The sequence below is a fragment of the Corynebacterium sp. HMSC072A02 genome (genome assembly GCF_001810085.1).
In the GTDB taxonomy this organism is placed as follows: domain Bacteria; phylum Actinomycetota; class Actinomycetes; order Mycobacteriales; family Mycobacteriaceae; genus Corynebacterium; species Corynebacterium hesseae.
The window spans coordinates 1-57671 of record NZ_KV799848.1; the positions used below are offsets into that span (position 1 = coordinate 1).

Below are 57671 nucleotides of genomic sequence, written 5' to 3' on the forward strand. Positions count from 1 at the left end.
GCAAGCCGGACACTCCGGACAACCCCGACAAGCCAGGTACCTCGAGCATCCCGAACCTCAGTAGCCTGTGGCCGCTCATCCCGCTGGCGATTATTCCGCCGGCACTGGCCCACTTCTTCAAGCCTCCGCACATTCCGGAGCTGCCGACGAAGCCGGCCAAGCCAGCAGAGCCGCTGAAGCCTGAGGAACCGAAGGCGCCAGAGGCACCGAGCACGGAAGCACAGCCGACGGCTGAGCAGACTCCGAGTGCTCAGCCGAGCCAGGCCAGCCAGCCAAGCACGACCACGAGCACTCCGGCCTCTTCCAAGAGCACCTCGTCTGGCAAGCTTGCCAACACCGGTGCTAACGTCCTGGGCCTCATTGGTGTGGCACTGGCACTTATCGTTGGTGCAGCGCTGATTCTGCGTCCTAGCCGCCGCAAGGATTCCTAAGCACTAGGTGTCCGCAGGGGCCTTCCCGGCCCCACGGCAGTGGTTGAGTAGACCACGAGCAAACGCCCGAGCATTAGCTCGGGCGTTTCTTTTTGCTCAATCACGCTGAGGCGATCCACATGCCCTGTCGAGGTTCGATGCCACATGAGAAGGGGTGTCTGCCGTCGTCGTCGGCTAGGGCGTCAGCGTGATCAATCGCGCCGGTTGACGGATGGATCACTTAGAGCTTGTGCCACAGCCTTATCTACGTGTGCAACGCTGCCTAGCCTTTCGCGGGGAATCTGAGAAAGCACTCACTCAAATGGGCGTCTCCCTTTGCGCTCACCGGGAGTGTTTGCGGTTGCTGTTTGAGGCTCACGGTGAGCGCGAAGGGCGAGTAAGGGAGAATGGAGGGCGGGTGGCTGAGCGCGCAGCGCGGCTTTTGTGGTCTGGTAGGGGAGGCAACCCGGGTTACACAAGCAAGAAAAGGCCCCGGCCACCACGCTCGTTATGAGTTCGTGGTGGCCGGGGCCTTGCTCGGCGCTGGGCTTTGGCCAGCGCCTGTGGCGTTAAGCACCTTTAGATGTCGAAGGCTTCCTCCAGCAGGTTCTTCTGCTCAATCTGGTGAACCTTCGCGTTACCGGTAGCAGTCGAGGACTGCGAGCGGCGGGACACGCGGACCATCTCCGGCATATCCGGGATGAGCTCACGCAGGTGCTCGTTGTAGAACGGCCACGGACCCTGGTTGGCCGGCTCGTCCTGCACGAAGCGAATCTGCGTTGCATTCGGGTAAGCCTCGAAAGCCTCACGCAGACGGTTGAACGGAATCGGGTGGAGCATCTCCACGCGGATGATAGCGATATCGTCGCGGCCGTCGGCCTCCTTCTTCTTTGCCAGCTCCCAGTAGAGCTTGCCGGAGACCAGCATGATGGTCTTGACCTTGTCGGTATCGCCGACCTTCTTGCCGTTGATGTCAACGAAGTTCGGGTCATTGATGACGGACTGGAACTTCTTGACCTCAGTGAAGTCCTCCACGGAGGAGGTTGCAGCCTTGTTGCGCAGCATGGACTTCGGGGTGAAGACCACGAGCGGGCGCTTCATCTCACCGAGAGCCTGACGGCGCAGCAGGTGGAAGTGGTTAGCCGGGGTGGACGGCTGAGCCACGGTCATGGAGCCCTCAGCACACAGCTGGAGGTAGCGTTCGATGCGGGCGGAGGAGTGGTCCGGGCCCTGGCCCTCGTAGCCGTGGGGCAGAAGCAGGATCAGGCTGGAAAGCTGGCCCCACTTGGCCTCACCGGAGGAGATGTACTCATCGATGATGGTCTGTGCGCCGTTGGCGAAGTCACCGAACTGTGCCTCCCAGGCCACCACAGCATCCGGGTTACCCACGGTGTAGCCGTACTCGAAGCCCATGCCGGCGAACTCAGTCAGGGCCGAGTTGTAGACCATGAACTTACCGCCATTGCCCTTGGACTTCGCCAGGTGAGCAACCGGGTTGTGCTCCTCACCCGTGCGCGGGTCGAAGGCCACAGCGTGGCGCTGAGTGAAGGTACCGCGGCGGGAATCCTCACCGGCCAGGCGGACAACCTTGCCGGAGTTGGCCAGGGAACCGAAAGCGATGAGCTCGCCCCAGCCCCAGTCGATGCCGCCTTCGCGCGAGGACTTCTGGCGGTCCTTGGCCACCTTGGCCACGCGCTTGTGGTACTCGAAGCCCTCCGGCGGGGTGCCGTAGGCGTCACCGATCTCGGCGAGCTCCTCGGCGGTGATGGAGGTGTCCAGACCACGGGTCAGCTCCTGGGAGGAGGTGATGCCGGTCTGTTCCTTCGGACCAGCCTCTTCCGCCTTCTTGTGGTCGGCGAAGACGGACTCCATCTGATCGTGGAAGTCGCGTGCAGCTGCCTCTGCCTCTTCATCGGAGAGGTCACCGCGGCCGATGAGCTCTTCGGTGTAGCGCTCACGGACAGACTTGTGGTCATCGATGATGTCGTAGAGCTGCGGCTGGGTCATCGACGGGTCGTCGGCCTCGTTGTGGCCGCGCAGGCGGTAGCAGACGAGGTCAATGAAGACGTCCTTGCCAAAGCGGCGGCGGTACTCGGTGGCCAGCTTGCCCACCCAGACAACTGCCTCCGGGTTATCGCCGTTGACGTGGAAGACCGGGCAGTCGAAGCCCTTAGCCAGGTCGGTGGCGTAGTGGGTGGAGCGTCCGGAATCCGGGGTGGTGGTGAAGCCAACCTGGTTGTTGACAACTACGTGGACGGTACCGCCGGTGGTGTAGCCGCGCAGCTTGGACAGGTTGATGGTCTCCTGGACCACGCCCAGGCCGGTGAAGGAAGCATCGCCGTGGAGCATGATCGGCACGACGGTGTGGCCCTCCGCGCCCTTGTCCAGGATGTCCTGCTTGGCGCGTGCGATACCTTCCATGACCGGGTCGACGGCCTCGAGGTGAGACGGGTTAGCGGCCAGAGTGACCTTGATTTCGCCGTCACCAAACATCTGCAGGTGCTCGCCCTCAGCACCCAAGTGGTACTTCACGTCACCCGAGCCGCCGAGCTGGCCGCCCTTGTAGTTGCCGTCGAACTCACCGAAGATATCTGCCAGCGGCTTGCCCACGATGTTGAAGAGCACGTTGAGGCGGCCGCGGTGCGGCATACCGATGACGACCTCGTCGAGGTCCTGGCCAGCGGCGGTGTCCACGATGGAGTCCAGCAGGGCGATGAGGGACTCAGCGCCCTCCAAGGAGAAGCGCTTCTGGCCTACGTACTTGGTCTGCAGGAAGTTCTCGAAGGCTTCAGCCGCGTTGACCTTCTGCAGGATGTACTTCTGCTCAGAATTGGTCGGCTTCGGCATGCCGGCCTCGATCTGCTCCTGCAGCCAGCCGCGCTCATCGCGGTCGAGGATGTGGGCGTACTCAGAGCCGACCTTGAGGGTGTAAGCGGAGCGCAGGCGGGTAACCACCTCACGCAGCGTCATGGTTTCCTTGCCACCGAAACCGCCAACGTTGAAGGTGCGGTCCAGATCCCAGATGGTCAGTCCATGGGTAGCCAGGTCGAGGTCACGGTGATCCGGCCAGGGCAGGCCCGGCTGCTTCCAGCCCAGCGGGTTGATGTCAGCCAGCAGGTGGCCGCGGGAGCGGTAGGCCTCGATGTACTGCATGACGCGCGTGTTCTTGTCGACGCCCGTATTGGGGACGTCGGCAGCCCAGCGGAAGGGCTGGTAGGGAACGCCCATGGACTCGAAGAGCTCGTCCCAGAAGGCGTCGTCCAGAATAAGCTGGCCGATGGTGCGCAGGAACTCACCAGACTCAGCGCCCTGGATAACGCGGTGATCATAGGTGGAGGTGAGGGTAACCAGGCGGCCAACGCCCAAATCAGCCAGGCGGTCGGCGGAGGTGCCGGCGAATTCAGCCGGGTAGTCCATGGAACCAACACCGATGATGGCGCCGGAACCCTTGGTCAGGCGGGCGATGGAGTGACGGGTGCCAATGCCGCCCGGGTTGGTCAGGTTGATGGTGACACCGGAGAAGTCATCCATCGTCAGCTTGTTCTTGCGGGAGCGGTCAACGATGTCCTGGTAGGCATCGATGAACTCGGAGAAGGTCTTGTTCTCCGCCTCCTTGATGGCAGCCACGACGAGGGCACGGGAACCATCCTTCTGCGGGAGGTCGATGGCCAGGCCCAGGTTGACGTGCTCCGGCTGGACCACGGTGGGCTTGCCGTCCTTGATTTCGTAGCGCACGTTCATGTCCGGGTGGATCTGAACTGCCTTGACCATGGCGTAGCCCAGGATGTGGGTGAAGGAGATCTTGCCGCCGCGGGTGCGCTTGAGGTGATCGTTGATCATCGCACGGTTTTCCCACATGAGCTTGACCGGGATGTCGCGCACGGTGGTGGCGGTGGGGATCTCCAGGGATTCGTCCATGTTCTTGGCGATTGCCTTGAACATGCCCTTGAGCACGCGGGAGCCCGGCTCCGGTGCATCCTTGATGCGATCCAGCGGGGACTCGGACTTCTTTTCAGCCTTCTTTGCGGACTTAGCGGCCGCGGCGGAAGCCTTAGAGTCGCTCGGTGCCTTGGCGCCCGGAGCTGCAGGGGACTTCTCTGCAGCTGGTGCTGCGCCCTTCTTCTGTGCGGGGGTGGTGGCCGGAGCGTCCGCAGCCTTGGACTGTGCGGCCGACTTCGGTGCCCCGTTGGCCTCAAAGTACTCGCGCCACTCCTTGTCTACGGAGTTCGGGTCCTTTGAGTACTGCTGAAACTGTTCGTCAATCAGCCACGCATTCGGGCCATAGATGCTCGAGTTGCTCACGGCAGATGCTCGCCTCTTTCTGTGCTTCTAAGTTTGTCTTTATTCGACTCTAGTAGGCCAATCCACGGGTGCGAAAGGCACCCCGAAAAGTGTCTTCCCTTATGATACGGGCCTTGGAAGTTTGCCCACTATCCCGGGCGGGTTTCCCGCCTTTTACTCCCCCTGCAGGGGGGAGAGCTGGGTTCCGGCATGGTCAATAACTTGGCGTCCCAATTTACGGTTGGCGGTCGTTCCCAGCACCGCGCCTACACCCATCGGCAGCAGTTTGGACACCCACGCCCACTTGAGCTTCTTGGTGGCCTGCTTCATAAACAGCTTGGTCAGGCGTCCGTTGAGGCCGCTGAGGGTGGGGCCGGAAAAGCGCGAGAGGGTAGCAGCGGAGGTGACGCCGGACAGAGAGGTTGCGTCACCTACAAAGGTATCGACCAACGCGCTGCCCTGGGAGCCGGTGAGCACCACCAAGACTAGGGCGCGGCGGCGCTCCTTATCCCGGATGTTGTCACCGCGCAGGTGCGCGGAGGCGAGGATGTACCAGGCAGCGGCCTCAAGGAAGACCAGGGATTCCGCGCCGATAGTGGCCGCGCCGGTGACTAGGCCGATGCCGGGGATAGCCGCGGATGCGCCGGCAGCGGCACCCGTGCCGGTGATGATGTTCATGAAGTGCTTGTCAATGAGCTCTTGGAGCTGTGCCGGGCTGGCGCTGGGGTTGCGCTTCTTCACGCCCTCGACATAGTTAATGATGACGGAGGACTGGACGGAGACGATTTTGTCGATGGCCCCCAAGAATCCCTTAGTAATGCGGTTGGCCTCATCAATTTCCAAGGTGCCCACGGCCTCTGCGGAGCCAGTCTCCTCGACGGCCCCGTCCCTGAGACTAATGTCTTTGCTCTTTTTCTCCTTGTTAAAGACCTTGTCCAACATTGTCTCACCTAACTTCTTAACTAAATTTGATTGTGAATCTGAACTGTATGTTTACCACCGTATCGAAAAAGCTTTATTCAGCGCGTTAGCAGGCGCGCGCACTAGGGTATGAGACATGAGCGAGTTTGAGCCTTCCCCCTCGCGCGAGGTCAGCGCGGCTGCGGCGCGCTTGCTTGCAGATTCCCTCCACGCCCGTGCCCGCGCCGCCCATGAGGCAGCACGCACCGCGCTTGCCGACGACCTCACGGTGCTCACCACCGGCGGCTGGGTACGCGGCTGCATCGAAGAGGAGTTGCGCACGGACCGTCCGCTGAGCGCTCCCGTGCGCTCGTGGCGCGGGATTCCTTTCGGCGCGGATACATCGGGTGCTCACCGTTTCATGGAGCCGCGACCTGCCCCCGCCTGGGAAGGAATCCGAGATTGCCGCGAGTTCGGGCATGTGGCACCGCAGCCCGTCTATTCCTGGACCGATCGCATCGAGGGCGCAGAGGATTGCTTGACCCTCGATATCGTTCGGCCCCACCGCTCAGGTCCGACCGCTGACCCGGCGACGCCTGGGGCGCGCGAGGCGGGGGAGAAGCTGCCCGTCGTGGTGTATCTGCATGGCGGCAGTTTCATTGTGGGCTCCTCCCACATGCTGATGTTGCGAGGCTTCGAGTTCGCAGCGCAGATGGACGTGGTCTATGTTTCGGTGAACTTCCGCTTAGGTGCTTTGGGCTACCTCGACGTCCGCAGTCTTGGCGGTGCGGCTTGCGCCAACCCGGCTGTGGCGGATCAGGTCCTGGCGTTGGAGTGGGTGCGCGAGAACATCGCCGCCTTCGGCGGAGACCCAGAAAACGTCACGCTCATGGGTGAATCCGCCGGCGGCGCGGCCGTCCTGACACTCATGGCGGTGCCGCGCGCCGAGGGACTGTTCCACCGCGCGATTGCGCAGTCACCGCCCATAGGCATGATTCATTCGCGGGCGCAGTCGGTGTTTTGGGCCCGCGAGCTGGTTCACAAGATGGCTTTGCCGCGCGATACCACCGCGGATGATCTGCGCCAGGAGGATTTCGCGGACTTGGTGCGCTCTGGCCAGTCCATGATGTGGCGCGCGGGCGAGTTGCTGTACCTGAACTCCTGCTACGCACCGACTGTCGATGGCGACCTCATCCCGCAACATCCCATCGAAGCCTTTGAGGACGGCAACCAGCACCCGGTGCCGCTGCTGGTGGGAACCAACTCCGGTGAGGCCAGCTTTGGAAAATTCCTCTTCCAACGCCAGAGCGCCCGGGAGCGCGCGGCCCTGCGGCTGCTGGCCTCCTTTGATCCGGAGAGCGCACCGGATGTCATCGCGGCATACGGCGGTGCGGTCTCGCGCCGCGACTTTGGGGACCTGCTTACCGACGCCCTCTTCTGGGCCCCCACCGTCCGGGTGGCCTCCGAACACGCGCGGCGCTATCCGACGTGGATGTACCGCTTCGACTTCGCGCCGGCAGCACTGCGCTGGTTGGGGTTGGGGGCGATGCATTCGATGGAGCTCTCCAACATCTTTGGAGATCCGGGAGCATCGCGCGTCTCCTTTCTGAACAGTATTGCCAAGCCTTCCGAAATGGAGAACGTAACCGGGGCCATGCAGACGCAATGGGGCGAATTCATTCGGGGCGGGGCCCCGCGAGACGACTGGCCGCAATACCGTGCTCCGCAGCGCTCGACCATGGTTTTCGATGTGGAGCCGCGCGTGGAGGAGGCGCCGATGGAGGGGCGTCGCCAAGCATGGGAGGCCTACGACATGCTGGAGTGGGGCACCGGGCGTCCGGAGATTCTGAAGGAACTGGGATTCCTGCTTGAGGACGGCAGCTATTGAGGGCAAACGCAGGTAAGATGTGTGGGGCCTTGGCAGCAGCCTGGGTGAGACTCCCACATGGATGGATGTTTATCACATGAGCTTTTTTGAAGATATCGCCTCTGCGCTGGACGGGGAGGGCATTGAGTCCCGCGTCAATGACGATGTGATGTTCGTGCCCATCACCTCCGATTTGGAAATCCAGTTTGTGGAAATTGACCCACTTCTGCCAGCCGCCAATGTATATATCGCCGCCGCAGACGTGGACGAGGATGACGAAGACTTCGAGGCCGTTTTGGTGTCCGTGGCGTTCTCTGTGGAGGATGCGGTTGAGGCCGTATCCCGCCACATCGCCACGGACCAGGTGGTGACGGTGCTGCGTGACCTGCTAGAAGGTACCGATGAGCGCATCGCTGAGTTGGAGTTTGTCCAGGACGAATTCAACCCGAACCTCGTCGTGGCGGAGGTAGCCAATGACTCGGAACTGCGCGTGCTGGTGGAGACCATCGACGGTGTTCCGAGCGCGGTCGTTCGTTTCCTCTCCTTCGACTTTGATGAGGAAGAGCTCGATGAGCTGGAGGATGAGGCAATCAGCAAGCTCTGGGATATCGAGACTCCAGAGGACCTGAGCGAAGAAGAGCGCGTTGCCATCTTCGGTGACGCGGAAGACATGGACGGCGGGCTAGCTCCCATCATCGAGGTTCCTGCCGAGGCCCTCGAACTGGGCACCTACACCGACTTTGACCGTCTCTTTGACGTGCTGAGCCTTGTCTCCGATCAGGCCTTGGACTGGGAAGCCCAGCTGGTCAGCATCGATGATTCCGATATTGACGAGCCTGAGGTCTATGACATTTTCGGCGCTGACGATGAGGACGAGGACGACGTTCTTTTCGACGACGATGATGACGATGACTCCGACATCGAGGAAGGCGACGCCGACGACTAAAAACGTCCGGGGTAGGGTAGGAGCGTACTTTTCCCTGGCGTTGAAGAGGAGCAACCAAGACAAATGCCGAATGACAAGGCATCACTGAGCCAGCGTCTGTGTGTTGGCTCAGCGCTAGTGTGCGTGGCCTTGTCTTGGGTCCTGTCGTTGCGCCCGGACTATGGCCATCGTGATTTTGTCTTTTCCTCCGTGCTTTCGACCGGCGTGTGGTGCCTGAGTCTGCTCGGCGCAATTCTCTTCATTGCCGCACAGTGGCGGTCCTTGGGTAACCACGCACTGTTCAACCCTTTGCTTGCAGTGGCGGCAAACCTCCTCTTGTCGTCGTTGATCTTCAACATCAACATCCCCTTGTACCTCGACATGATGGGCACGGCTTTCATAGCAATCGTTTACGGCCCTGTCTTGGGAATGGGCACCGCAGTTTTGAGCGCTTGCCTGGCTAGTATCAATAACCCGTCGCTCTTGGCGTATTTGCCAACAGCCGTGGTGGTTGCCTATTTGTTTGGCTGGCTTGCTCGCCGTGGTGTGGTCAAACGAATGTTGGCCATGATGCTTGCTGGTACCGGGCTGGGCATTGTCGCAGGATTGTTGTCCGCCGTTTCTACGTGGTTACTTCCCAGCGATTACGGCCAGCGCGGCCCCGCTGAACTTATAGCGCTGTGGGAGCTCATACTGCACGATGAACACCTTGCCATTCTGCTTCAGAACCTGTGCTCTGACGTCATTGATAAGACGTTTACGGCGCTTGTGGTGTGCATTGCAATCCGCTTGGCGCCGAAGCCCATCCTTCGCCTTTATGACTACCCGGAGACGCGCCCAGCATTGGATCGCGTGCTGACGGAGGACAGGTTCTCGCTTTCTCTTGATGAGGAGCCGCCCAAAGGTTTTCTGGACCGGATCCAGCGCTATTTCTAGCGGCTGAGTATCTCAATTAGATAAGGTCCACCGGTACTAGGCGGCCTGACTAAATCCTTCGAAAAGGGAAAGCGGGGAATGCACTGGTGTGTAGGTGCTATCCACCAGCCACACAAACGTCGCCGCGCTGCTGCTGGAAATCTCATGCACCGCGGAGACGAGTTCTTCAGGGACCAAGGCCCGCACCCACGCTTCCGCTAGTGAGGGGGCGACGGGGCGGCCAGTGGGATCAGTAATGCGCACCGTAACGAGGTAGGAGGGCACGCGCTTTTCGCCATACCCCAGAACGCGGGCCTTAGCCCGCTCACCCACGCGGTGGCGCGAAATGGTAAGCGTCAGCGGGAGTGCTTCACCGCCATATATCTCTACCGGTGGCAGCACTTTTGATGGCGGGCGCCACTGCGGCGTCGGCCGCGCAAGCGAGCGTGGATGGCGGATGATGCTCTCTATGGAGCGAAGCGTTTCGTGGTGGTGGTAGAGGATATCCGCGGTGAGTTCACCGGTGCTGAGAGTGGACGGGGACTGAACGGAAGTGTGAATGCTGCTGTAGTTCTTCATGGCCCACACACTAGAAATCCGCGCGGACATCACCGAACTCTTTGGGAACGTATGTTCGATGAAACGTTCGACGATTTGACGGGGTGGGATACAGTGAATGGCGATATGAAAAATACTGCAGCTCCGCAGGTTAAGATCCCGCGGGAAATTTGGGTCATGGTCACCGCCGGGTTCATCATCGCCTTGGGGTACGGGCTCATTGCGCCGCTGCTTCCACAGTTCATCGTCAGCTTCGACGTCTCGATGGCGGCGGCCGGGCTCGTTGTCTCCGTCTTTTCCGCCAGCCGCCTTGTCTTCGCCCCGGCCGCCGGCTTCCTCATTGACCGCGTGGGCACGCGCCGCGTGTACGTGACAGGTTTGTTCACCGTGGCGCTCACCACCGGTTTGGTGGGAATGGCGCAGGAATACTGGCAGATCGTCGCTCTGCGGGCTATCGCCGGCATTGGCTCGACGATGTTTACTGTCGCGGCGATGGGGCTCATCGTGCGCCTGGCACCGCCCAGCATCCGCGGGCGCTGTTCGGCCACCTACGCCACATCCTTTCTTCTCGGCAACGTGATTGGTCCGCTCGTGGGTGCGAGCCTTTCCTTCCTGGGGTTCCGGTGGCCCTTCTTTATTTACGGCACCGGTGTGGCCATCGCCGCGCTGGTTGTGTGGATCCTCATGCCGTCGGTCAATCGCGCCGATGAGCGCCGGCGCCAACTCCGTCCGATGCACTTGGCGGAAGCCTGGGAGGATACCGCCTACCGGGCGGTACTGACGTCGAATTTTGCCCAAGGCTGGATCAACATGGGCGTGCGCGTGGCTGTCCTCCCTCTGTTCGCAGCCGCCATTTTTGCCAACGGCGCCTCGACGTCGGGCGTCGCTCTGGCGGCCTTCGCCGCCGGCAACGCCATTGTCCTGCAGTTCTCCGGATCATGGTCTGACCGGGTCGGACGTCGCCCGCTCATCATTGCAGGACTGGTGGGTTCCGCATTGTTCGTTGGCACGCTGGGCTTGGCGACGAACATCGTATCCCTCCTCATCCTCTCCGCCCTGTCCGGCGCGGCATCGGGCCTCATCGCTCCGTCGCAGCAAGCAGCCGTGGCGGACATCGTCGGCTCGCAGCGCTCGGGCGGACAGGTGCTGTCGACGTTCCAGATGGCAGGTGACTTCGGGCAGATTTTAGGCCCGATTTTCATCGGGCTGCTGGCGGATAGGTACGGATTTGAGACCGCTTTCGGGTTCTGCGCAGTAGTGGCTGCGGCCGGCATTGTTGCGTGGGCATTCGGCCGCGACACCTTGGGGGAGCGGAAGATCATTCTGCGTGGGTTGCGCCGCCGCTACCACCCGCGGCGATAGAAAGCGGAATAGTCCGACTACGAATTGCTAGCGGAGTTGTGCTGACGGAGTTTTGGGGCGGCTTTAACGCTACTTAGCGCGTGTGGCGCGCTTTCTTGCTGCATGCAGCCCATCGTGGGGTGGTGCCAGTCTTGAAGCTGCGTTCCCTAAAACGCGTAAACCCATACACGGAAGTTTCGGAACCGGTATCTGGGCGGTTCCAGCGCTTTTGGCTACGCTCGCTCGCGGCTCCCATAACCGACCTCCATTTTTTCTGCACCAAGGCAACAGAGATTAATTACTTCTTAATCTGCTAAGAAAAGATTAATTTATGGTGGTTACGGCGTCAACTTCCTGGCTTAACTCACTGTGAGGTTTAAGCCACAGTGCGCCCGGCTGCATAAAGCTGCTTGGGCATGTCACGGCGGAGGCTCCATTCGAACTGGATCGGCTTCTCACCGCTGTGCGTGACGTAATCGACGTTTCCTAGGAAGGTATATGCCGAAGCCGTATCCACCTTGTTCTTCTTATTAAAACGGGTTGCGATGATGATGTTGCCGTTGAGCTCATGGTGGTGGATGTAGCGGCGGGCCATCGCGGACTTAAGTGATGTGGTGGATTGGGATTCCCAGTGCAAACGATCCGGTGCTAGCGGGTAATCGCGGTAGTTTGTCGAAGCACTAACGTTCTCATCCTTTTGGAAAGTAACCAGGAAAAGATCAGTGTTAGAGGCATCGAAGCGGCGTACCCCTTCGCGTGGGAGGTTGGCGAGCTTGCGCAGAGAGCCGTCGTCCAAAGCGCCGACGAGTTCGGCGAGGCTGTAATCCGCGTGTGTTTCCAAGACACTATTCGTCGATTTCTCTGGGATGACTCGGGAGCGGTCGAGTGTGAGCCGCATAACCTGAGTTACTTCGGCGACGAAGGCAGGGCAGGCGCGGATGATGCTCAGGGCCTGGTCAATGGTCTCTGGGATTGCCGTATTTGAGTTCGCCCACAGAGCCAGCACAAGCATGGTGGCGTACCGGACTTGCTCGGGAGTCATGTCCTTTTCATATGGCCCATCCGGAGAAACCAGGAGACTGTAGGCCGCTACGCGGTTGGGATCGTTGATGTGTAACAGCACCCGGATTCGGCTGAGTAGAAACTCTTCGTGCTCGCTCGCAGGGCCGGAGGGCAGCAGGTTCTCGTCGCGAAGCAGCGTGGTCCACGTAATGCCCTTGCGACGGTAAATGTCTTCCACGGGGACGCCAGAGCTATTTATGAAGCTTGCGAGATCGGTCGTGCCGTAGTCAGTAATCAGTGCTCGTATCTTCTTAACTGTGTTCCGGGCCAAGCGTTTGATGTTCTTTAGAACGCGCTCGGTCGTTACGCGGTCCAAGGTGATGTTGGAGCCAGGCGGGGCAGTGGGGAATCCTTGCTCTACCTCCTTGGCGAGGTTCTTTCCGCGAGCGGCGGTAAGCACCTTGAAGCGCTCTTCGAAATCGAATTCCTCGTGCTGGAGGCCTAGGAAATCAAAGACGGTGCAGGCGTTCTTTCCTTCGTTGAGGCGCAGGCCGCGGCCGAGCTGTTGGACGAAGAGCACCGGGCTTTGCGTCGGGCGCAGAAGCAGCAGCGTGTTGACCGCTGGGATATCGACGCCTTCGTTGAAAATATCGACCGCGAAGATGATCTTGATAGTGCCTTCGCGAAGCTGCTCAATGGCGCGACGACGCTCATCAACGTTGAGCTTGCTGCTGACCGCTAAGGCAGGGATGCCGAAAAGGTTGAATTGCTCCGCCATGTATTCGGCGTGGGCGATGGTCACGCAGAAGCCAAGGGCCTTCATTTCGGAGAGATCGAAGATGCGATGATTGAGCTCGTTGATGATGAACTTGGTGCGCTTTTCTCCGGCCTTGATATAAATCTCGCTCAGCTCCGAAGCTTGGTAGTCCTTCTTTCCACGGTTCCAGGTCAGGCTAGTCAGGTCAGTAGCATCGTCGACTCCGTAGTAATGCAACGGTGCGAGGAGCTGGAGGCGCAATGCATCCCAGAGGCGAAGCTCATGGGCTACTCGATAGTCGAAATACTTCTGGACGTTCTCGCCGTCACCGCGCTCCGGCGTAGCCGTTAGCCCCAGGAGCTCACGCGGCTGCAAGTAGTCAAGGACTGCGCGGTAGGTCGAAGCTTCGGCGTGGTGGAACTCATCAATGACGACGACCTCAAAATGGTCCGGTGTAATCTGGGCCAGGCGCTCGCCATGCAGCGATTGGATGCTGGCGAAGACATGGTCCCACTGGCCGGGTTGCTCACCGCTTAGGAGGAGTTCACCAAAGCTGGCATTACGAAGAACCTCGCGGTACGTCCGCTGGGCCTGGGTGAGAATCTCACGCCGGTGGGCAATGAAAAGCAGACGTGGCCTACGCCCCAGCTTCTCGCACAGGCGGCGGTAGTCCAATGCGGCCACGACCGTCTTGCCTGTACCGGTGGCGGCAATCAGGAGGTTGCGGTGACGATCGTGAACTTCGCGCTCGGACTCTAAAGCTTCGAGCATCTCTTCTTGGTAGGGGTAGGGCTCGACGCGAAGGCCAGATAGCTCGAGCTTTTCGCCGGGCTTTGATTCGAGGAATTTGGCGCTGCCGAGAGCCTCCTTGAGGCGCGCGTAGTCCTTCTCCGGTTCAAAGGTTTTGAAGTGATTGTCGTACCAATAGCTATCGAAGGTCTTGATGAACTTCTCAATGATCTCCGGCGTGGAGGAACGAGAACCTCGGACGTTCCATTCCCAACCATCAACCAGCGCTGAGCGCGAAAGGTTTGAGCTGCCGATGAAGGCGGTGTCGAACCCGGACTTTCGCCGAAAGAGCCAGGCCTTGGCATGCAAGCGTGTGCTCTTGTGTTCGTAGCAAATGCGGACTTCAGCACCGTAATCTTCCACGAGTCGGCGCACTGCGGCTGCTTCGGTCGCCCCGCAGTAAGTGGACGTAATGACTCGCAACGGAATCTGGTGATCCCTGAGGTATTCCAGTTCATCGCTGATGACCGCAATGCCCGAGCTCTTGATGAAAGCGCACAGCAGATCGACGGAATCCGCCGTGCGGATCTCGCGAGCGATTTCGACCGACATATTTGTATCGTCCACGCTGTTGGTGAACAAGGCACTGGTGTTGAGCGAGACCTCCGGAAGCTCTGGTGGCTCTTCAAGCTCTGATCTGTAGATAGCGTAGAGCAGCTGTTCTGCGGCGATAGACTCATCCGCACCAAGGTGTTGTGCTAGCGCATTGATGAGGGCAACGCGGTCCTCCGCCTTCGTCATCTCGGTGAGTTTTTGTTCAAGTGCTTTGGCAAAATGCTGGGACACTGCCGCGGCGAAGCGCGGATTGACGTCCTTCGTGGACTCGTGAGCAATGCCAGTAGCAGCCGTGGGGCGCGCTCGCTTGGTCTCCTCGATTCGCTCCTGAACACGAGCGGTGACCGGGGTTTCGTAGATGCCGAAGGGCAGGATGGATTCGAAACTCATAGGCGCGAGGAAATAAGTTTGACGGCGGGAATGTCTGCGGGAGCCCAGTCGAGTTCCCGTGCCGCGGCAGGGGTCACCCAACGAGTCTCATCGTGATCACTAAGGGTTAGTTCACCGGATGCAATGCGGCACAGAAAAGTAGTTAGCTCAATGGTGGCGAAGTCATACTCGTACACGGTCGAGGTGACCTTGTCGCCAACGGTTGCGGTTACGGAAAGCTCTTCCTTGATCTCACGCGCGAGCGCCTGCTCCGGGGTTTCGCCAGATTCAATCTTGCCGCCCGGAAACTCCCACATGCCGGCGAGGGACTTTCCAGGAGCCTTTCGGCAGGCCAGGAAACGATTGCCGTCTGTGAAGACGGCGCCGACAACACGAATCGGTGAACTCATGGGGACCAGTATGCCGGCTGGCCCCGGTCTTATCTAGGAATTCGCGCCCGTGGCAGCAGAAAAATGCGCCGTCACAATGTCATCAATCAACCGCGCGGCCAGCTTGGCGGTGTGGGCGTCGATGTCGAAGGTGGGGTTGAGCTCGACGACGTCGACAAGCGCCAGGCGTCCCGTGGCGGCGATGGTGAGTGCGAGTTCTCGGATGATGTTTACCGGGACGCCGAGGCCTGCGGGGGCGGAGACACCGGGTGCTTGGTCGGCGGGCAGAACGTCCAAGTCGATGGAGAGGTGGATGGGTGTGGTACCGGCGCAGATGCGCGCGGCGGTGTCGCGCACCTGGGCGCGGTCCATGCTGAGCAGTTCCTCGTCGAGGACGACGGTGACGCCGAGGGTGGAGGCTTCGTCGAAAAGCACCGGCGTGTTGTTGGGGCGGGAGATTCCCAGGACGGAATAGTCGAAGTCCTCGCGGCCCACCAGGTCAGAAATCTGCTTGAACGGGGTGCCGGAGGTGGGCACGTCCGCGGTGCGGAGATCGAAATGCGCGTCCAAGTTGATGATCTGCAGTGGGCCCTGGGCGCGGAAGGCGCCGCGGTGGGAGCCGAAGGCTGTCTCGTGGCCGCCGCCGAGGATGATGGGCAGGTGCCCGGCGCGCGAGAGTGTCTCCACTGCTTCGGAGAGGCGCTCGTGGGAGCCCTCCAGGTCGGTGCCTTGAGTGGTGATCGTGCCGGCGTCGTAAAGCGGGTGCGTATGGTGCAGCGCCAGGGAACCCAGGGCGCTGCGCAGGGCGGCCGGGCCTGCAGCCGCGCCGGGGCGTCCATGGTTGCGCTCAACGCCCTCGTCGGAGGCAAAACCAAGGAGTGCGACGCCGGGTTCTGCCTGGGGCTTGGCGACGTCCAGCGGGCGAACCACGCTGTGCCACCGCGCATGCTCGGGGCCCGGGCCATCGGAGCGGCCGGACCACTCGGGGGCGGGGGAGTAGGCGGGGGCATCAACGGTGTTCATGGTTATCCTTTCGCGTCTGCTTCTTGCGGGTCCGTTCCCTGTGGAGCCCGCGCGGCGGTGCGGCGGCCGGTGAGGTAGAAGATGGCCGTCATGAGGAGGATGAAGATAACGCCCGTGGCGAGTGCCGGGCGGTACTGCTCCTGCCACACCATGATGCCAAAAGTGAAGATGATGAAGGCGATGGAGAAGTATTGGCCCCAAGGCCAGAAGGGGACGGTGTATTCCAGGCTGGCGCGTTCTTCGGTGGGCATCTGGCGGCGGGAGGCCACGTGGGCCAGGAGGATCATCAACCACACGTAGATGGTGGCGAAGGTGGCCAGGGAGGCGATGATTTCGAAGACATTCTCCGGGATGAGCGCGTTGAGCGCGGTGCCGATGATCATGACGATGAGCAGGATAATCATGGTCATGACGGGCACACCCCGAGTCTTCTTCGCCATGATCTGCGGCGCGAGGTTCTGGCGTGCCAAGCCGGTGAGGACGTTGCCGGCGCCGAAGAGATCGGCGTTGATGGCAGAAACCGCCGCGGTGATGACGACGACGTTGAGGGCGGCCGCGGCCCAGGTGACGCCGAGGGTGGAGAAGATTTGGACGAAGGGGCTTTCCTCACCGGTGATGCTGCGCCAGGGGTTGATCATGAGGATGACCAGGATGGCCAGGACATAGAAGAGCAGGATGCGCACCGGGATGGTGTTGACGGCCTTCGGCACGGACTTGGCGGGGTCCTCGGCCTCCGCGCTGGCGACGCCGACGATCTCCGTGCCGCCGAAGGCGAAGAGGACGAGGATGAAGGAAGCGACCATGCCGGAAATACCGTTGGGGAAGAAGCCGCCATCGTTGACCAGGTTGGCCGGGCCGGTGGTCTCCGCGGTGGAGAGGCCGAAGACGAGCACGGCCACGCCGCCTAGGATCATTGCGATGACGGCGCCGACCTTGACGATGGTGAAGGCGAATTCCAGCTCGCCGAAGGCCTTAACCGTGGCGAGGTTGGCGCCGCCGACGAGGAGCAGCGTGGCGGCGACCCACACCCACTTGGGCGAGCCGGGGAACCAAAATTGCATATAGACGCCGATGGCGGTCAGGTCCGCTAGGGCCACGATGACCATCTCGAAGGCGAACATCCAGCCGGTGATATAACCCGCCCAGGGGCCTAGGAAGGCGCGGGCGTATTCGGCGAAGGAGCCGGTGACGGGGTGGTGCACGGACATCTCACCCAGCGCGCGTAGGAGGAAGTAAACCACGGCGCCGCCGAGGAGATAGACCAAGAGGACCGAGGGGCCGGCGGCTTGGATGGCGCCGGCGGAGCCGTAGAACAGGCCGGTGCCGATGGCCGAGCCCAAGGCGATGAAGTGCAGGTGCCGGTGTTTCAAGCCGGGGCGCTTGGCGGTGGTTTCTGCCACGGGGATGCGTCCTCCTCAGTTCCCCAATGCGGTGCTCGTTGGTTCCGGCGCCGCGGATGAAGGGGAGTGGTTGGTGCGGGTGGGTCTGGGAGTTACTTTCCTCTAGTTCAGACGTGGGGTCAATTTTGTGGTGGGGGTGGCACGGTTGGGCTCTATGGCGGGGGACTCATTCCGCTTGTGGGGGTGACGTGTGTGACAAGTGTGTGTGGTGCCGCTAGTATGTGGAAGACCTGCGTGTGGCTGTCGCGTGGGCACGGCTTCAAGCAACCGCCTTTTCTTGGTGTGTGCTTGATCGGCGCGATCATTTAAGAGAACGCGTTTGTGGCCGTGCTAATGACGTGTAGTTTCCACCACCGTGAGGTAGAACATGAACTCTGAAGACGCAATCGTTGACGCCTTCTACGAGAGCGACGACGATGTCCCCTCCAAGAAGGGCATCTGGCGCCTCTTTGTCTACAGCGCTATTGGCGCTTTCGTATTCTTCTTTCCCATCAGCTATGACGGAAAGAAGTCCATCCCGCTTGACCACATGGTCACCATCATCCGCACCTATGCCGATGCCTTCGTGCCCTGGTTCATCCTGGCGCTGGCGCTCTATGGCACGGTGCGCAGCATCGTGAACAAGAACTGGCGGGAGGGGCCGCTGCAAGCGGTCTTTACAGTTCTCAACGTGGTGGGCCTGGTGGTTTCCTTCCTCATGGTCATCGGAACCCTGCCGGGAGTGCTGGGCAATGAGGGCATCGTGCCCTTCCTGTGGAATTCCATTGCCACCCCGGTGGGCCTCATCGTGCCGATTGGCGGCGCCTTCCTGGGCCTGCTGATTGGCTATGGCCTCCTTGAATTCGTGGGCGTGTTCATGCAGCCCATCATGCGCCCGCTGTGGCGCACGCCGGGGCGCTCCGCCATCGACGCGGTGGCCTCCTTCGTGGGCTCCTACTCGCTGGGAATTCTCATCACCGACCGCGTGTATCAGCGCGGCGGCTACACCGCGCGTGAGGCATCCATCATCGCGACGGGCTTCTCGACGGTCTCGGCGGCCTTCATGGTGATCGTCGCCAAGCAGCTCGACCTGATGGGCATGTGGGGGACCTACTTCGCGGTATCCCTCCTGGTGACCTTTGTGGTTACGGCGATTACCGTGTGGATTCCGCCGCTGAGCAGGATCCCTGATGAGTACGTGGACGGCGTGCAACCGGACCCAGAAAAGCCGGTCAAGGGTAACTTCATCAAGGCCGCCTGGCGCGAGGCGCTGCTGGCGCTGGACCGCGCGCCGTCCTTGGGCGCTGCCATCTGGGAGAACCTGCGCGATGGCGTGCGCATGGCGGCGGCGATCGTGCCCTCCATCATGTCCGTGGGCCTGATCGGCCTTTTGCTGGCTAACTTCACCCCGCTCTTCGATTGGTTGGGATACCTGTTCTACCCATTCGCGTGGATTGTCCAGCTGCCGGAACCGGCACTCGCGGGCAAGGCAGCCGCCATGGGAATCGCGGAAATGTTCCTGCCTGCCACCGTGGCGGCCGGGTCCTCGAGCATGGTGCTCAAGTTCGTGATCGGCGTGGTCGCGATTTCCGCCATCATTTTCTTCTCCGCGCTGGTGCCCTGCATCCTGGCCACCAAGATTCCTATCAAGCTGTGGCAGCTCGTGGTCATCTGGTTCGAGCGCGTGGTGCTCACCATCATCATTACGACGCCGATTGCCTTCTTGGTGACCTAAGGAGGACTTAAACGAGGGCTCACTAGAATGTGGGCCCATGAGTACCTCCCGAGTCCCGGCGGCGCGCAACGCGCTGGAAATCCTCAGGCTGCTGTCCACTATCGACGTGCCGATTTCCGCCGCGCGCATTCGCAGCGAGCTGAACCTACCGCGCTCGTCCACCTACCACCTGCTCAAGGAGATGGTGGACGCAGGATTCGTGGTGCACCTGCCGGAGAACCAAACCTATGGGTTGGGGCTCGCTGCCTACTCCATGGCCGCGGCTTATGCCACGCAGCAGCCCCTCGTGAAGGCAACGCAGGGGCACCTTGAACGCATCGCTAGCACTGTGGGCGGCTCGGGGCACCTGTCACGTTTGGCGGGGTCGGAGATCCTCTACCTCAACGAGGTGCGCGCGCCGGGGGCGCTGTCACTGGTCACGGAGAGGGGAGTGCGCCTGCAGGCACAAAAGACGGCCTCCGGGCGCGCCATGCTGGCGCTGCTACCAGAAGCGGAATGGCGGGCGGCCTATTTCCCTGGTTCCTTAGGTTTTGGGGAGTACAAAGAGATACTGCGCCAGGTACGCGAGCGTGGTTGGGCCGAAGAAATTGAGGTGGTGGCGCGGGGGCAGGCGTCGGTAGGCGTGGCGGTGGTGGACCACGTGGGCAGGCCCGCGGCGGCGCTGGCTGTGACCTTTCCCGTGGGCACCGTTGATGCCGCCGGAGTGGCGCAGAAACTACACGCGGCTGCGCAGCAGGTTGCGGCGAGGATGTACGGGCGCCGTTAGTGTGCGTGGGTGTGCGAGGTGCTTGCGCGCCGGGGAACCTGTTGTACTATGAGCGCAGCGCGTAAGGCTGTCGCGCGTATCACTATTTTTCTAAACTTGTGAAAGCAAGTACGTATTTTCGCGTGCCTATTCTACCCCTTATTGAAAGGGGCGAGGTGCGGGTAATGCAGTGACGTCGAAGGAGCCTTACATGTCCAATTCTGATCCCTCCACCGTGACCGTGGGTATCGGTGCGCTGAGCATCGAAGAGGTTGTAGCCGTAGCGCGCTATGGCGCACAGGTAGAGATTTCTGAGGATGCCCTGGCGGAAATCGCCTCCACTCGCGAGCGCGTCGAGGAGTTGGCCCAGGACCCGACTCCGGTCTACGGCATTTCTACTGGTTTCGGCGCGCTGGCCCGCCGTCATATTCCGGAGGAGATGCGCGCGCAGCTGCAGCTCTCGCTCGTGCGCTCCCATGCTGCGGGCACGGGCCCGGAGGTAGAGCAAGAGGTTATCCGAGCGCTCATGTTGCTGCGCCTGTCCACCCTGTGTACTGGCCGCACCGGCGTGCGTCCGGTGGTGGCGCAGACCTATGCCGCGGTGCTCAACGCGAATATCCACCCGGTGGTCCGCGAATACGGTTCTTTGGGCTGTTCCGGTGATTTGGCGCCGCTCGCGCACTGTGCGCTGGCGCTGTTGGGCGAGGGCGAGGTGCGCGTCGATGGCGGCGACATCACCCCAGCCGCTGAGGCCCTGGAGGCTGCCGGCATTGAGCCGCTCAAGCTGCGTGAGAAGGAAGGCTTGGCGCTAATCAACGGCACCGACGGCATGCTGGGGCAGCTGTGCCTGGCTATTACAGATCTGCGCGAACTGGCCAAGACCGCGGATATTGCCACCGCAATGACGGTGGAAGGTCTGCTGGGCACTCTGGTGGTCTTCGCCGATGACCTGCAGCAGCTGCGCCCGCACCCGGGCCAGGCGGATGCTGCGGCGAATATCCTCTCGGTGGCGGAAGGCTCGGAGATTCTCGCGGCGGCCCTCGAGGACTTCAAGAAGAAGCAGGTCCAGGACGCCTATTCGGTGCGCTGCGCCCCGCAGGTGGCCGGTGGTTTCCGCGATACCCTGGCGCATACCGCCTTGGTTGCGGAGCGTGAGCTCGCTGCGGCCGTCGACAACCCGGTGGTGGCCAAGGATGGGCGCGTGGTTTCCAACGGTAACTTCCATGGCGCGCCGGTGGCCTACGCGCTGGACTTTTTGGCCATCGTTGTGGCTGACCTGGCTTCCATTTCTGAGCGCCGGACCGACCGCTTCCTCGACGTCGCTCGCAACCGCGGACTCAACGCCTTCCTGGCCGATGACCCAGGCGTGGACTCCGGCCACATGATTGCTCAGTATGCGCAGGCGGGTATCGTCTCTGAGCTCAAGCGCCTGGCCAACCCGTCTTCGGCGGATTCCATCCCGTCTTCGGCGATGCAGGAAGACCACGTCTCCATGGGCTGGTCGGGTGCGCGCAAGCTGCGCAAGGCAGTCGATGGCCTGCAGCGCGTCCTCGCCATCGAAATCCTTACCGCCGCCCGCGCCATCGATATGCGCGAGGGCCAGCCGGCCAAGGGTACCGGCGCGGTTATCGACGCTCTGCGCCAGACTGTCCAGGGTCCGGGCACCGACCGCTACCTCTCCCCGGAGATTGAGGAGACCGTGCGCCTGGTCAAGGAAGGTGCGCTGGTGGATGCGGTAGAGGGGGCCGTCGGCACGCTGCGCTAACTCCACCCCAGCCCCATGGTCCACACGGTCCATGGGGCTTTCTCGTGCGCCCTTGATTTCAAAAGTGCAGACCTGGAAGTACAGACCTGCTGGTCGTCGCAAAGCACTGCCTTGGCGCTTCACGACGCCCACCTGCATGAATGCACTTCCAGGTCTGCACTTTTGGCTGGGTACCGGATTGCAGGTAGTGCGGCGGAGGCGAAGTACGGAAGCCTATCTGTGGCGAGGCACACAAAGCTGGGTTATGAGTAGTGCATGAACAATGAACAACTCTTTAACTTCTTAGACCAGCATCTTATCGACCTTCGCAAGCTACCCAATGATGATCCCCGGTGGAAGAAGGTGCACGCCGGCAAGGTAGCCAAACTGGCGTGGTGCTTCGTACTGCCGATGATGCATTGGCACGAACTCAAGCCGTGGCAGAAGGAGACCACGAAGGCATATGTGCTCGGGTTGACCTTGCCCAAGGCAACATTAGTGGGAAAATCCGCCGCCCTTATTCACGGAATTCCGCTGGTTGTGCCGCCGACCGAATGGGAGGCAACGTTGCCTTCGAACTCGGTACCTCCACGATCTAAAGCCACTGTCCGTTATCGCCGCATGGACTTGCGCGGTAAAGAGACGGTGGTTCACGGGATTCGCGTGTCAACCCTGGAGCGCACGGCCATTGATATTGCGCGGTTCTATGGATTTGAGGAGGGACTCGTTGCCGTCGATGACGTGCGGGCGCGCAATGTTGGCCAGTTCTGGATCAGTGAGACGCTCGGCGCTATGGGGAGAGTTAAGGGTGTTGCCGCCGCGCGGCGGGCGGTTGCTGAAAGCATCAACTGCTCGGAGTCACCGTGGGAATCCTATGCCCGTGCCTTGATTCTTGCGGCGGACTACCCGGAGCTGCGCTGGGTCAAGGCGCAGTATGTGATTGAGAACTATCGAGCGGATCTGGTCATTAATGGGTGGCTCGTGATTGAGATTGACGGGAACGTCAAGTACAGGCACGAGGTTGAAGAGGTGATTCGCGCGGAACACCGGCGCCAGCAAGCCATCCTCAATAAGGGCTACATCGTTTTGAGGTTTAGCCCAGAACAGTTGAGTTCGCGGCCTGACTATTTCCAGGAGACGGTGGGGAAGCACTTGGCGCGCGGCCCTCGTTTGTAGATGTGCAGACCTAGAAGTGCAGACCTGCTGGTCGTCGTCAAGCACTGCCTTGGCGCTTCACGACGCCCACCTGCATGAATACACTTCCAGGTCTGCACTTTTGGGTTTGATGGAGGCGGACAGCGCGCCGCTGCAGTACGGGTCGTGCGACAGTCTTGTATCTGAGACAACTAGGTCAAAAGTGTCCTGGCTCATGGTGCTGCGTCACAGTAACTTGTCCTGTGTGACGCTGACCAAGCCTTAAAAGGGACAGCCCCGGGAAACCGGCCTTGGGGGTTTGGGAGGGCGTCGAAAAGCACGAGCGAAAGGAAGTCATGTCTGAACCCCGCGAAGTACGCGCCCCGCGCGGAACCGAACTGAACGCCAAGTCTTGGCAGACCGAAGCCCCGCTGCGCATGCTCATGAACAACCTCGACCCCGAGGTTGCCGAGCGTCCCGAGGACCTCGTGGTCTACGGTGGCACCGGCCGTGCCGCCCGCAGCTGGGAAGCCTTCGATGCCATCGTGGAGTCCCTCAAGGACCTCGAAACCGATGAGACCCTGCTGGTGCAGTCCGGCAAGCCGGTGGGTATCTGGAAGACCAACGAGTGGGCACCGCGCGTGCTCATCGCCAACTCCAACCTGGTCGGTGACTGGGCCAATTGGGAGCACTTCCGCAAGCTCGAGGACGAGGGCCTGATGATGTACGGCCAGATGACGGCCGGCTCCTGGATTTACATCGCCACCCAGGGCATCCTGCAGGGTACTTTTGAGACCTTCGCGGCCGTGGCCAAGAAGCGCTTCAACGGCACGCTCGCCGGCACCTTCACCCTGACCGGTGGCTGCGGCGGCATGGGCGGCGCGCAGCCGCTGTCCGTTACTTTGAACGGCGGCGCCTGCCTCATCGTTGATGTTGACGAAACCCGCCTGAAGCGCCGCCAGTCCAAGCGCTACCTCGATGAGGTCGTCACCGACCTGGACGAGGCGCTGAAGCTGGTGCTCGACGCCAAGGAGAACAAGAAGCCGCTGTCCGTCGGTCTGGTGGGCAACGCCGCCGAGGTCTTCCCGGAGGTGCTGCGCCGCCAGCGCGCCGGCGAGTTCACCGTGGATATTGTTACCGACCAGACCTCCGCGCACGACCCGCTGAGCTACCTGCCCACCGAAATCACCGTCGAGGATTGGCACAACGAGGCCAAGGCGGATCCGACCACCTTCACGAAGAAGGCCCGCGAGGCCATGGCCGCCCAGGTCCAGGCCATGGTGGAATTCCAGGACGAGGGCGCCGAGGTCTTCGACTACGGCAACTCCATCCGCGACGAGGCCCGCAAGGCCGGCTATCAGCGCGCCTTCGAGTTCCCGGGCTTCGTCCCGGCCTACATCCGCCCGCTCTTCTGCGAGGGCCTTGGCCCGTTCCGCTGGGCAGCGCTTTCCGGCGACCCGGAGGATATCAAGGTCACCGACCAGGCACTCAAGGAGCTCTTCCCGGACAACGAGCACCTGCACAACTGGCTCGATGCCGCAGAGGAGTACGTGGAGTTCGAGGGCCTGCCGGCACGTATTTGCTGGCTGGGCTACAACGAGCGCCACAAGGCTGGCTTGCTCTTCAATGACTTGGTCAAGGAAGGCAAGATCAAGGCCCCGATCGTCATCGGCCGCGATCACCTGGACTCCGGCTCCGTGGCCTCCCCGTACCGCGAGACCGAGGCCATGCTCGATGGCACCGATGCCGTGGCTGACTGGCCGCTGCTCAACGCCATGACCGCTGTGTCTTCCGGTGCCACCTGGGTATCCATCCACCACGGCGGTGGCGTGGGCATGGGCCGCTCCATCCACGCGGGCCAGGTCACCGTCGCCGATGGCACCGAGCTGGCCGCCGCCAAGCTGCGCGCGGTGCTCACCAACGACCCGGGCATGGGCGTTATCCGCCACGTGGATTCCGGTTACACTCGCGCCAAGGAAGTCGCCGACGAGCGCGGCGTGCGTATCCCGATGGAATTCAAGGCCCGCGACTAGACACGAGAGGAAAAGAAGATCATGTCCACCCTGTTTACTGGAATCTCAGAGCTGCGCACGGTGTCGGAGGCAGGCACGCTTGCCGACGCCTCCCTCATCGCCAACACCGACGGCACCATCGCCTGGATCGGACCGGCCTCCGAGGCGCCAGCCGCGGACGAGAAGGTCGACCTTGGCGGGCGCGCAGTTCTGCCGGGCTGGGTGGATTCCCATACCCACATGATCTTCGACGGCGACCGCTCCGCCGAGTTCGAAGCTCGCATGGCGGGCGAGTCCTACCAGGCCGGTGGCATCGCCGTGACCATGGACGCGACCCGTTCGGCGGGGGAGGAGCGCCTGGAAAAGCTTCTGGTGGAGCGCATCGCCGCCGCCCGCCGCGGGGGAACGACGACGCTGGAGACGAAGACAGGCTACGGCCTCAACACCGCCTCCGAGGTTGAGGCCGCTCGCGTGGCGGCCCGCCACGTCGATGACGTGACCTTCCTTGGCGCGCACCTCGTGCCGCCGGGAGCAGAGGCCGAGACCTACCTCGACGAGGTGGTCGGCCCCATGCTCGATGGGGTGGCCGAGCACGTGCAGTGGATTGACGTCTTCTGCGAGCGCGGTGCATTCGACGAGGATCAGTCGCGCCGCGTGCTCGAGGCCGGTAAGGCCCGCGGATTGGGCGTGCGCGTGCACGGCAACCAGCTGGGCGAGGGGCCAGGCGTAGCACTCGCGGTGGAGCTGGGTGCTGCCTCCGTGGACCACGTCAACTACCTCAGCGATGCCGATGTTGAGGCACTGGCGTCTTCGGATACGGTGGCCACCTTGCTGCCTGCCTGCGACCTGTCCACGCGTGAGCCGCTGGCACCGGGACGCAAGCTTATCGACGCCGGCGGGACCGTCGCCATCGCCTCCAACCTCAACCCGGGCACCTCGTACACTTCCTCGATGAACTTTTGTGTGACCACGGCCGTGCTTCAGCAGCACCTCACCCTCGATGAGGCCATCGCCGCCGGCACGCTGGGCGGTGCCACCGCGCTGCGCCGCCAGAATGTTGGCGAGGGCAAGGATGCGCAGGGCCGTCCGGCCAAGGGCTCGCTGGTGGTCGGTGCTGCCGCGGACCTCCATGTCCTCGATGCCCCGAGCGCTATCCACTTGGCCTACCGCCCGGGCATGCCGATGACCTGGAAGACCTTCGTGGGTGGCCGCGAAGTCTAGGCCGGGGCAAAGGCACCATTTGAGGGGCACCGTATAAAGAAACCGACATGTATTGACGTGGGGTTTTAGATTTCGGAAGCCGCAAATGGTGCCTTTGGGTTTGGTATCTTCGGTCTTTTTGGGCCTTCGCGGACGGGGACTAAGTGTGATTCAAAGGGCTGGGTCAAATGGGGCTGAGTTAAAGGGCCTTGGCTGAAGTTCGAGGTGCCGGGGTGCCGTGTCGGGAAGAGACAGGTCGTGGGGAGAAATAGCTAATCTCACCTCAGTGCCGTACTCTGGTGTGAGCAATGAGCATTACCGATAACGCCACCGGCGGCGTCAACGAGCCGGAAGAATTCAATAAGTCGGAATCTCAGGAAAACTCGCAAGGTGGCGAAGCAGTGGACGCTTCGCAGGTGTCGAACCAGGACACCGGGGCTGCGAATAACCCTGAGGACACCGGCGCTGAAGAAACTTCAGCCAACGACAACTCCCAGGGTTTTGCACACCTCGGCCTTCCCGATGACGTTCAGGAAGCCGTGTCCAAGGTGGGCTTTACCAAGCCATCCCCGATTCAGGAAGAAACCATCCCGATCCTCATGGAGGGCCGCGACGTCGTCGGCCTCGCCCAAACGGGTACGGGTAAGACCGCAGCCTTTGCACTGCCGGTGCTCTCCCAGATCGATACCGAGGCTCGCTATCCGCAGGCCCTAGTCCTTGCGCCTACGCGCGAGCTGGCTCTCCAGGTTGCGGACTCCTTCCAGTCCTTCGCCGACCACTTGGGTCGCATCGAAGTTCTGCCTATCTACGGTGGCCAGGCTTATGGCATCCAGCTCTCTGGTCTGCGCCGTGGTGCCCAGATCATTGTGGGTACCCCGGGCCGTGTCATCGACCACCTGGAGAAGGGCTCCCTGGATATCTCCCAGTTGCGCTTCCTCGTCCTCGATGAGGCGGACGAGATGCTCAACATGGGCTTCCAGGAAGACGTTGAGCGCATTCTTGAGGACACCCCTGAGGACAAGCAGGTCGCACTCTTCTCGGCCACGATGCCGAACTCCATCCGCCGCCTGTCCAAGCAGTACCTCAACAACCCTGCCGAAATCACGGTGAAGTCGGAGCGCCGCACCAACGACAACATCACGCAGCGCTTCCTCCTAACGCCGCACCGCCACAAGATGGATGCCTTCACTCGCATCCTCGAGGTCATTGACTACGACGCCATCATCGTCTTCTGCCGCACGAAGCATGCGACCGAAGACGTGGCCGACAGCCTCAAAGAGGCCGGCTACAACGCCGCTGCCATTAACGGCGATATCGCGCAGCAGCAGCGTGAGCGTACCGTCGATCAGCTCAAGGATGGCCGCCTGGACATCCTGGTGGCTACCGACGTTGCTGCCCGCGGCCTCGACGTCGACCGCATTACTCACGTGGTCAACTACGACATCCCGAATGACACCGAGTCCTACGTGCACCGCATTGGCCGTACCGGCCGTGCTGGCCGCACTGGCGAGGCCATCCTGTTCGTCACCCCGCGTGAGCGCCGCATGCTGCGCTCCATCGAGCGCGTGACCAACGCCCGCTTGGAGGAGATGGATCTCCCGACCGCGGATGAGGTCAATGCCAAGCGCAAGGAGAAGTTCTTCGCGGCCATCGGTGCCTTCCAGCAGGACAAGCAGTTCGACTTCTTCCGCGACATGGTGCGCGAATACTCCGCGGCAGAGAACGTGGCGATGGATGACATCGCGGCCTCCCTGGCTGTGCAGCTGCAGGGCGGAACGGACTTCCTGCTCAAGGAGCGCCCGGTGTCCAAGAAGGACCGCCGCGAGCGCGATCGCTTTGAGCGCGACGGCCGTGGGCGTGACCGCGATCGTGATGGCCGCGGGCGTGACCGTGGTGGCCGCGACCGTGACCGCGGCCCGCGCCGACCGGACGGGGACTTTGAGACGTACCGGCTGGACGTCGGCAAGCGCCAAGGCGTGCGCCCCGGCGCCATTGTGGGTGCGTTGGCCAACGAAGGTGGCCTGACCTCCAAGGACTTCGGCCGCATCACCATCGCCGTGGGCCACACCCTGGTGGACCTGCCGAAGAACCTGGACCCGGCGGTGCTGGACCGTCTCAAGGACACCCGCATTTCCGGCCAGCTCATCAAGATTCAGAAGGATACCGGACGCCCGCCGCGCCGGAACTTCGACGATGACCGCGGCCGCGGCGGTTACGGCGGGCGAGGACGTGGTGGACGCGGTGATCGTGGCGGATACCGTGACCGTGACCGCGGTGGACGCGGCCGTGATCGTGGTGGACGCCGCGGCGGCTGGCGCGACTAGCCTCCGCTCGGCGCCGCAGCGGCGTTAGAGCAACACAAGAAAACCTCCCAAACTCGTTCACGCATCGTGCGAGCTTGGGAGGTTTTCGCTATTGGGGCCTAGACCCGAAGGATTAGACGTACATCAGGATGGCGCACACAACCCACAGCAGGTTGAAGATGCCGGAGAACATAGCCAGCTGCTTCTTTAGCTTGGCCACATCAGCGCTGCCCGGGGCAGCAATCGCGGACATGGCCTGGTTCTGCTTCGGGATGACCACGACGAGCAGAATAACCCAGGCGATGACGGCCAGAAGAAGAGCGATGTGGAACTGGACCTGGGACTTGTAGGTATTGAGGTCAGTAAGGAAGACAGCTAGACCAATGACCGGAACAATAGCGGAGATATAGCCATACGTCGAGGTGATCTTGCTGAGGACACCGGCGGCACCAGCTGCAGAAGCATCACCGGAGGCCGCCTTTGCCAGCTGGCCGGGGAAGGCGGAGGTGGAGATACACACGGTACCGACCAACAAAATTGCGGTGAAGGCGTGGAGGAAGATGAGCAAGCTAGTCATGGGAGGGTGCTTATACCTTTCTGTACGGGGCTTTTCCCTGCGAGAGTCTAACGGCGCGGTGAGATGAAATCGAATCGACACTGGTGGCGCATGACCACGTAGTCGCGGGAGGGCAGCGGTAGTTGGTATTTGCGGGCCACTGCGGCAAGCCGCTGCGAGTAGTCGCAACGGTCGGCGGGCGGAAGCCAATCGGCCGGTAGAGAATCGGACTTGGCCTGGTTGAGGTTGCGGGCGGTGGCGACGAGGTTGAGCGGATCGTTAGCAAAGGCCATCTTCTTATCCGGCGGCCAAACTGATGCCCCAAGGTCCCAGGCCGCCGCGAGCGGGAAGACGTGGTCAACTTCCACGCGGTCCGGCGCGGGCGCGCGGGCATAGGGATCGTAGAGGGCCCCGTCAATAGTCTGCGCGGCCTTGACGTTGTCCCGTGTTCCAGGTGCCCATCCGCCGAAGTCTTCCCGTTCATAGCCGGGGACCTCCACGCGCGCGGGCACGGTTGCCACGCCCAGATCAGGTCCGGGGAGGAGGTGATAGCCGCCGTAGACAACGGTTGCCACGGAGAGGAAGCCTATATATACCGTGCGCAGGTTCATGCACTTTTAGACTGCGCGGGGGTGTTCGCGGTTCCCGTATGAGCAGGAAGCCTGTGAGCGCACAGGGAGGGCTACATGGATGCAGTCAAAAGGCATTTCCCAGAAGGCATCAGTAAGAAGGTTTCTTTGGGGGCAAAGACACCTTTTAGAGGCTCGGACACGGCGTTCTCGAAGCAAAGGCACCTTTTGGGAAATGCCTTTTGAGAAATGCCTTTTAAGTAGCGACCATGTAGAGCCATCCGAGCCAATCACAAGCGAAACCCCGCCACAGCAGTAACTGGACTGCTGGAGCGGGGTTCGCGCGTGAGGGGGAGAAGGGGAGAGGCTTACTTCTGAACTTGCTCCGCTGCCTCCTCGAAGTCCAAGTCATCGTTCTTCTCAACGAGCTTGGCCAGGCGGGATGCCTCCTCGAACTCCTGGGTGACCTTCTCATCCGGAGCCTTGGTGGCCAGGGAAACGCCGACAGTCACGAGCAGAGCGGAGATGAAGCCCGGTACCAGCTCGTAGAGGGTATCGCCCAGCGGGCTCATGCCCCAGCCAATCGCAACGACAGCACCGGTGATCATGCCGGCGATGGCGCCGGTGGAGTTGAGTCGCTTCCAATACAGCGACAGCAGCACCAGCGGGCCGAAGGTGGAGCCGAAGCCGGCCCAGGCGAAGCCGACCAGGCCCAGAATCGAATCCGACGGGTTGATGGCCAACACGGCAGCGATGACGGCGATGGCCACGACAGCGGTACGGGAGAGGTTGATCAGGACGTTCTGGCTCGGCTTTTTCTTGGCGAAGATGAGGTAAAGGTCCTCAATCAGGGAGGTGGAAACAACCAGCATCTGGGAGGACATCGTGGACATGATGGCCGCCAGAACGGCGGTCAGGACCAGACCAGCAAATAGCGGGTGGAACATGACCTGAGCCATGTCCAGGAAGATGGTCTCGTAGTTCTCCTGGTCAGTGATGGAGTGGCTGGTCTCAGTGAAGAAGACCGTGCCGGAGAGCGCGACGAAAATAGCACCGATGAGGGAGATACCCATCCAGCTGACACCGTAGAAGCGGCCCGCGCGGGCGTCGGAAGGCTTACGCAGCGCCATGAAGCGCACGATGATGTGGGGCTGGCCAAAGTAGCCCAAGCCCCAGGCCAGGTTGCCGATGATGACGGCGGCAGACACACCAGAGAACAAGGAGAAGTAATCGGGGTTCTCAATTACACCACCGGTGGCGTACGGGTTCTCAGCGGCGAAGCTGAAGATTTCGCCGGGGTTGTCCAAGGAGAAGAGCACCATGATCGGCACGATGATGAGAGAGGCGAACATCAGTAGGCCCTGGACGGTATCGGTGTAGGACACCGCGAGGAAGCCGCCGACGAAGGTATAGAAGACCGTCACGGCAGCCACGACGAGCATGCCGACCATGTAGTCACCGCCGAAGCTGGACTCGAAGTAGCGGCCGCCGGCCACCATGCCGGAGGAGACGTAGAAGGTAAAGAAGAAGATAATGATTGCCGCCGCGATAATGCGCAGCAGGCGCGACTTATCGTGCAGGCGGTTCTCAAAGAAGGAGGGAACGGTAATTGAATTGCCGGCGATTTCGGAGTAGGAACGCAGACGCGGCGCGACCCACTTCCAGTTGGCCCAAGCACCGATGAGGAGGCCGATGGCCATCCATAGCTCGGACATGCCGGTCAGGAACAAAGCGCCGGGCAGGCCCATAAGCAGCCAGCCGGACATATCGGAGGCGCCGGCGGATAGGGCGGCTACGAACGGGTGAAGGCCGCGGCCGGCGAGAACGTAGTCGTCGTACTCATCCGTCTGCTTGTAGCTCCAGAAGCCAATGGCGGCCATGGCAAGCAGGTAGATGATCATCGCAACGACATACCAAGTGGAGTCTTGCACTGATCTCTCCTTGAGATTGAGATTAAGAATAGGACTCATCCACGCTAACGAGGCAAAAGGCCCTACCCAACTGAAAATTGGCTGATTGACCAGTATTTGGTTACCTTGGTCACAGCTTAATGTACGGTCTTACTGGTGTTACGCCGTTATGTAACGAGACTGTAACAATTGCGTATTTGGGCAGGAATCGGGAACTTTCTGCAACCCTTTCCCCACAAAGGTGTGCTGCTAAACTGGCCCCTATGGCTTCTTACCTGCTGCATGGCCTCTGGCTGCCCGTCTCCGGCCTGAGTCTATGGATCGAACAGGTCGAAGGGCACAAGATCGTCATGCCCTCAGCAGTCCCGGAGGGAACCTTTCCGGATGTGGTCGATACCATCCTGAGCAAGAAGACCTTCCGCAACCGAGCGCGCGTCTCCCTCCGCACACCGAAGGGCAAAGGTGTCTCCCTCATGGTCCCCATGGCCATGTTCGCCCCGGATGAGGCAGTGGAGACGCTGGCCAAACTGGAATACCTTGATACAGACAGCCAGGCGGTTTCGGCGGAACAGCGTGCAGCTATTGCGCCGGACCTCTTGTGGCTCATCCGCGCCTATCGCGGCCTGTACCGTTTCGTCCGTGCCGGCCGCGTGACCATCCGCCTGTCCTATCAGGCGGGTGAGTGGTACCCGATGTGGCAGCTGGCGTCCGGTCTGGGCGAGCGCAGTTGGCTGGCGGAAATGCTAGCTTCTGCGCCCGGCATTCTTTCTATTAATAACCGGGCGCTCTCGGATGATTTGGCCGATGAGCTCACGCACTGGATTGCCTATACTCAATTGCGCCCGCAGATCGATGCCCCACGCGCCGCGCCCTGGCACGAATTCGCTCAGGCCTTGCTGAAAACCGCGCCGGTCAAGAAGGGGCGCGCCCAGCTGCTGCGTGGGCTTAACGAGTGGAAAGATTCCATTACCTCCGTTGACCTGCAGCTCGTCTTCCTCGTGGAGGAACCGCCAAATAGTACTGACTCCGTCGAGGACGCAGCGTGGCCCATTCGCTTGCTGGTGCGCTCCGGTACGGATTCGCCGCTGCCGGTGCGGCAGGACCAGTTGGATCGGGGGAGCGTCGAGAAGCTGCGTGAGGCCCGCCGCCATGCCTTCGACGTGGCCCCGCGTCTGAAGTACAACTCCGCCCCGGCGAGCCGGAATGCGGGCGATTGGGATGTGTACCTGACCACCGAGCAGCTCGTCGATTTTGTTACCCACGACGCCGCTGCCCTGCGCAAGGCCGGTTTCACCGTGCTGCTGCCCAAGTCTTGGTCCCACATGGAGACCAAGGCCAGGCTGGAAACCACGGAGGTCCGTGATCCGGCCGATGCCGCCACCAAGGCGCACATTGGTATGGAGAAGCTGTTCAGCTATGACTGGAAGCTCTCGGTGGGTGACACGCAGCTTACCGACGCCGAAATGCAAGAGCTCATCACTTCTAAGTCCGGGCTGATTCGTTTGCGCGGCGAGTGGGTCATGGCAGATACCCAGGCCTTGAACAAGATCTCGCAGTACATGCGCGAGTTGGCCGATACCGCACGCAAACGCGCCCTGAAGGAGTTGGAGCAACTCGCAGCTACCGCAGAGATGGCCCGCCAGCTGGAACAGCCCGGCTGGGAAGAGCTCGTGGCCGAGGTGGAGCGCCGCCGCAAAGAATTCAACGAGGGCGAACAAGAAGAAGCGGTAACGCTTGCAGACCTGCGCGAGATGGCCTTGAAGTCCATGGCGGAGGACCCCGTGGCCTTCACCGGATCCGAGTGGCATACTTCGCTGCTCGGTGGGCTGGATAGTACGGCACCCGACCGCGTGGACATCCCCGATATGGTCCATGCCGAGCTGCGCGAGTACCAGCGTCGCGGTGTGGACTGGCTGTACTGGATGTCCCGCAACAACATTGGCGCGGTGCTCGCAGATGACATGGGTTTGGGCAAGACCCTGCAGCTGCTGTCTTTGCTGGCGGTGGAAAAGGCCGCCCATGAAACAGCGGGGGAAGCGGAGGCGTGGAAGCCCACCCTGGTGGTTGCCCCGACCTCCGTGGTGGGCAACTGGGCTAGGGAAGCCACGCGCTTCGTACCCGACTTTAAGGTCATGGTGCAACACGGCACCGGGCGCCTGAAGGGCGAGGAATTGGTCAGCGCAGCTCAGGAGGCCGATATTGTCATTACCTCCTATGGCACGGTGAGCCGTGACTTCCTCACATTGAGCAAGGTGGAGTGGGACCGCGTGGTCCTCGATGAGGCTCAAGCGATCAAGAACGCCTCCACGCGCTCCTCCAAGGCAGTGCGCGCCATCCCGTCACGTCACCGCGTAGCGCTGACCGGCACGCCGATTGAGAACCGCCTCTCAGAGATGCGCTCCATCCTGGACTATTGCAACCCGGGCATCTTGGGTTCGGCCTCCTTCTTCCGCAACCACTTTGCCAAGGCCATCGAGCGCGAGGGCAGCGATGTTATGGCGGAGCGCCTGCGCCTTCTCACCGGTCCGTTCATCCTGCGCCGCCTTAAGACGGATCCGAATATCATCGATGACCTGCCGGAAAAGTCCGAACAGATCATCACCGTGCGCATGACCGATGAACAGGCAGCACTCTACAAGGCCCTGGTCAATGACGTGGAGCAGGCCCTGGCGAAGAAGAAGGAGGGCATCTCGCGCCGCGGCCTCATCCTGGCATCACTGACGCGCATCAAGCAGATCTGCAACCACCCGGCGCACTTCTTGGCCGATGGTAGCCCCGTCACCATCAAGGGCAAGCACCGCTCCGGCAAGGTGGAGGAGCTCATGCGGATCATCGACCAGGCCATCGAATCTCAGGAGCGCGTTCTGATCTTCACCCAGTACAAGGCCTTCGGCGACGTTCTCCAGCCCTACCTCTCTGAACAACTGGGCTGCGAGATTCCCTTCCTCCATGGCGGGGTCAGCAAAAACCGGCGCGATCAGATGGTGGAGGAATTCCAGGCCGATAACGGGGCGCCCGTCATGCTGCTCTCGCTCAAGGCGGGCGGTACCGGGCTGAACCTCACGGCGGCGTCGATTGTCGTGCACATGGACCGCTGGTGGAATCCGGCGGTGGAGAACCAGGCCACGGACCGTGCCTTCCGCATCGGCCAGCAGCGCAACGTGCAGGTGTACAAGATGATTACCGCCGGTACCTTGGAGGAATCCATCCAAGACATCCTCGACGGCAAGACACAGCTGGCCGGTGCCGTCGTGGGCGAGGGCGAGGGCTGGCTCACCGAACTGAGCCCCGAGCAGCTGGCGGATCTCATGAGCTATAGGGAGCAGGAGAAGTAAATGGCACCGAAGAATCCTGAAGACAACAACGTCATCTACGCCAACTTCGGCACCCGCAAGCGCGTGAGCACGCCGGAGGAGGTCAACCGCGTCGACCGCGTGCGAACCATGCAGCCGGCGGCCACGCGCCTGCTCAATTTCGTGAACCAGCAGACGGATTCCGGCCGCATTCGCCGCGGACGCCAATACGCCACGGAGGGGCATGTCGTGGGCCTCGACGTGCGCAATGGTGCTGTGCACGGCAAGGTTGCGGGCTCTCAGAATGAACCTTTCGCGGTGCTCATCCAGGTGCCTTACCGCAACAATGAGGACATCGGGCGGCTGTCGGAGATGTTCGCACGCACCCCCAACTCCGTGGCGAAGGCCAGGGAGGGCATGCTTGCCGACGCCTCCCTCGACATCCTCATCGCCGAGTACCCCGACGACCTCCGTTTCTCCTGCACCTGCCCCGACCCGGAGTACGTGTGCAAGCACGTCGTGGCGGTGGCGGACCGCCTGGCCGCGCGCATGGATGCTGACCCATCCGTTATCTTCGCCCTGCGCGGACTTGATTTTGCGCGGCTGGAGCAAGCGGTCATGGAGCAGGCCAAGTCGGCCTCGGAGGACTCTTATTCAGCTTCCGCGGCCTCTGAAATCTCTGCCGAGGAGCGCAATGCCTTGTTCTGGGAGGGGCGAGAATTGCCGCCCCTGCCGGAGCCGAAAACCGCTCCCGCCGTCGATGATTCCGACCCGGAGTTGCTGCGCAAGGCCATGAGGTCTGTCAGCCATACGAACATAGATTTGCTTCGGGCCGTCTCCGATGTCGAGGACCTTTACTATCATCTGACGCACTAGACATTGCCACCCCAGGGGAGAGGCTCAAGCGCCAGCCCTGGACCACGTTGTAGGGAGTTTGCATGGCCGCGGTTACGTTCATCCACACCTCAGATTTCCAGCTGGGAATGACACGCTGGTTTTTAAGTCCCGCCGGGCAGTCGCGCTTTGATGATGACCGCGAAGCAGCGGTCCTGCGGCTCGGGGAGTTGGCCACCGAGACGGGGGCGGAGTTCATCGTCGTGGCCGGTGATGTGTTTGAGCACAACTCCTTGAGCAAATCTACGCTGCTGCGCGCCAAGGACATGTTTAAGCGCCTGCCGGTGCCGGTTTACCTGCTGCCCGGCAACCACGATCCTCTCGTGGCGGATTCCATCTTCTTCAACTCCTTTGCGGATAACGTGCACGTCATCGCGGATTCAGAGCCCATCGAGGTGCGACCAGGCGTGGAAATCGTCGGCGCTCCCTACCTGTCCAAGCGGGCTAATTATGACCTTGTTCGCCGCGCGCTGGAGCCGCTGCAGCCTGCCGATGAGGCCACGGTTCGCATCGCGGTGGGGCATGGCCAGGTGGAGTCCCGCGCGGGCGAGGGCGAGGACTCGGATGCCGATACGATTGACCTCTCCTTCGTGGAGGAGTGCCTGGATAAAGGCGTTATTGATTATCTGGCCTTGGGGGATACGCACTCCACGGAATCGCTGGGCCGTACCGGCAAGGTGTGGTTCTCCGGCAGCCCGGAGACCACGGCCTTCGACGATAGGGAGCGCGATTCGGGCAATGCCTTGGTGGTGACCGTTGAGGGGGAGCGGGTGGACGTCGCCAAGCACCGCGTCGGTCGCTGGGACTTCCGGGCGATTGATGCGGACGTTAACTCACTGGAGGAGGTCGAGGTTTTTCTTGCGGAGCTAGACGCCGTGCCGGAGAAGATCCGCACCGCGGTGAAATACAGCCTGCGTGGCACCGTGGGCCTGAGCGCGCAGGCTCGTCTTGAGCAGGGGCTGGCTGAACTGGAGGAGGTTTTTGCCTCCCTCAAGCCGCGCGAGAGGACGATGGATCTGCATCTGGCGCCCTCCGAAGAGGAGCTCAGCGAGTTGAGCTTGAGCGGTTATGCCGCGGATGCCCTGGCGGAGCTGCTTGAGGACTTAGACAACCCCACCGCCCGCGACGCCGCCAACCTGCTGTTCCGCCTCAGCGCGAAGGGAGCTTAATCATGATGCAGCTACATTCTGTTGAACTCAATAATGTCCGGGGCGTGGATCACCTGGAGGTCAAGGACCTCCCAGAAACCGGTGTGGTGGTCATCGGCGGGCCGAACGAGGCTGGCAAATCCACACTGGTGGAGTCTATTGATTTTGTGCTGACGCAAAAACACACCGCCAACTCTAAGGCGGTGAGGGCGCTGCAGCCCGCCGGCCGCGATGTGGGGCCCGAGGTCACGCTGGAGGCCACCGTGGGTCCCTATCATTTCCGCATCCACAAGCGGTGGGTGAAAAAGCGCACCTCGGAGCTGCATGTGTTCTCCCCGCGCCCGGGCCAGTGGACTGGTGCGGAAGCGGATGGGGAGCTCGAGCGCATTCTCAGTGAACATATGGACCGCGCGCTTGTCGACGCCCTCTTCGTCCGCCAAGACGATAGCCACGATGGCATCGCCGCCGTGGGCATTCCTTCCCTTACTGCGGCGCTAGAGGAGCAGACCGGGGCGAATGCCGTGGCGGAAGACTCCGAGCTGCTCACGCGCATCGAGGCGGAGTACAAGGAGTATTTCACCGCGAAGACGGACAAGCCGGCGGGGGACTATAAGGCCGCGATCGCCACGCTGTCAGAGGCGGAGGAGGAGCGCGCGAAGGCTGAGTCCGCGCTACGAGAGCTCGACGGCGTGGTGGAGCGCTATGAAGCCGCCGAGCTGAAGAAGGCCGAGGCCGAAGCGGCATTGCCGGAGGCCGTAGAAGAGTGCGAGCGCCGTGACGGCGAACTAGTCGCCGCCCGGGCCGCACAGGAGAAGGTCACGGCGCAGGAGGCAGCGGTGACCCGGGCCGCGGAAGCTGTGACGCGCGCGGAGGAGGAATCGGCGCGGCGCAAGGCTGTGATTGCTGAGCACTCCGCAGCGGTTGAAGCGGCCGAGCGTGCCGCAACTGCTGTTAGCGAAGCCCGCGAGCGCGCCGAGGAAGAGTCCGCCGCCCGCACGAAGCTGGAAGAAGAACGCGCCGAGGTGCACAAGCGTTATGAGGCCGTGCGCCAGGAGCGCCAGCGCGCCCGCCGCGCGCAGCGGCGCGCAGAACGTGAGGCCTTGGGCACCCGCCTCGAAGCGTTGACCAAGCTGGAAGAGACCTTGGCGTCGCGCCGCCGTGAGCTGGCTGCCGCTCCAGACGTACCAAACTTGAAAGCACTGGAAGACGCGGCTCGTGAGGTCACTGTCCAGGAGCGCCTGCGAGCGGCGGCTGCTGCCAAGCTGTACTTTTCCGGGAAAGGCTCCGTCGCCGTCGATGGCGAGGAACGCTCTCTGGAAAGCGGTGAAGAACTTGCAGTCGAGTTGCGTGAGGGCACGACCCTTCAGGTAGGCGAGGTCACCGCCCGCTATGCCGCAGGTGCCGGCGAAAGCGGCGAGGAAGGCGTGGAGAAGGCTCGCGCTGAGCTTGCGCGCCTGCTTGAGGACGCCGGGTGCGAAGACCTCGAGTCCGCCCGTGCCGCTCACGAGAAACACACCGAACTCGCATCCGCCGCGGATTCCGCGGCGCGCGAACTGGCTGCCGCGTTGGGAGGGGAGGACCTCGGTGAACTGCGTGCGCGTTTTGAGGCCAGCGCAGAAGAGGCTGAGGACGTCGAGGGCGCTGAGGAGGCCGCGGAACCGCGAGAGCTGGACGTGGTGGAGCAGGAGGAAGAGGAGCTACGCAGGAAGCTCGATGAACTCGACCGCGCTGTGGCACCCTACCGTGAGAACAAGGCTGGCGCGGCATTAGAGGTAGCCACCGTGCGCGCGGAGGAGGCAACCGCTCAGCGCGATGCCAAGGCCGCAGCCGTGGAGGCCGCCCGTGCTCAGCTCAGTGATGCCGACGTGACCACGGCTATCGAGGCAGCACAGGCCAAGCTGCAGGAAGAAAGAGAAGTACTGGCGGAGATGTCCGCGGTAGACGTGGACACCGCCGAGCATCTTGCCAAGGGAGCGCGTACACACGTGGATTCCCTGAAGGCAGCGGTGAATGCAGCGGTCGGTGACATGCGCGAGTTCCGGGGACTCATCGATATGCATTCCGGTGCGGCTGAGGATGCGGAGAAAGCCGCAGCCGAGCTCGAGGTTGCTCGTGAGCGCCACGCCGCTATCGAGCGTCGCGCGGAGGCTGCGCGTTATCTGCGCACTCTCATGCTGCGCCACCGTGACGCCGCGCGCCAGCGCTATGCCGCGCCGTTTGTCACAGCGCTCAATAGCTTGGCGCGAACAGTCTTCGGTGGGGATGTGGACTTCGAGCTGTCGGAAGAGCTCAAGGTCGAAGCTCGCAGCCGCGACGGTGAGACCGTGTCTTTTGACGCGCTCTCTGGCGGTGCTAAAGAGCAGTTGAGCATCCTGACGCGCTTCGCCATAGCTCAGCTGGTGTCCGATGAACCGGTGCCTGTACTGATCGATGATGCGTTGGGTTCCACGGACTCCCAGCGCCTTCAGCTCATGGCGGCGCTGTTCAGTAAGGCGGGGAAAAGCACTCAGGTCATCGTGCTGACCTGTATGCCGCAGCGCTATTCCTGGGTGCCTGGGCGAATGGAGCTAGATATGGAGAAACTTACAAGGGCCTAAGTCCCGGAGTGTAGGGTATGAGCCATGACAGCGGACACTCGATGGCTCACCGAAAGCGAACAGGACCTGTGGCGCCACATTCTAGCTAGCATTCGCAAGATCAATCGCGGTATGGAGGAGACCCTGTTGGCCTGCGGCGATATCTCAGCCGCGGAGTTTTCGGTGCTTGTTTCTCTTTCGGAAGCACCCGCGCACACGCGGCGCCTGCGCGAACTCTGCACGGAGTTGGAGTGGGACCGCTCCCGCGCCTCCCACCAAATCACCCGCATGGAAAAACGGGGTTTGGTGCGCAAGGAAAAGTGTGCGGGCGATGCGCGTGGCGTGGAGGTCGTCATGACGAAGTCCGGCCGGGAGCGTCTAGAGGCGGCGGTACCTGAGCACGTCGAGTCCGTGCGCCGCATGGTTTTTGATCACCTCGATCCTGCCGACGCTCCGGCGGTCCTGCGTTTCTGCGAGGGCGTCCTTTCAGAAAGCAACCTTCCGGGATATGACGGCTTCGTGCCGGATGAGCGCTTGGGTATTCACACCGACTAGTTGTGCTTCGTACGGGTAGTGTTAGTTTTCGACCGTTTACTCACCTGGAGGTGATCTGTCCGCACCATGATGGGACAAGAACTGTTTGAGCATCCCGAGCGCCAGTACGCTACGTACCGCATTACTCCGCTGAAAGAGCTCAGCACCCAAGTAGGCCCGGTCGATGATCTGGATGAGCTCTCCGAGGAACAAGCCACCGCGCTTGAGGCGGCCCTCGAGCAGCACCCGGAGGGCGCGCTGACCTTCGATGACGCCTCGCAGCTGTGGATTATCGGCGCGGATGAGGATATTGAGCGTATGTTCCAAGACCGCGAGGGATTCGTCGAAGCGCTCAACAACAACGAAGACCCTGGGGTCTAACCCACAGTCGGTGTCATACTAAAGGTGGATGGCGGCTAGATTTACTGGGTTTAACTACGGGCGGTTCTGTTTAAACTGCTAAGATACTCTGTGTTAAAGGGCGAGCATCCCCGCGCTTTTCAGAGGCAGCTTGAGCGAGAGCGCTATCTGGCTAGGGGAGCTAAGTGAAAGGACAAAACATAATGGTCGAGCGCGATTTGGCTCAGGAGCAGCGCGAAGCAGCTGCACGTGACAAGGCTGACGGCTGGGTATCCGTCTTCGTTCAGTGGATTCCCTCCATGCTTCTCTCCGTGGTGATGCTGGGCGCCATGATGTTCGGCATGTACTACATCGAGCACGGCACCTTGGACATCACCCAGCCGATCGTCAACCAGTACATCACCCAGTAACCTGGTTCGCTCCCTCGCTGCCGCCTGGCAAAGGGGAGAACAGCTTGACTTTAAGCCCCAGCAGATTTGCCTGCTGGGGCTTCCTCTTTATCACCAGGCTCATCTCTCTAACTCGTGCCGTGGATCCATCAGGCGGCTTGAGCCACTGCTAAGCCTGAGAATTAATCTCCGAGTGCGATGTCTCGAGACATGATGACTCCTACGCCCTTCGCGCTCACCGTCGTTCCATGATCAGCCGCCGCCCGTCCTTTCGGTGAGCGCGAAGGGCGTATTCGTCCGAGAGAGCGTTAATCCGATAGCCTGAACTCCATGGACTCTCGCATCTACATTCGCTATCTCAACGGTCCGCTCCTGTGGATGGGAATAGTCGTTGGCCTTGCCGTCGTGGCAGCGGTGGTGCCCACGATGATTGATTCCACGTGGGCAGCAATCCTATTTGGTGCCCTAGTCATCATTGCAACCGTGGCCTGCCTGCTGATGCGGGTGAAGATCGCCGTCAACGATGGCGAGGTTGCGGTGTCCGTCTTTGGCGTCTTCACAAAGAGAATTCCCCTGCGCGAGATCACCGGGGTGAGTATCGGTCCTGAGACGGGGCTTAAAGAAGGTGCGGGCCCGCGCATCGTCGATGGCGCACCAGCCTATATCGTCTCTGGGCCGACGGTGCGCTTCGAGTACGGCTCAAACGCTCTTGTTGCCTCGGCGAAGAATCCAAAGCAAGTGGTCGAGGATGTAGAGGCGCGCTTGCGATAGTTCCATATCCCCAGACCTCGATCCCGAAACCTCCTGGTGGGTGGTGGGGCGTTGGTAAGCGCTAGGCGACGCCCACCTGCAGGTTGCGGGTTTCAGGTCTGGGGAGATGCAAAAAGTGACAAGCCGCCCACCCGCAAACGTGGCGTCGTAAAAAGTGGGCCGGGGCGTACTGGCCGATTCGGGGTAGGCGGGCATGAAAAAGTGCCCCTGACAGGGATCGAACCTGCGACCTTCGGTACCGGAAACCGATGCTCTAATCCGCTGAGCTACAAGGGCATTGCTGGCGAAATGCCAACGATGCGATTCTAACCTATAAAGACTGAAGCGCAGTAATTGGCCTAGCGCCGATGGGGGTGTGGTGGGAAAGAAGCAGCGGCCGGAGTAGCCACTGCTTCGAGTTTTTCGCTGGGGCGCTTACTGGGCCGGCTGTTCCTGGGGCTGGTCAAAGAAGCCCGGGGCATCCGCGGTGTGGACGTCACCAGTGCGCAGGTAGTCAACCACAATCTGGTCAACAGCCTTGTTACCCACCGCGAAGTGGCCGTGACCCGGGCCGTGGACGGTCACCACGCGGGACTGCATTGGGTCAGACAGGCCGCGGTAGAAGGCATACGGGGTCTGCGGGTCACCGGTAGCCTGCAGCTGCAGTGGCTTGGTCTGCAGCTTGTCACCAGAAACGGCAATCGGGGTAGTGATCGGTGCGCGGCCGGAGCAACCGGCGCCGGAGGCATACATCGCGTTGAACAGTGAGAACGGGTCAACGGTGACATAGTTAGACCAGAGGAAGGCCGGGATGAAGGTCGGATCCGTCGGCGCAGTGTTCTCATTGCACATGATGATGTTCTGCATGCTCATGGAGTTGAGAATCTCTTGCTGGACCTTCTGCGGGTCCTGCTCGCCCTGTTGTGCGGCCTGCTCCTCAAAGTTGATGGCTTCGACGCCGCCAATGTGCTTGGCTAGGGAGTCCCACGACTCCGGGCGGGGAAGGAGGTCGCGGGTAGCGGTGAGCGTCGGCGAAGTGGCCTGAACAGCCTGCGGGTTCTGGACCTTGCCCGCGAGGTGCTCTGCCTGTACGCGCAGCTCACCGGTCGCAGTCATGACATTGGCGCCGGGCTGGCCGGCAAACTCGAGCCCCGGTGGGAGGTCACCAATCTGCGCGTTCGGAGGAAGCACGGTGGGGCGCACGCCCGCCTCCGCGGCCACAATCTGAGACCAGCGCTCGTAGGCCTTCAGCGGGGTCGTGCCGGCGTGGTAGGTGGCGTCGTTCTTAGCCACATAGTTAAAGAAGTCATGCAGAGCATTCTCATAACCAGCCTGCTGAGAAGCGAAAATCTGGTTCCACGCCATGTTGGGGTTCATTCCGGAGTCAAGCACGACCTTGTCGGTGTGCTCCGGGTAGAGCGTGGAGTACGTGGACCCCAAGAAGGTGCCGTAGGAGAGGCCGAAGATGTTGATCTTCTCCTCGCCGAGTGCCTGGCGGACAACATCCCAGTCCTTGGCGGTGTTCTCCGTGGTCAGGGAATCGGTGTAGCCCGGGGTGTTCTTCTCGCAGTCGTCGCGGGTAATGGAGCCGATCTTTGTCAGCTGTTCCAGAGGGTTTCCGCCCGCCTCAGTTGACGAGCAGTTGACCTGTGCGGAATCGCGCAAACCACGCGGTTGAACGCCGATGATGTCGTATCCTTGTTTGACTTCCTCAGGCCAGGCAGCGAAGTTGACCCAGCTATACGCGTCACCGCCTGGACCGCCCGGGTTGGTGAACAGAGTGCCTTGGCGCTCGCCCGTGGCCTTCAACCGGATAAGGCCGACGTCGATAGTGCCCTTCTCGGGAGCATTATGGTAGGTCGGCACGGTCACGTGGCCGCATTCGGCACGCTCTTCGGTGACCCCTTCCGGGCACGGGCCCCAGTTGATGGCGGGTTGGTCGGCGTGAGCAACGGCAGGTGCCGCAACCAAGCCAGCGGCGATGGTTACAGGTCCTAGAACCGAACCTAAAACGCGAGAAAGACGCATAGAACAAGGCTCCTAAAATCGTAAATTGGTACGAGCCTTATCCTATGCGTCAGGGGTGATGTGAGCCGAGCTCTCATACAGGGCGGGTGCCCCCGAAAGCCTCACTACTTAACAATCACCACAATGAGATCGCGCGGGCCGTGGACACCCTCCACGCGGGAGAGCTCGATATCCGAGGTCGCGGAAGGGCCCGAGATCCACGTTGCCGGGCGCTCCGGGTTCATGCGGGAAACCATCTCCGGGACACCGTAGACAATCTGGTCCTTGCGCACGATGCACACGTGACGGTCCGGCACCAAGGTCAGCGCGCGACGGCCGCAGGTCTCATTGGACTCAAGCACGATGGTGCCGGTCTGCGCGGAGGTGACGTGAGATTCGGTCACCACGGCGTCGACAGCGTCGAGCTCACGCGGGTCCTTGGCGTTGTCATCCGGGGTGATGGTGCCTTCGAAGCCGTCGAGAAGCCCAGCGTCCATGCCAGGTGCGTAGACGACATTCGAGCAGCCGCGCTCCTTCAGGATGTCCACGAGGGTGGAGTTCAGGCCGGACTCATCGGTGACGTGTACATCAGCCTTGTAGTCTTCGAGGCGGTCCACCAGCATCTCGCGTAGCTCCTCTTCGTTGAGCGTGCCTTCCTTCTGATATTCGCGCGGGATGTCTACGTGGTCCGGCAAACCGGCCTGCTTTTGGGCGGCGGCAATGCGGTTGAGGATTTCCTCTTTGGCGGTGGTCACTTGATGCCCTCCTTCTTGGCTTGGGCGAGGAGTTCTTGAGCTTCGTCAGAGTTGAACCATTGGCGGAAGGACTTCTTCGGAGGAACGGCAGTATCGCGTACCTCGGACCAACCAGACATGAACAGCGGTAGCTTGTCGATGACTCCGTTGAAGCCACCGAGGACACGGCCGAGCGCCACCATGTGGGTGATCTGGTTCCAGATCTTCGGGTTCTTCCACACCAGCTCCACGACTTGGAAGAGCTTTTCCTCCACTGGCGGGGTGGCGTTAGTGACCTTCTGGTAGCGGTTCTCCAAAATGACTTGGGAGAGCGGGATGCGCACCGGGCAAACCTCGTCGCAGCGGCCACACAGGGAGCAGGCATAAGGCAAGCTTGCCGACGGATCGTTGTGGTCCTTCATACCTGTTAGCTGCGGCGTCAGGGAGATGCCAATTGGGCCCGGGTAGACAGAGCCGTAGGCGTGTCCGCCGGCGCGCTCGTAGACCGGGCAGACGTTCAGGCAGGCAGAGCAGCGAATGCACTTGAGTGCTTCGTGGCCCTTGGGGGAGGACAGGGCTGCGGTGCGGCCATTGTCCAGAAGCACGATGTGGAAGTTCTGCGGGCCGTCGCCTTCGGTCACACCGGACCACATCGACGTGTATGGGTTCATGCGCTCAGCAGTGGAGGAGCGCGGCAGCAGCTGCAGGAAGACTTCGAGGTCCTGGAAGGTCGGGACCAGCTTCTCAATGCCCATCACGGTAATGAGGGTCTCCGGCAGGGTCAGGCACATGCGGCCGTTGCCCTCGGATTCCACGATGTTGATAGTGCCGGTCTCAGCCACACCAAAGTTAGCGCCGGAGATGGCGACCTTGGCCTTCATGAACTGCTCGCGCAGGAAGCTGCGGGAAGCCTCAGCCAACTCCGCCGGCTCGGCCTTGAGGGAGTCATCGGTGTTCGGCATCTTGTTGACAAAGATGTCCCGAATCTCCGCGCGGTTGCGGTGGATGGCCGGGACCAGAATGTGGGAAGGCTTATCCTCACCCAGCTGGACGATGAGCTCCGCCAGGTCAGTCTCCTGGGCGTGGATACCGACCTCTTCCAGGTGCTCGTTGAGCGCGATCTCCTGGGTGGCCATGGACTTGATCTTGACCACGTCGGTCTCACCGGTTTCGCGGATAAGGCCCTCAATGATCTTGTTGGCTTCCTTGGCATCGCGTGCCCAGTGGACAATGCCGCCGCGCTTGGTTACCTGCTCTTCGAACTGGAGCAGCAGCTCGCCCATGCGGACAGCAACGTCATCCTTGAGTGCGGAGCCGGCGTCGCGCAGCTGCTCCCAGTCCGGGGTTTCATCAACGGCGTGCTGGCGCTTGTTGCGAATGGTGGTGGTGGCGTGGTGCAGGTTGCGGCGCTGGGTGGCGTTATTGAGGCCAACGTGTGCCAGCGGCACGAACGCCTTCGAACCGCGCAGGTTGCCGTAGCCTTCTGGGGCTCGGGGAGGGGTGGTGTCGAGGAAGGAAGTCATTAGAGCATCTTCTCCTTGGAGTAGGCCGCGGAGGTGGGAGTCCACGGGTGTTCCTTGGTGGAGGCGAGGATTTCCGCCAGGTGGATAGCGCGAACACCGGAGCGCTGGCGAGCCAGAGCGCCTCCAATGTTCATCAGGCAGGAGGAGTCACCGCCGGTAATATATTCGGCCTCGGTTTCACGAATGTGGCGGGTCTTATCACCGACCATCGCTGCAGAAACCTCGGCGTTCTTAAGAGCGAAGGTGCCGCCGAAACCACAGCATTCCTCCGCATTAGGTAGCTGGACGAGGTCGATTCCTTCGACCTCCTTAAGAAGCTGGTAGGGGCGGTCACCCAGTTTGAGGAAGCGCAGGCCGTGGCACGAAGGGTGATAGGTCACGCGGTGGGGGAAGAAGGCTCCGACATTGGTGACACCGGCGACGTCGACAAGAAACTCCGGCAAGTCCAGGGTCTTGCCGGCAGCCTTCTTGGCGCCGTCCACATCGGCGGAGGTGCCGAAGCGGTTTGCGATCATCTCGTGCTGCTCGCGCACGGCGCCCACGCAGGAGCCGGAGGCAGAAACCACGTAATCAATGGAGGGATCCGCGAAGGCGTCCGCATAGGTGCGGATCATGCCCAAGGTCTGCTCCTGGTAGCCGGTGTTGATGTGCATCTGGCCGCAACAAGTCTGTTCCTCGGGGAAGACGACGTCGTAGCCCAGGCGGGAGAGGATCAGGGCCGTGGCCTTGTGGGCATCGGGGAAAAGTGAGTCACCGATGCAGGTGGAAAACAATGCTATTCGCATTTGTGAGCGCTCCTTAATCTGCCTCCATGTGGCTTGTCCCGTGCTGTGCACAGCGGAGTTGTGCTCGGATGCGCGCTACCAGGACAGCCGCACTGGGCATTTTTCGAGTGTGTACCTTTGAGCCTACCGCCCAAAACTCACATTATCGACACAGGATTACCCCTCCTACCTGGCTTTTTATCGCAACACTAATGTTGTGAAATTCCTAACGTGCGGTGATGGTCGCAGCGGTCGCGGCCGATATGAGGCAACCCCCAGACTGGGCGATGAAGACGCCCGAATCTGGGGGTAGTTAGTGGTGTAGAACTTTATGGCTAAACCCTTTTAGGGGACCAAGAAGCCCAGCACGTTGGTCATGAGGAAGACGATGACGCACACGACGGCGAGGAAGGCCACGGAGTAGCCCACGACCGCCTTGAAGATGCGGGATTCCTCGCCCTCCATCTGCACGGCGGTGGCGGCGATGGCCAGTGACTGCGGGGAGATCATCTTGCCCACAACGCCACCGGAGGTATTGGCGGCCAGCATGAGGTCCGGATTGACGCCGATGCGCTCGGCGGCGGTGACCTGCAGGTTGGCAAAGAGTGCGTTGGCGGAGGTATCCGAGCCGGTGACGGCGGTGCCGATCCAGCCCAGGACGGGGGAGAAGAGCGCGAAGATGCCGCCGACAGAAGCCACGAACTGGCCGATGGAGATGGTTTGGCCGGAGTAGTTCATGGTGTAGGCCAGTGCGAGGACCAGGATGATGGTCAGCGCGGAGAACTTCATGCGGGAGACAACCTCGCCGAACTTGGTCAGCGGCGCGGAGGCGTCCAGCTTGTAGCGGCCGTTCTCGTTGAAGGTCATGTAGATAAGGGCCACGATGATGCCGGAAATCAGCAGTAGGGTTCCCGGGTTGCCCAGCACGTTGAACGTGAAGGCGGTGTCCATGGCGTGGCCTTCGGCGTCGAAGACGGTGCCGTCGAGAAGCGGCCAGGCAACGTTGACCTGGAGGAAGCCGAAGATGGCCGGCCATGCGGTGGCGATGGCGAAGACAGCGGTGACCACGGCATAGGGCAGCAGGGCCATCCAAATGCGGCTGCTGTTGAGATCCGTGACCTCCTCCTGGGCGGGCAGCTCCATGCGCTCGCGCAGGCTGTCGACACCCTTGGGCTTCCACACACGCAGGAAGATGAAGCCCGCGCCGAGGGAGACGATGCAGGCCACGACGTTGGTGAGCTGGTAGGCGAAGAAGGTAGCCGCGGCCCACTGGGCAATGGCGAAGGAGATGCCGATGACGGCCGCGGCGGGGCCGGCCTCCTTAACACCGCGCATGCCGTCAAGGATAAAGAGGATGAAGAAAGGCACGACGGCGGCAATGAGCAGGACCTGGAGGGAAATCAACGCGGCGATGTCAGCGGTCTGCTCGGCGGTGCGCCCGCCGACCGAGCCCGCGGTGGTGACTGGGATGCCCACCGCGCCGAAGGCCACGGGCGCGGTGTTGGCAATGAGCACCGTGGTGGCCGCCTTGAGCGGCTTAACACCCAAGGCCAGGATCATGGTCGCCGTAATCGCCACGGGGGCGCCGAAGCCGGCGAGGGCCTCCAGCAGGCCGCCGAAGCAGAAGGCGATGAGGATGGCCTGGATGCGGATATCGCCATCGCCCAGCAAGTCAAAGGTCTTGCGCAGGTCATTGAATCGTCCGGAAGCCACGGTCACTTCGTAGAACCAGATGGCGGTGATGATCACCCAGACGATGGGGAAGAGGCCGAAGAGCCCGCCGCGCACCGCGGAGGACAAAGCCATGCCGGTTGGCATGCCCATGCCGAAAATGGCGATGAGAACCGCTACGAGAAGCGCTACCGCACCCGAGGTGTGGGCGCGGGCCTTGATCCCCAGGAGCATGATGAAGAACGCGATGAGCGGCAGCGTGGACACCAGCGCGGTAAGCCCGACGTTGCCAGCGATGGCGTCGGTGGTGATTGTGAATGTAGACATAACGCTCACTTCAGGTTGAGTCCCGCCGGCGTCCCTGCGGTGGTCCCCGCGGTGTGGCACCACAAGTTTCGGCCGGGCGAGAGAGGCGAAAGAATAAATCGGTTCAGATATCAAGTTTAGGGTAAAACCATGCGAGTGCTTGTGTCGCCGGATTCACACTACGGGGGTGGGTGACCTTGCTAACGTCCGCGACCTGATAGTGCCTCCCAGCGGCGGGGACGATAGACTTTGGCCCTATGAATCCTGAAGATCTTTCCGTCCTGATCAAGAACACCGCTGCCGCCGTGCTCACCGAGCATGAGCTAGACGCCTCAGTCCTGCCAGAGACCGTGACCGTGGAGCGCCCGCGCAACCCGGAGCACGGCGATTACGCCACTAACCTGGCCCTCCAGGTGGCTAAGAAGGCTGGCGCCCAGCCGCGCGAGTTGGCGCAGTGGCTTGCCGATGCCCTCGCAGGCAACGACGCCATCGATGAAGCGTCCATCGCGGGCCCGGGATTCCTCAACATTCGCCTCGCTGCCGCCGCACAAGGTGCCATCGTGGCGCAGGTTCTTAACGCCGGCTCAGAGTTCGGCAGCAATTCCACCTACCAGGGCAAGAAGATCAACCTGGAGTTCGTCTCCGCGAACCCGACTGGTCCCATCCACTTGGGTGGTACCCGTTGGGCCGCCGTGGGTGACTCACTCGGCCGCGTGCTCGAGGCTTCCGGCGCGGATGTGACCCGCGAGTACTACTTCAATGATCACGGCGGACAGATCGACCGTTTTGCTCGCTCTCTCGTGGCCGCGGCCAAGGGCGAGCCGACCCCGGAGGATGGCTACGGCGGAGACTACATCAAGGACATCGCGCAGGCGGTAGTGGAGAAGAACCCCAGCGCCCTTGAGGGCAGCGATGCCGAGGTCCAGGAGAACTTCCGCGCTGACGGCGTGGAGATGATGTTTGACCAGATCAAGAAGTCCCTCCACGAATTCGGCGTGGACTTCGACGTGTACTTCCACGAGAATTCCCTCTTCGAATCCGGTGCCGTGGAGAAGGCTATCCAGACGCTCAAGGACAACGGCAAACTCTACGAAGCCGAGGGTGCGTGGTGGCTGAAGTCCACCGAATACGGCGATGATAAGGACCGCGTGGTCATCAAGTCCGATGGCAATGCCGCCTATATCGCCGGTGATATCGCTTATGTAGCCGATAAATTCGACCGCGGCCACGACTTGGCCATCTACATGCTCGGCGCTGACCACCACGGTTACATCGCCCGCCTGCGCGCCTCGGCCCAGGCTTTGGGTTATGACCCGGAGGCCGTCGAGGTGCTTATCGGCCAGATGGTGAACCTGGTCCGCGACGGTAAGGCGGTCAAGATGTCCAAGCGCGCGGGTACCGTTATCACCTTGGATGACCTCGTCGAGGCCATCGGCGTCGACGGCGCGCGCTACTCGCTGGTGCGCTCCTCCGTGGACTCCAGCCTGGACATTGACTTGGGCCTGTGGGCCTCCCAGTCGTCCGATAACCCGGTCTACTACGTGCAGTATGGCCACGCCCGCATCTGCTCGATCCTGCGCAAGGCCACGGACCTGGGCTTCGACACCGCCGCGCTTGCCGACGCCCCGCTCGACCTCCTCACCCACGACAAGGAAGGCGACCTCATCCGCACCCTGGGCGAGTTCCCCGAGGTGGTGGCCACCGCCGCCACGCTGCGCGAGCCGCACCGTATCGCGCGCTATGCCGAGGAGCTCGCCGCCGTGTTCCACCGCTTCTATGACCAGTGCCAGGTGCTGCCGAAGGCAGGCGAAGAGACCGAGCCGATCCACTCCGCGCGCCTCGCCCTGGCTGCAGCCACCCGCCAGGTCATGGCCAATGCCTTGACCATGGTGGGTGTGAGCGCGCCGGAGAAGATGTAAGAAAAGGTATCGATGACTGATTTCAATTCTCTTCCGGCCCACGTGTGGCCGCGCAACGCCGCTCGTGACTCGAATGGTGTGGTCTCGATTGGCGGTGTAGCGCTGACGGACTTGGCCGCCGAATACGGCACCCCGCTCTACGTCTTCGACGAGCAGGACTTCCGCTCGCGCTGCCGGGATATGGCCCAAGCCTTCGGCGGGCCCGACCACGTGCACTATGCCTCGAAGGCCTTCATCACCAAGCGCATCGTGCGCTGGGTAGATGAGGAGGGCCTGTGCCTCGACGTGGCCTCCCTCAATGAGGCCAAGCTGGCGCTGGCCGCAGGTTTCCCGGCGGAACGCATGACCGCCCACGGCAACAACAAGGAAGACGAGTACCTGCAGCTGTGCGTGGATAAAGGTATCGGGCACGTCGTCCTCGACAACGAGGAGGAGCTTTCGCGCCTCAATAGCATCGCGGCGTCCGCCGGCCGCGTGCAGCCAGTGATGATCCGCGTGAAGCCCGGCGTGGATGCGCACACCCACGAGTTCATCGCCACGGCGCATGAGGATCAGAAGTTCGGCATTTCCCTGTCCACCGGTGCAGCCTTCAACGCCGCACAGAAGGTGCTGGAATCCGCCAACCTTAAGCTCGTGGGCCTGCACTGCCACGTGGGTTCTTCGGTGTTTAATGCCGATGGCTTCAAGCTGGCCGCCGAGCGTGTGCTCAGCCTGTACAAGCGCATCCACTCCGAGCTCGGCGTTGCCCTCGAGGAGCTGGACTTGGGCGGCGGCTTCGGCATTCCCTACATGGAGTATGAGGAAGCGCTCGACGTCGCCACGCTGGCCAAGGATCTGCTCGACGCCGTGGAGCGCACCGCCACCGAGCTCGACATCACGCCACCCTTCGTACTGGTGGAACCCGGCCGCTCCCTGGTCGGTGCCTCTGCGGTCACCGTGTACCGCGTGGGCACGGTCAAGGATGTAGAAACCGGCAAGGCGGATCTGCCGATGCGCCGCTACCTCTCCGTGGACGGCGGCATGTCCGATAACATCCGCCCAGCGCTTTATGGCTCGGAGTACGACGTGCGCGTTGTCAACCGCCGCACCCAGGGCGAGCCGGTGGATTCACGCATCGTGGGCTTCCACTGCGAGTCCGGTGACATCCTGGTCAACGAGCGCCGTTTCCCCTCGGATATCACCACCGGCGATCTCCTCGCCTTCGCCACCACCGGCGCCTATCAGTACATGATGGCCTCGCGCTATAACGGTGCTCTGCGCCCGGCGGTTGTGTCCGTGCGCGACGGCAAGGCCCAGCTCATGCTGCGCCGGGAGACGGTGGAGGACTTGCTGGCGTTGGACGTCGATTAGCGCGGCGTTGTCACAGCTCACCGTATTTTATTCACTATGACATGGCCGGTCGCGCCCAGTGCCGGCCATTTTGTATAGAAATAGACAGCTCGTTCTGTATAGTGATGGGCTAGCACGTAAGAATCAAACGCAACATCAACAAAGGGACACCATGACGACGAACCGTAGCAAGAAGCCCGAAGGCGAACCAGTAGGTATTGCGCTGCTTGGGTTTGGCACCGTAGGCGCCGAGGTTTTCCGCCTCGTGCAGGAGAATGCGGACGCTTTTGCGCACCGCATCGGCGGCCCGGTGGAGATCCGCGGCGTAGCCGTGCACAACAAGAACAAGCTTCGTCCGGGCGTGCCGAAGGAGCTGCTCACGGACGACGCCAAGGCGCTCGTCCTGCGCGATGATATCGATCTCGTCGTCGAGGTTATCGGCGGCATTGACTTCCCGCGCGAGCTCGTCCTCGCTGCTCTCAACGCCGGTAAATCCGTGGTCACCGCCAACAAGGCTCTCGTGGCCGCGCACGCGGATGAGCTGGCGGAGGCTGCTGAGCGCGCTGACGTCGACCTTTATTTCGAGGCTGCGGTGGCCGCCGCCATCCCGGTTGTCGGCATGCTGCGCCGTTCCCTGGCCGGTGACAAGATCCAGCGCATCTCCGGAATCGTAAACGGAACCACCAACTTTATCTTGGACGCTATGGAGACCACCGGCGCCTCCTACGAGGACGCGCTGGCTGAGGCCACCCGTCTGGGCTACGCCGAGGCCGATCCCACCGCGGACGTGGAGGGCCACGACGCCGCCTCTAAGGCTGCCATCCTGGCCTCCCTGGGGTTCTACACCCGCCTGACCTTCAACGACGTCTATTGCGAGGGCATTTCCAAGATCACCGCGGACGATATCGCGGCCGCCAACCAAGCCGGTTATTCCATCAAGCTGCTCGCTATTTGTGAACGCTTGGTTGATGAGGAAACCGGCGCGGAATCCGTCAATGCCCGCGTGCACCCGACTCTGGTCCCGAAGGATCACCCGTTGGCGTCGGTTAGCCAGTCCTACAACGCCATCTTCGTCGAGGCGGAGGCCGCCGGTTCCCTGATGTTCTACGGCAACGGTGCCGGCGGCAACCCGACGGCTTCGGCTGTGCTGGGTGACGTCATCGGCGCCGCACGCAACATTGTCCACGGCGGCCAAGCGCCGGGGGAGAACACCTACGCCAACCTACCTATTGCGGAGTTCGGAGAAGTGGAAACTCGTTATCACGTCGACATGGAAGTTGAAGACCGCACCGGCGTGCTTTCTGCCATCTCCGGTGTCTTTGCCCGCCACGGGGTGTCACTGCGCACCGTGCGCCAGGAGGACGGCGATGCCACCGCTCGCCTCATCGTGGTGACCCACGCAGCGAAGGAAGCGGTGCTCGAGGAGATCGTCGCAGCCCTCGGCGAGCTCGATGAGGTCAAGGCCGTTCACTCCGTCATCCGCCTGGGCGTATAGGGACTCAGAGAGAACAATGAGTATCGATATCGAAGTAGGCACCAAGGTCACCGTCCAGGTCCCAGCATCCTCGGCCAACCTGGGCCCGGGCTACGACACCCTGGGTATTGCGCTGAGTCTCTACGACACCGTGGAGGTGGAGGTCACCCGCTCCGGCCTGGAGGTGGAGATCTTCGGCGAGGGCGCTGACGAGCTGCCACGCGATGGCTCCCACCTCGTTGTCAAGGCCATCCGCTCAGCGCTGAAGGCTGCCGACGTGGAGGTCTCCGGCTTGCGCGTGGTGTGCACGAACAACATCCCGCAGTCCCGTGGCCTGGGCTCCTCGGCGTCCGCCGCGGTGGCCGGCGTGGCCGCGGGCAATGGCCTGGCGGGATTCCCGCTTTCGGAACAGCAGGTCGTTCAGCTCTCCTCGGCTTTCGAAGGGCATCCGGATAACGCCGCTGCCTCTGTGTTGGGCAATGCCGTGGTGTCCTGGACTACCGTGCCTGTCGACGGCCGCTCGCTGCCGGAGTACCGTGCCGCCACCTTGGACGTGCACCCGAGCATCAAGGCCACGGCCTTGGTCCCGGATTTCCATGCGTCGACGCAGGCCGTGCGCCGCGTTCTGCCCTCGCACGTCACGCATGGTGACGCCGCTTTTAACGTCTCCCGCACCGCAGTAAACGTGGCGGCGCTGACCACCTACCCGGACCTGCTGTGGGAGGGTACCCGCGACCGCCTGCACCAGCCCTATCGCGCTGACGTTCTGCCGGTCACCGCGGAGTGGGTCAACCGCCTGCGCAACCGCGGCTATGCCGCCTACTTGTCCGGCGCCGGCCCCACCGTCATGGTCCTGCACACCGAGCCCATCGAGGAGGAGATCCTCGATGATGCCCGCGGGCAGAACCTGCGCGTGCTGGAGCTGGAGGTCGCCGGGCCGGTCTCCGTCGAGCGCGGTTAGCCTAGCTCGCTGCTCTCTTCCACGTCGATTCGGCACACGCCGTTTCCGGCTTTGGGTATGAGCTTCAGGCTCAGCCGCCCGCCGGAATCGGCAGCCGCTTGATCTAGGTATCCATCATGGATGGCGCAGACGAAGGGGGAGGGCTGAATTCCGGCCGTGACGAACGGGCAGGCGTGTAGTTGCACGGTGGTGCGGCCTTCCTCGGCGAATTGCTCCACCGAAGTTACCGGGTCAAAGCCCATATCGCGCATCGTCTGGTAGAGAGGTGCCAGCGCCTCAGCACCGTGGCTCGTGGCCGCAGCTTGAGCCCACGCGCGGCCGATCTCTCGTGCTTGCTCGGAAGAAAAGTCATTGAGCTGCTCTTTATCCGCCAGCGCTGTGACCAAGACGCTAATCAGCGTGACGTATTCCTCCGCCACCGAACGGTTGTCGGGTACACGTACTTGGAAGATCAGGGAGGGGCGCCCGCGCCCGTGCGCTGGGGCGGTAACTACCCGCACCGCGCCGGCGTTAACGAGCTCATCTAGGTGGCCGCGCGCGGTGTTAACGTGCATCCCCAGTTCCTGTGCAATCTCGGCGGCGCGTGCTCCTTGCGGGAATGTCTGCAGGGTTGAGAGTACCTCGCTCTGCTTGGGGGAGAGCTTCATCGTGTCGGGAAAAAGCTCAGTAGACGAGCGCGGGCTATGCGCAGATGACGTAGACATAAACGGCCTCTCCTTGGACAACGCTACGAGGATCTTACATCCGCTCGCAGCTCTTCCCCTATTTCAGTGCATAAAGCCTTAAAGCAGCGGAATCGAGGAACACAGGCACAACCTCACCGGGGGCCTTGCTGCGTGCCGGTTGGTCTAGAGTCACCCGTTGGCCATCGATCTCCACCAGGGTTGAGCTGCCTAAGTCAGCAAGAATTGTGGCGCTCAGCACCCCGGTGCTGTCGAAGTTCAGTGCGCTCTGGGGGAAGGCCGCCCAGTGGTCACCGCTGCGAGCAGGAGTGAACACCCCATCGCGGAGGCTACCCCGTAGCAGATTAACGCCTGATAGCTCTGCCATGAAATGAGTGGTGGGCTGCTCCAGTAGCTGATCCACGGGTCCTTGCGAGATGACCTCGCCGGCTTCCATTACAGCGATGTCGTCTGCCAGCGTGGTGAGGTCCACGCGGTTGTGGGTGACAATGATGGTGGTGCGGTCTGCCGCCGAGAGGCGCAACAGGTGGCGCCACCGGGCGGCTGATTCGACGTCCATGGCGGCAAAAGGCTCGTCCACGACCAGGACCTCCGGGCGCGCCGCAAGTGCGCGCAGGAGGGCAACCTGTGCGGCCTGTCCGCCGGAAAGCTCGGAAACATGGCCCAGCTCCTGCAATCCAGCTGCGTTCATCAACTCCTGGGTCCTTTGTGCATCCTTGGTCACCATGGTCAAAGCTTGTTCCACGGTGGCGGTGGGAGGCAGCCCGGGGTCTTGGGAGAGCATGACCACACGCTCGGCATTTGTCTGGGCTCCCTGTAAGCGCCCGCTAATGAAACGCATCAACGTGGTCTTTCCCGCGCCGTTGGGGCCAACCACCGCGGTCACGCGCCCGCCACGGAACGTCGTGGTGGTGTCGCCGACCGTGGCTAAGAGATCGCGGGGAGAGTCCTGCGGGGAGGTCATCGTGCGAAGCGCAGCCGTGTCCATCGGTTGCAAAGCGCGCACAGCTTGCTCGTGGCGGCGGCGCAGCAGCAGAGGCATTCCGGCCGCGGTGAGCGTGAGGATGGCTATCCCGATCAATACGGCCGACAGCGTATAGGCATTGTCCGCGCTGACCTCGCGCTCAAGGTAGATGCCGCTGGGCATGGTCCGAGTAGAACCGGGCAGGGATCCGGCGAAGGTGATCGTCGTTCCGAATTCACCCAGCGAGCGAGCGAACGCCAGAGCACCGCCGGTGAACACGGCAGGGAGGATAGCGGGCAGGATGATGCGCCGAAGGATGGTTCCTGTGCTCAGGCCAATGCCCCGCGCGCTGGCCACGACTTCGGGGTCGAGCTGCCGCAGCGCAGAATCTACCGCCACCACCACGAAGGGCAGGGTGACGAATAAGTGAGCTGCCACAACACCGGGAAAGGCGAAAGACACGTGCAGCCCAGCATGCTCTAAAACCGGGCCAAGCAGTCCGCGGCGCCCGAGCAGTGCGGTGAGCGCCAACCCGCCCACCACGGGAGGCATGGCCAAAGGGAGGTAGACCACCAGCCGCACAAGGTGAGACACGCGGCGCAGCTGCTGGAGCCACAGAGCCAGACAGGTGCCCAGGATTGTGGATAGCAAGGTAGACAACGCCGCCGCGGAAAGGCTGACGCGGAGGAGGTCATGGGTCGCCGGAGCGCTCAGCGTGTCGGCGAGGTTCGGCCAGGGCACTCGCAGCCCGAGGGCGAGCACCGGGGCAAGGATGTAGACCGCAGCGAGCACGCCGGCGGCGATGACCGGCCACGTTGTCCGCGGGCGCTGTTCGCGCAAAATCACGCGTGACACTTAGTCCACCGGGGTGAAACCGTATTTTTCCCAGGTGCTGTCAAAATCCGAATCGAGGAGGTTGAGGACATCCTGGGCTTCGTCGTGCCGGGGTGAATCAGTTACCACCGCGCCCATGATCTCATTGCGGAAGTCTTCCGCGTGGTCCAGCGGGATGGCCTCGACGTCCTCACTAGCAGCGGCATCGGTGGAGTAGACCCATCCGGCGTCCGCCTCACCGGAGGCGACCTTACCCAGGACGTCAGCTACCTGTCCCTCCAGGGAGGAAGCGTGCAGGTCCCAGTTGTTGGCCTCCATGATGCGCGTGGAGATGGCGCCGCAGGGCACGCTTGGGTCGCAGAGCACGAGGTGTGCTGAGGGATCCAGGTCGGCCGCGGAGCGCAGTCCCAAGGGATTGCCCTTCGGCACGACCATGACCATGACGTTGCTGGCTAGGGTCACGGGGGTGTCGACGGTGCCCTGAGCGGTCGCATCATCCATGGTCTCCCGGGAAGCCGTGAGGAGCAGATCTGCGGGAGCGCCTTCATTGATTTGCTGTACCAGGGCAGAAGAGCCGCCGTTGTTGAACGCCAGCGGGGTTTCAGACGCACTGGAGAGTTCGTCGTTGAGCACACGGGTGGAGGACGCGGCAAATACCTGCAACGGCTCGTCGGAGCTGGAGGAGCAGCCGCCGACAGTCAGCGCGGCGGCGAGAACAGAGACAGCAATTTTCAAGCGGCGCATGGTGAGTTACGTTACGGCATCTTTACGCGGTCCGCGTGAATTTAATATGGACTTCCTTTGGTTCCTTCTTGAGGTATTCACGGTCGAAGGATTCTTCGCGCTGGTCCACTTCTTTGAGCAGCGGAAGCGGGTCGTGTGGAGCAATGAGAATCATGGATTCGCCCACGTTGAGGGTGCCGAGTGCCCCATGGATAGCGCCGTGGCGCACTGCATGAGGGATTTCGGACGCGTTAAGGGTGGGAATGTCGCGGCCCTTGGAAGTGTCGACAAGCGGCAAGTTCATTGATGGATTCCTTTCGAGTTCTAGGGCGGCGGGCGTTGCTGCCCGTGCAACTAATTTACTACGATTATATCCGTGCAAATAGGAATGTCGGATATGTCTCTGCGTGATGTCTCCCTGGCTTCGCGCCGGCGCTGGCACACCCTTGCCTTTAGCCTCGTCGCGT

At 61.9% G+C, this 57671-nt stretch carries 44 protein-coding genes and 1 tRNA gene (1 of these 45 running past the window's edge); 25 read left to right on the top strand and 20 right to left on the bottom strand.

The window, feature by feature from the left end; translation table 11 throughout:
* A partial coding sequence (locus HMPREF2698_RS06865; RefSeq protein ID WP_141748932.1) for an LPXTG cell wall anchor domain-containing protein occupies positions 1–431 on the top strand: 431 nt, incomplete at its 5' end.
* Between the two features lie 558 nt (positions 432–989).
* On the opposite strand, the gene HMPREF2698_RS06870 is transcribed toward HMPREF2698_RS06865, so the two are convergent.
* Together HMPREF2698_RS06870 and HMPREF2698_RS06875 are read right to left on the bottom strand one after the other, a co-directional pair.
* Positions 990–4712, bottom strand: a complete 3723-nt coding sequence (locus HMPREF2698_RS06870) for a multifunctional oxoglutarate decarboxylase/oxoglutarate dehydrogenase thiamine pyrophosphate-binding subunit/dihydrolipoyllysine-residue succinyltransferase subunit (protein ID WP_070563181.1) — start codon at positions 4710–4712, stop codon at positions 990–992.
* Positions 4713–4865: 153 nt separating this feature from the next.
* Positions 4866–5633 (bottom strand): hypothetical protein, encoded by a 768-nt coding sequence (locus tag HMPREF2698_RS06875; protein WP_070563184.1) that lies wholly within the window; start codon positions 5631–5633, stop codon positions 4866–4868.
* Positions 5634–5748: 115 nt separating this feature from the next.
* Between HMPREF2698_RS06875 and HMPREF2698_RS06880 the strand changes: the two genes are divergently transcribed.
* From HMPREF2698_RS06880 to HMPREF2698_RS06890, 3 genes are all read left to right on the top strand, one after another.
* On the top strand, positions 5749–7479 hold the full coding sequence (locus tag HMPREF2698_RS06880) for a carboxylesterase/lipase family protein (RefSeq protein ID WP_070563187.1): 1731 nt from the start codon (positions 5749–5751) through the stop codon (positions 7477–7479).
* Positions 7480–7555: 76 nt separating this feature from the next.
* On the top strand, positions 7556–8404 hold the full coding sequence (locus tag HMPREF2698_RS06885) for a DNA primase (RefSeq protein ID WP_070563190.1): 849 nt from the start codon (positions 7556–7558) through the stop codon (positions 8402–8404).
* A gap of 63 nt (positions 8405–8467) precedes the next feature.
* A complete protein-coding gene (locus HMPREF2698_RS06890; RefSeq protein ID WP_070563193.1) occupies positions 8468–9319 on the top strand; it encodes a hypothetical protein in 852 nt (283 codons plus the stop codon).
* Positions 9320–9355: 36 nt separating this feature from the next.
* Here HMPREF2698_RS06890 and HMPREF2698_RS06895 read toward each other — a convergent pair whose 3' ends face one another.
* Positions 9356–9877: a hypothetical protein gene (locus HMPREF2698_RS06895; RefSeq protein WP_246819445.1), complete on the bottom strand. Its 522-nt coding sequence runs from the start codon at positions 9875–9877 to the stop codon at positions 9356–9358.
* Between the two features lie 105 nt (positions 9878–9982).
* On the opposite strand from HMPREF2698_RS06895, the gene HMPREF2698_RS06900 reads away from it, so the two are divergent.
* Positions 9983–11218, top strand: a complete 1236-nt coding sequence (locus tag HMPREF2698_RS06900; protein ID WP_070531242.1) for an MFS transporter — start codon at positions 9983–9985, stop codon at positions 11216–11218.
* A gap of 355 nt (positions 11219–11573) precedes the next feature.
* Here HMPREF2698_RS06900 and HMPREF2698_RS06905 read toward each other — a convergent pair whose 3' ends face one another.
* Genes HMPREF2698_RS06905 through HMPREF2698_RS06920 form a run of 4 tightly spaced genes read right to left on the bottom strand, consistent with a single transcriptional unit; the run spans position 11574 to position 17481 of the window.
* Positions 11574–14690 (bottom strand): DUF3427 domain-containing protein, encoded by a 3117-nt coding sequence (locus HMPREF2698_RS06905; protein WP_070563196.1) that lies wholly within the window; start codon positions 14688–14690, stop codon positions 11574–11576.
* The gene (locus HMPREF2698_RS06910) at positions 14687–15079 is read right to left on the bottom strand and encodes a (deoxy)nucleoside triphosphate pyrophosphohydrolase (protein WP_070562934.1); all 393 of its coding nucleotides are present in this window, start codon (positions 15077–15079) and stop codon (positions 14687–14689) included. Before HMPREF2698_RS06910 ends, HMPREF2698_RS06905 begins: the two co-directional genes overlap by 4 nt.
* A 33-nt stretch (positions 15080–15112) precedes the next feature.
* Complete coding sequence (gene hutG / locus HMPREF2698_RS06915) at positions 15113–16081, bottom strand: formimidoylglutamase (RefSeq protein ID WP_070562937.1); 969 nt, start codon at positions 16079–16081, stop codon at positions 15113–15115.
* A gap of 2 nt (positions 16082–16083) precedes the next feature.
* Entirely contained in the window at positions 16084–17481 is a 1398-nt protein-coding gene (locus HMPREF2698_RS06920; RefSeq protein WP_070562940.1) for an amino acid permease, read from the bottom strand.
* A gap of 367 nt (positions 17482–17848) precedes the next feature.
* On the opposite strand from HMPREF2698_RS06920, the gene HMPREF2698_RS06925 reads away from it, so the two are divergent.
* From HMPREF2698_RS06925 to HMPREF2698_RS06955, 7 genes are all read left to right on the top strand, one after another.
* Positions 17849–19195 (top strand): YjiH family protein, encoded by a 1347-nt coding sequence (locus HMPREF2698_RS06925; protein WP_070562943.1) that lies wholly within the window; start codon positions 17849–17851, stop codon positions 19193–19195.
* 37 nt (positions 19196–19232) lie between these two features.
* Positions 19233–19961: an IclR family transcriptional regulator gene (locus HMPREF2698_RS06930; protein WP_070562946.1), complete on the top strand. Its 729-nt coding sequence runs from the start codon at positions 19233–19235 to the stop codon at positions 19959–19961.
* Between the two features lie 190 nt (positions 19962–20151).
* Positions 20152–21705: a histidine ammonia-lyase gene (gene hutH, locus HMPREF2698_RS06935; protein ID WP_070563201.1), complete on the top strand. Its 1554-nt coding sequence runs from the start codon at positions 20152–20154 to the stop codon at positions 21703–21705.
* A gap of 255 nt (positions 21706–21960) precedes the next feature.
* Positions 21961–22860 (top strand): endonuclease domain-containing protein, encoded by a 900-nt coding sequence (locus tag HMPREF2698_RS06940; protein ID WP_070563204.1) that lies wholly within the window; start codon positions 21961–21963, stop codon positions 22858–22860.
* 314 nt (positions 22861–23174) lie between these two features.
* Complete coding sequence (locus HMPREF2698_RS06945) at positions 23175–24851, top strand: urocanate hydratase (protein WP_070562954.1); 1677 nt, start codon at positions 23175–23177, stop codon at positions 24849–24851.
* A 21-nt stretch (positions 24852–24872) separates the two neighbouring features.
* Positions 24873–26051, top strand: a complete 1179-nt coding sequence (gene hutI, locus HMPREF2698_RS06950; protein ID WP_070562957.1) for an imidazolonepropionase — start codon at positions 24873–24875, stop codon at positions 26049–26051.
* A gap of 287 nt (positions 26052–26338) precedes the next feature.
* The gene (locus HMPREF2698_RS06955; protein ID WP_070562961.1) at positions 26339–28354 is read left to right on the top strand and encodes a DEAD/DEAH box helicase; all 2016 of its coding nucleotides are present in this window, start codon (positions 26339–26341) and stop codon (positions 28352–28354) included.
* Between the two features lie 112 nt (positions 28355–28466).
* Here HMPREF2698_RS06955 and HMPREF2698_RS06960 read toward each other — a convergent pair whose 3' ends face one another.
* From HMPREF2698_RS06960 to putP, 3 genes are all read right to left on the bottom strand, one after another.
* Positions 28467–28910, bottom strand: coding sequence for a DUF2269 domain-containing protein (locus tag HMPREF2698_RS06960; RefSeq protein WP_070562964.1), 444 nt, complete (start codon positions 28908–28910; stop codon positions 28467–28469).
* Positions 28911–28957: 47 nt separating this feature from the next.
* Complete coding sequence (locus HMPREF2698_RS06965) at positions 28958–29500, bottom strand: HNH endonuclease family protein (protein WP_070524985.1); 543 nt, start codon at positions 29498–29500, stop codon at positions 28958–28960.
* A 326-nt stretch (positions 29501–29826) separates the two neighbouring features.
* Positions 29827–31389: a sodium/proline symporter PutP gene (gene putP / locus HMPREF2698_RS06970; protein WP_070562968.1), complete on the bottom strand. Its 1563-nt coding sequence runs from the start codon at positions 31387–31389 to the stop codon at positions 29827–29829.
* Positions 31390–31631: 242 nt separating this feature from the next.
* Here putP and HMPREF2698_RS06975 point away from each other — a divergent pair, with 242 nt between their 5' ends.
* The 8 genes from HMPREF2698_RS06975 to HMPREF2698_RS07010 all read left to right on the top strand — a co-directional run bounded on the left by HMPREF2698_RS06975 (position 31632) and on the right by HMPREF2698_RS07010 (position 41333).
* Entirely contained in the window at positions 31632–34703 is a 3072-nt protein-coding gene (locus HMPREF2698_RS06975) for a DEAD/DEAH box helicase (protein ID WP_070562971.1), read from the top strand.
* Complete coding sequence (locus HMPREF2698_RS06980; protein ID WP_070562974.1) at positions 34704–35537, top strand: SWIM zinc finger family protein; 834 nt, start codon at positions 34704–34706, stop codon at positions 35535–35537.
* Between the two features lie 62 nt (positions 35538–35599).
* The gene (locus tag HMPREF2698_RS06985; protein ID WP_070562977.1) at positions 35600–36724 is read left to right on the top strand and encodes a metallophosphoesterase family protein; all 1125 of its coding nucleotides are present in this window, start codon (positions 35600–35602) and stop codon (positions 36722–36724) included.
* Positions 36725–36726: 2 nt separating this feature from the next.
* Positions 36727–39300 (top strand): AAA family ATPase, encoded by a 2574-nt coding sequence (locus tag HMPREF2698_RS06990; protein ID WP_070562981.1) that lies wholly within the window; start codon positions 36727–36729, stop codon positions 39298–39300.
* A 24-nt stretch (positions 39301–39324) separates the two neighbouring features.
* Positions 39325–39834 (top strand): MarR family winged helix-turn-helix transcriptional regulator, encoded by a 510-nt coding sequence (locus HMPREF2698_RS06995; RefSeq protein WP_070531202.1) that lies wholly within the window; start codon positions 39325–39327, stop codon positions 39832–39834.
* 66 nt (positions 39835–39900) lie between these two features.
* Entirely contained in the window at positions 39901–40194 is a 294-nt protein-coding gene (locus HMPREF2698_RS07000) for a molecular chaperone GrpE (protein WP_070562985.1), read from the top strand.
* 182 nt (positions 40195–40376) lie between these two features.
* Positions 40377–40583, top strand: coding sequence for a hypothetical protein (locus HMPREF2698_RS07005; RefSeq protein ID WP_154737117.1), 207 nt, complete (start codon positions 40377–40379; stop codon positions 40581–40583).
* 309 nt (positions 40584–40892) lie between these two features.
* Positions 40893–41333 carry a hypothetical protein gene (locus HMPREF2698_RS07010; RefSeq protein ID WP_070562987.1) on the top strand — a complete coding sequence of 147 codons (441 nt, stop codon included), beginning with the start codon at positions 40893–40895 and terminating at the stop codon, positions 41331–41333.
* Between the two features lie 202 nt (positions 41334–41535).
* On the opposite strand, the gene HMPREF2698_RS07015 is transcribed toward HMPREF2698_RS07010, so the two are convergent.
* From HMPREF2698_RS07015 to HMPREF2698_RS07040, 6 genes are all read right to left on the bottom strand, one after another.
* Positions 41536–41609: transfer RNA gene (locus HMPREF2698_RS07015), tRNA-Arg, on the bottom strand.
* A gap of 138 nt (positions 41610–41747) precedes the next feature.
* Positions 41748–43340 (bottom strand): alpha/beta hydrolase, encoded by a 1593-nt coding sequence (locus HMPREF2698_RS07020; RefSeq protein WP_070562991.1) that lies wholly within the window; start codon positions 43338–43340, stop codon positions 41748–41750.
* A gap of 104 nt (positions 43341–43444) precedes the next feature.
* Positions 43445–44074: a LutC/YkgG family protein gene (locus HMPREF2698_RS07025; RefSeq protein ID WP_070562994.1), complete on the bottom strand. Its 630-nt coding sequence runs from the start codon at positions 44072–44074 to the stop codon at positions 43445–43447.
* On the bottom strand, positions 44071–45576 hold the full coding sequence (locus HMPREF2698_RS07030; protein WP_070525134.1) for a LutB/LldF family L-lactate oxidation iron-sulfur protein: 1506 nt from the start codon (positions 45574–45576) through the stop codon (positions 44071–44073). The genes HMPREF2698_RS07025 and HMPREF2698_RS07030 overlap by 4 nt, the downstream gene beginning before the upstream one ends.
* Complete coding sequence (locus tag HMPREF2698_RS07035; RefSeq protein ID WP_070525136.1) at positions 45576–46361, bottom strand: (Fe-S)-binding protein; 786 nt, start codon at positions 46359–46361, stop codon at positions 45576–45578. Before HMPREF2698_RS07035 ends, HMPREF2698_RS07030 begins: the two co-directional genes overlap by 1 nt.
* A gap of 324 nt (positions 46362–46685) precedes the next feature.
* Positions 46686–48338 (bottom strand): L-lactate permease, encoded by a 1653-nt coding sequence (locus HMPREF2698_RS07040; protein ID WP_070562998.1) that lies wholly within the window; start codon positions 48336–48338, stop codon positions 46686–46688.
* A 236-nt stretch (positions 48339–48574) separates the two neighbouring features.
* Here HMPREF2698_RS07040 and argS point away from each other — a divergent pair, with 236 nt between their 5' ends.
* The 4 genes from argS to thrB all read left to right on the top strand — a co-directional run bounded on the left by argS (position 48575) and on the right by thrB (position 54000).
* Positions 48575–50236, top strand: a complete 1662-nt coding sequence (gene argS / locus HMPREF2698_RS07045; RefSeq protein WP_070563208.1) for an arginine--tRNA ligase — start codon at positions 48575–48577, stop codon at positions 50234–50236.
* A gap of 12 nt (positions 50237–50248) precedes the next feature.
* Positions 50249–51586 (top strand): diaminopimelate decarboxylase, encoded by a 1338-nt coding sequence (gene lysA / locus HMPREF2698_RS07050; protein ID WP_070563211.1) that lies wholly within the window; start codon positions 50249–50251, stop codon positions 51584–51586.
* Positions 51587–51737: 151 nt separating this feature from the next.
* Complete coding sequence (locus HMPREF2698_RS07055; RefSeq protein WP_070563214.1) at positions 51738–53060, top strand: homoserine dehydrogenase; 1323 nt, start codon at positions 51738–51740, stop codon at positions 53058–53060.
* 16 nt (positions 53061–53076) lie between these two features.
* Complete coding sequence (gene thrB / locus HMPREF2698_RS07060) at positions 53077–54000, top strand: homoserine kinase (RefSeq protein ID WP_070563217.1); 924 nt, start codon at positions 53077–53079, stop codon at positions 53998–54000.
* On the opposite strand, the gene HMPREF2698_RS07065 is transcribed toward thrB, so the two are convergent.
* Genes HMPREF2698_RS07065 through HMPREF2698_RS07080 form a run of 4 tightly spaced genes read right to left on the bottom strand, consistent with a single transcriptional unit; the run spans position 53997 to position 57508 of the window.
* Positions 53997–54704: a helix-turn-helix transcriptional regulator gene (locus tag HMPREF2698_RS07065; protein ID WP_070563220.1), complete on the bottom strand. Its 708-nt coding sequence runs from the start codon at positions 54702–54704 to the stop codon at positions 53997–53999. The two genes, thrB and HMPREF2698_RS07065, sit on opposite strands and share 4 nt — an antisense overlap.
* 58 nt (positions 54705–54762) lie before the next feature.
* Complete coding sequence (locus tag HMPREF2698_RS07070; protein WP_246819446.1) at positions 54763–56493, bottom strand: ATP-binding cassette domain-containing protein; 1731 nt, start codon at positions 56491–56493, stop codon at positions 54763–54765.
* Positions 56494–56502: 9 nt separating this feature from the next.
* Complete coding sequence (gene modA, locus HMPREF2698_RS07075; RefSeq protein WP_070563225.1) at positions 56503–57225, bottom strand: molybdate ABC transporter substrate-binding protein; 723 nt, start codon at positions 57223–57225, stop codon at positions 56503–56505.
* A 22-nt stretch (positions 57226–57247) separates the two neighbouring features.
* Positions 57248–57508, bottom strand: coding sequence for a DUF2249 domain-containing protein (locus tag HMPREF2698_RS07080; RefSeq protein WP_046648919.1), 261 nt, complete (start codon positions 57506–57508; stop codon positions 57248–57250).
* 93 nt (positions 57509–57601) lie between these two features.
* Here HMPREF2698_RS07080 and HMPREF2698_RS07085 point away from each other — a divergent pair, with 93 nt between their 5' ends.
* A protein-coding gene (locus HMPREF2698_RS07085; RefSeq protein WP_070563229.1) for a beta-carotene 15,15'-monooxygenase crosses the window boundary here: on the top strand, positions 57602–57671 show its beginning. 1130 nt of this gene lie beyond the right edge of the window; 70 of the gene's 1200 nt are visible here — the first part of the coding sequence; the start codon lies at positions 57602–57604; its stop codon lies off the right edge, out of view.

What these genes read in the sequence shown, in the direction of transcription:
- HMPREF2698_RS06905 (WP_070563196.1), bottom strand. Translation starts at nt 14,690, where the DNA reads ATGAGTTTCGAATCCATCCTGCCCTTCGGCATCTACGAAACCCCGGTC.
- HMPREF2698_RS06985 (WP_070562977.1), top strand. Translation starts at nt 35,600, where the DNA reads ATGGCCGCGGTTACGTTCATCCACACCTCAGATTTCCAGCTGGGAATG.
- HMPREF2698_RS06955 (WP_070562961.1), top strand. Translation starts at nt 26,339, where the DNA reads ATGAGCATTACCGATAACGCCACCGGCGGCGTCAACGAGCCGGAAGAA.
- HMPREF2698_RS06900 (WP_070531242.1), top strand. Translation starts at nt 9,983, where the DNA reads ATGAAAAATACTGCAGCTCCGCAGGTTAAGATCCCGCGGGAAATTTGG.
- HMPREF2698_RS06965 (WP_070524985.1), bottom strand. Translation starts at nt 29,500, where the DNA reads ATGAACCTGCGCACGGTATATATAGGCTTCCTCTCCGTGGCAACCGTT.
- lysA (WP_070563211.1), top strand. Translation starts at nt 50,249, where the DNA reads ATGACTGATTTCAATTCTCTTCCGGCCCACGTGTGGCCGCGCAACGCC.
- argS (WP_070563208.1), top strand. Translation starts at nt 48,575, where the DNA reads ATGAATCCTGAAGATCTTTCCGTCCTGATCAAGAACACCGCTGCCGCC.
- HMPREF2698_RS06995 (WP_070531202.1), top strand. Translation starts at nt 39,325, where the DNA reads ATGACAGCGGACACTCGATGGCTCACCGAAAGCGAACAGGACCTGTGG.
- HMPREF2698_RS06945 (WP_070562954.1), top strand. Translation starts at nt 23,175, where the DNA reads ATGTCTGAACCCCGCGAAGTACGCGCCCCGCGCGGAACCGAACTGAAC.
- HMPREF2698_RS07000 (WP_070562985.1), top strand. Translation starts at nt 39,901, where the DNA reads ATGATGGGACAAGAACTGTTTGAGCATCCCGAGCGCCAGTACGCTACG.
- HMPREF2698_RS07040 (WP_070562998.1), bottom strand. Translation starts at nt 48,338, where the DNA reads ATGTCTACATTCACAATCACCACCGACGCCATCGCTGGCAACGTCGGG.
- HMPREF2698_RS07065 (WP_070563220.1), bottom strand. Translation starts at nt 54,704, where the DNA reads ATGTCTACGTCATCTGCGCATAGCCCGCGCTCGTCTACTGAGCTTTTT.
- HMPREF2698_RS06885 (WP_070563190.1), top strand. Translation starts at nt 7,556, where the DNA reads ATGAGCTTTTTTGAAGATATCGCCTCTGCGCTGGACGGGGAGGGCATT.
- HMPREF2698_RS06890 (WP_070563193.1), top strand. Translation starts at nt 8,468, where the DNA reads ATGCCGAATGACAAGGCATCACTGAGCCAGCGTCTGTGTGTTGGCTCA.
- HMPREF2698_RS06925 (WP_070562943.1), top strand. Translation starts at nt 17,849, where the DNA reads ATGAACTCTGAAGACGCAATCGTTGACGCCTTCTACGAGAGCGACGAC.
- HMPREF2698_RS06880 (WP_070563187.1), top strand. Translation starts at nt 5,749, where the DNA reads ATGAGCGAGTTTGAGCCTTCCCCCTCGCGCGAGGTCAGCGCGGCTGCG.
- hutH (WP_070563201.1), top strand. Translation starts at nt 20,152, where the DNA reads ATGTCCAATTCTGATCCCTCCACCGTGACCGTGGGTATCGGTGCGCTG.
- HMPREF2698_RS07030 (WP_070525134.1), bottom strand. Translation starts at nt 45,576, where the DNA reads ATGACTTCCTTCCTCGACACCACCCCTCCCCGAGCCCCAGAAGGCTAC.
- thrB (WP_070563217.1), top strand. Translation starts at nt 53,077, where the DNA reads ATGAGTATCGATATCGAAGTAGGCACCAAGGTCACCGTCCAGGTCCCA.
- HMPREF2698_RS07055 (WP_070563214.1), top strand. Translation starts at nt 51,738, where the DNA reads ATGACGACGAACCGTAGCAAGAAGCCCGAAGGCGAACCAGTAGGTATT.
- modA (WP_070563225.1), bottom strand. Translation starts at nt 57,225, where the DNA reads ATGCGCCGCTTGAAAATTGCTGTCTCTGTTCTCGCCGCCGCGCTGACT.
- hutI (WP_070562957.1), top strand. Translation starts at nt 24,873, where the DNA reads ATGTCCACCCTGTTTACTGGAATCTCAGAGCTGCGCACGGTGTCGGAG.
- HMPREF2698_RS06975 (WP_070562971.1), top strand. Translation starts at nt 31,632, where the DNA reads ATGGCTTCTTACCTGCTGCATGGCCTCTGGCTGCCCGTCTCCGGCCTG.
- HMPREF2698_RS07020 (WP_070562991.1), bottom strand. Translation starts at nt 43,340, where the DNA reads ATGCGTCTTTCTCGCGTTTTAGGTTCGGTTCTAGGACCTGTAACCATC.
- HMPREF2698_RS06930 (WP_070562946.1), top strand. Translation starts at nt 19,233, where the DNA reads ATGAGTACCTCCCGAGTCCCGGCGGCGCGCAACGCGCTGGAAATCCTC.
- HMPREF2698_RS06940 (WP_070563204.1), top strand. Translation starts at nt 21,961, where the DNA reads ATGAACAATGAACAACTCTTTAACTTCTTAGACCAGCATCTTATCGAC.
- HMPREF2698_RS06960 (WP_070562964.1), bottom strand. Translation starts at nt 28,910, where the DNA reads ATGACTAGCTTGCTCATCTTCCTCCACGCCTTCACCGCAATTTTGTTG.
- HMPREF2698_RS07010 (WP_070562987.1), top strand. Translation starts at nt 40,893, where the DNA reads ATGGACTCTCGCATCTACATTCGCTATCTCAACGGTCCGCTCCTGTGG.
- HMPREF2698_RS07035 (WP_070525136.1), bottom strand. Translation starts at nt 46,361, where the DNA reads ATGCGAATAGCATTGTTTTCCACCTGCATCGGTGACTCACTTTTCCCC.
- HMPREF2698_RS06980 (WP_070562974.1), top strand. Translation starts at nt 34,704, where the DNA reads ATGGCACCGAAGAATCCTGAAGACAACAACGTCATCTACGCCAACTTC.
- HMPREF2698_RS06875 (WP_070563184.1), bottom strand. Translation starts at nt 5,633, where the DNA reads ATGTTGGACAAGGTCTTTAACAAGGAGAAAAAGAGCAAAGACATTAGT.
- HMPREF2698_RS06990 (WP_070562981.1), top strand. Translation starts at nt 36,727, where the DNA reads ATGATGCAGCTACATTCTGTTGAACTCAATAATGTCCGGGGCGTGGAT.
- HMPREF2698_RS06910 (WP_070562934.1), bottom strand. Translation starts at nt 15,079, where the DNA reads ATGAGTTCACCGATTCGTGTTGTCGGCGCCGTCTTCACAGACGGCAAT.
- HMPREF2698_RS06895 (WP_246819445.1), bottom strand. Translation starts at nt 9,877, where the DNA reads ATGAAGAACTACAGCAGCATTCACACTTCCGTTCAGTCCCCGTCCACT.
- hutG (WP_070562937.1), bottom strand. Translation starts at nt 16,081, where the DNA reads ATGAACACCGTTGATGCCCCCGCCTACTCCCCCGCCCCCGAGTGGTCC.
- HMPREF2698_RS07080 (WP_046648919.1), bottom strand. Translation starts at nt 57,508, where the DNA reads ATGAACTTGCCGCTTGTCGACACTTCCAAGGGCCGCGACATTCCCACC.
- HMPREF2698_RS07005 (WP_154737117.1), top strand. Translation starts at nt 40,377, where the DNA reads ATGGTCGAGCGCGATTTGGCTCAGGAGCAGCGCGAAGCAGCTGCACGT.